We start from the raw sequence: 54847 nt of genomic DNA, 5'->3' as shown, positions 1-54847 counted from the left end.
GACCCGGGTCGAGCAGATCACCGAGGAGGCGGCGGCCGAGGCGATGTCCGGGCCGCACTTCCCCAAGGAGGCCGCGCTGGAGCTGGTCCGGATGTTCGGCGGGACGGTCGGCACCGCGCCGGCCGTCTCGGACGCCGTCGAGCGGGTCACCGGCCGCCCGGCCCGGACGTTCGCCGAGTGGGCCCGGGATCACGCAGCCGACTTCTCCTGACCGGGGTGACGGCGCTGCCGCCCGTGCAGCACGACGAGCGGCAGCAGCACCACCGCCCCCACGAAGAAGTACGTATTGATCGCCATCGACGTCCAGAATTCCCCGGACGCGCGATCGACCGGCTCGTGCGCCAGCCCCAGCAGGCCGTACGGGGTGAGCCCGGTGGCCGTCGTGATGTTCTCGACGAGTCCCGGCACTCCCCGTACGACCAGGAGCACCGCCCCGCACCACAGCGGCAGCCGCACCAGCCACACCGGGAGGCGCCCGCCCCATGGCCGTACCGTCGCCAGGGCGAGCGCGGCGCCGACCGCGGACATGACGGCGACCAGCCCGTCGTACGCGAGGAACACCCAGGCCGGAGCGCCCTTGCCGTCCCCCATGGACGACCGGTAGTCGACCCCCATCCCCACATGCCAGACGAAGGACGCCGTCAGCCAGCCGAAGGCGGCGTACGCCCAGAATTCCGTGCGCCGTCGGAGCGGTGGCCGGCCGATGCGCACCGCGGTGGCACTTCTCGCAGGAGTCATGCCTGCACGCTACGAACTCGGGCGGGCCCTGGGCGTCGTCCCACCGGCGGCATCGCCTCCACCGTGCGGCGGAGGGCCATGTCCCCCTGGCACTCGGCCGCTTGGGGCCGTACCGCCCCTGACGGCCGCCCGAAAACCCTTTGATGCGCCCGCCCCTCCCGCCCTACCGTCCGCGCATGCTGCCTCTGCTGCCTAGCGTGGACACGGACGACGAGTGGGACGCGGTGGTCCCCGACGAAACGGTGATGCGGCCGGGCGCCGCCGCCCTCTGCGACCGGCTCGGACTGCGGAATGCCACCCTGACCCGCTATCCCGCCGGCTCCCAGCCGGTCTATTCCGTGGGCGACCGCTACGTCCTCAAACTCTTCCCGGCCGCGAGCGCCGCCGACGGCCTCGCCGAGGCCCGGGTCCTCGCCCATCTCCAGGGCCGCCTCCCCGTCCCCACCCCGTACGTCCACGACGCCGGCGAGTGCGGGAACGGCTGGCGCTACGTCCTGATGTCCCGGCTGCGCGGCAGCGACCTGGCCGTCACCTGGCCCCGTATCCCCCGCGCCGAGCAGGACCGTATCGCCACCGAGGCCGGCGAGACGCTCGCCGCACTGCACGCCCTGGACCCGGCCCCGCTCGCCGATGTCCTGGGTCCCGGCGACTGGAACGCCTTCCTCGACACCCAGCGCGCCTCGGCCGTGGACCGCCAGCGCGACCGCGGCCTGCCCGAGCCCTGGCTGGAGCAGATCCCCGGTTTCCTCAACTCCGTACCCCTGCCCGCCGACGGGGCCGGGGGGACCGGGGTGCTGCTCCACACCGAGTTCATGCGCGAGCACCTGCTCATCGACGCTTCGGACGACTGGCGGCTGACCGGCCTCCTCGACTTCGAACCCGCCATGATCGGCCACCGCGCCTACGACTTCGTCGCCGTCGGCCTCTTCGTCTCCCGCGGCGACCCCCGCCTCCTGGCCCGCGTCCTGCGCGCATACGGCCACAGCTTCGACGCCCGCGAACTCCTCGCCCACACCCTGCTGCATGTCTACGCCGACCTCCCCTGGTACCTGCGGGAGCTGCCCGCCCCGCCGCAGCCGACGCTGGAGGCGCTGGCGGAGCGATGGTTCGGCGCGGGTTGAGGCCGTTTGCGGAGAGTATGTGCCGGGTTTCCCGGGAGGCGGCGGGGGGCCGGTGCCCAACGCCACCATGGGGGCCACAGGTCTTGTGGATACGCTGGGCGGTCCACTGTCACGGAATTGGGGAACAGCCGCTATGGCAATGCGCAAGAGCACGATGAAGGAACAGGTCTCGGCGGCGATAGCCCAGCAGAATCCTGGGGACCAGGCGCTGGCGACGTTCGTGTCGATCACGGGTCCCACCCCGTGGCTGATGGCGGCGCTGGGCTTCGTCGGACAGATGCTGGTCAAGTACTACTTCGTCACCGTCACCAACCAGGCGATCGTGCTGCACCGGATGCACCGGCTCAACCAGCGCCCGCAGGAGATCACCCATGTGATCCCGCGTGACCAGGCTCAGGGCGCCTTCACCGACGTGAACCTGAACCCGCTGTGGAGCTCGGTCAAGCTGGCCCTCCCGGGCGAGGCGGCGCCGGTCCGGCTGAACGTCCACCGGCTCTGGCGCACCGAGCTGGAGCAGGTGCTGGCCACGGTCGGCGGTGCGCCGCAGCAGTTCCCGGGGCAGCCCGGTATGGCGCCGGGGCAGCAGCCGATGGGCGCGCCGCAGCAGGCCGTTCCGCAGCAGGGGTACGCGCCCCAGCAGCCGCCGCAGGGCGCCCCGCAGCCCGGCTACCCGCAGCAGGCCCCGCAGCCGGGCTACCAGCAGGCCGCCCCGCAGCAGCAGCCCGGCTACCAGCAGGCCCCGCCGCAGCAGCCGCAGGGCGCGCCGCAGGCCCAGCCCGGCTACCAGCCGCAGGACCCCCGCCAGGCCCCGCAGCCGGGTTACCCGCAGCCCGGACAGCCCCAGCCCGGCCAGCCCGGCTACGGCTACCCCCAGGCCCCCGGCCAGCCGCAGCAGCCCGGCTACCCGCAGCAGGGGAACCCGTACGGCGGCTGAGCGCCCCGCCACGCAACGACACGCCCCCTGTACGGCCGCACGGGCCGGACAGGGGGCGTCGTCATTGCCCGGACTCGGACGGCGAGCAGACCTGCGGCCTACTTCACGATCGTGATCCGGTCCGCCTTCGGCGGGTCCAGCGGGCCGGATGCCGAGGAGTGGGCGGTGAGGTAGGCGGTGAGGGCGTCCAGGTCGGACGCGCCGACGTACTTGTTCTTGCCCTCCTTGAGGACGGGGAAGCCGTCGCCGCCACCCGCCAGGAACTCGTTCATCGCGACGCGGTAGGTCTTGGCCGGGTCGATGGCGGCGCCGTTCAGCTTGACCGAGTCCTTGACGATGCGGTCGGCGCCGGATTTCGTCATGTCCAGGGTGTAGGTCAGACCCTTGGAGACCTGGAGGATCTTGGGGTCGGCCGCGTTCGGGCCGCTGACCTGCTGCTGGAGGGCGGTCAGGAGCTGGGCGCCGGTCAGGTCGATGACGTTCATCATGTTGGTGAACGGCTGGACGGTGAAGGCCTCGCCGTAGGTGACGACCCCGTCGCCCTCCCCGCCGGACGCCTTGTAGGCGAGGTCGGAGCGGATGCCGCCGGGGTTCATCAGCGCGAGCTCGGCGCCGCCCTTGTCGGCGGCCTTGGTGGCCTCGAGCTGGGCGTCGGTAATGACGTCGCCGAGGGGCGATTCGGGGGCGTTGGCGCCGCGGCCGGCGATATCGGCGGAGATATGGCCGACGGGGCGGTTGGCGACCGGCGCGGCGAGCTTGTTCCAGCGGGCGATCAGGGAGGTCATGTCCGCGGCCTTGGGCTGTTCGCGGTTCACGACGTGGTTGGCCGTGCCCGGCGCCTTGACGCTGGTCCGCACGATGTCGTGGGTGCGCCGGTCGTAGGTGAGGGTGGTATCCGTGTAGAGCTTGCCGAAGGAGGCCGCGGACGTCACCGTGCGGGGCCTGCCCGACGGGTCCGGGATGGTGCAGGTGTAGGCCTGGTGGGTGTGGCCCGTCACCAGGGCGTCGACCTTCGGGGTGAGGTGCTTGGCGATATCGGTGATCGGACCGGAGATGCCGTCGCCCGGCCCCGGGCTGTCGCAGTTGTAGTTGTACGAGGTGGACGCGGGCAGCCCGCCTTCGTGGATCAGCGCGACGATCGCCTTGACGCCCTGCTTGTTCAGCACCTTGGCGTACTTGTTGATCGTCTCGACCTCGTCGTGGAACTTCAGGCCCTTGACGCCGTCGGCGCTGACGACGTCCGGAGTGCCTTCGAGCGTCACCCCGATGAAGCCGATCTTCACGCCCTTGCGCTGCCAGACGGAGTACGGCTTGAGCAGCGGCTTCCCGGTCTTCTCGTCCGTGACATTGGCCGTGAGGTAGGGGAAGTCGGCGCCCCGGAACTTCTTCCCGTCCTCATAACAGCCGTCCTTCGGATGACAGCCACCCTTCTGAAGCCGGGTCAGCTCCTTCCTGCCCTCGTCGAATTCATGGTTGCCGACGGAGGTGACGTCCAGGCCCAGCTTGTTCATGGCCTCGACGGTCGGCTCGTCGTGGAAGAGCCCGGAGAGCAGCGGGCTGGCGCCGACCAGGTCGCCGGCCGCGGCGGTGATGGAGTACGGGTGACCCTTGCGCGCCGTGCGCAGCGACTGGGCGAGGTACTCCACACCACCGGCCGGGATCTTCTTCTTGCTGCCGTCCGGCTGTATCTCCTCGACCGTGCCGGAAGAGCCCTGCGGCGGCTCGAGGTTGCCGTGGAAGTCGTTGAAGGAGAGGAGCTGTACGTCGACCGTCCGGTCGGTCCGCGGCGGCGCGCTCTCGGCCCCGGCGGGCAGGGCCGTCGCGGTGACCCCGACGGCGGCGGCCAGTACGGCGGCCCCGGCCGTCAAGCGTCTTGCCAGTCGGCGCGGTTGAGGTGTGGATGGCATGGGTTCCCCTCCTGGGTGGTCTGAGCGGAGGGCAGCCTACGGTCGACGCGCGTAGCGCAACAGGGGGGGAGGGGGTTACGGGCGGTCGAATCCCTTGACCACAACCCTTCCTTGACCTCAACCACGGTTGATGGATGAGTCTGCGGTGTCATGACCAAGACGGAGATTCACCAATGGATCGCGCGATGCGCGCATCCCCTCAACACCACGGACCCCGGCGCCCCGCCGACCGATCTGCTGCCCCTGCTCGACGCCGTACGCGATGCCGAGGTCGTGGCCGTCGGGTCCGCGACACGCCAGGCCCACGAGCTGGCCGCCCTCTCGCACCGGATTCTGCGGTTGCTGGTCGAGCATCTGGGGTTCCGCGCGGTGGTGCTGGAGGGCGACGACCCCGAGCGGCTCGGGCTGGGCGCGTACGTGCGTACCGGCGAGGGCGATCCACGCGACCTGCTGGCCGACGCGCGGCCCTTCCTGCGGCTGGAGGAGGTCGCCGACGCCGTGCGATGGCTCCGCACATACAACAGCGCACACCCCGACGACCCGGTGCGCTTCGTGGCGGCGTCACCGTATCCGCCGCAGAACCGCACCGCGCTGGAGCGCGCCATGGCGCAGGACGTGACCCGCTGGCACGAGCGAACCGGGGACAAGATCGTGTACTGGGGCGGCCTCGGACACACCGTCAGCGGCAGCGCCCGGACGACCTATCCCACGACGCCGCCCGCCGCTCACCGGAACGTGGGCAGCCATCTGCGGGAACACTTCGGGGACGGCTATGCCTCCGTCGCCCTGACCTTCCACCACGGCAATGCCCCCTACCCCGTCCCCGCCCCGCCGTCCGGGTTCGCCGACACGGTCCTGGCGGGCGCCGGCCCCGACGCCTACCTGCTGGATCTGCGCGCGGACGCCCCGGAGTCCGTACGGCGCTGGCTCGCCGCCCCGGCCCGCACACGGCTGATCGGTCCTGCCTACGACCCGGCCGACAACGCCGCCTACTGCCTCTCCGGCGGGTCGCTCGCCGAATGGTTCGACATCGTCCTCCACTTCCGGGAGATCACCCCGGTGCGTTTCCTCACGCCCCAGCACCCGGCCCCCGCCCCCGGGGGAGTCGTACGCTTCAGGCATGACTGACGCTGCACAGGAGATGGGCCGGCCCGGCCGCAAAGTCCAGGTGGTCGAGGAGCTGACCCCGGATGCGGCCGCGGCCGTACTGGAGCTGATCGAACAGGCCGCGCGGACGGACGGGCAGCCGGCGGTGTCCGAACAGGGGCGGCTGCAGCTGCGCGGCGGACAGCGCGCGGGGGTCCGGCATGTGCTCGTCCATGCGCTGGTGGAGGACGAGGAGAAGCTGGTCGGTTACGGGCAGCTGGAGGACACCGACCCGGTGGAGGCGCCGGCCGCCGAGCTGGTCGTGCACCCGGGCCACCGCGGCCGCGGCCACGGCCGGGCGCTGGGCACCGAGCTGCTGGCCCAGTCCGGCCGCCGGCTGCGGGTCTGGGCACATGGCGGCCACCCCGCCGCCCGCCACCTCGCCCAGACCCTCGGCCTGACGATGTTCCGCGAGCTCCGCCAGATGCGCCGCTCGCTGGCCGACCTGGCACTGCCGGAGCCGACGCTCCCGGAGGGCGTCTCCCTGCGCACCTTCCAGCCCGGCACCGACGACGTGGCCTGGCTGGAGGCCAACGCCGCCGCCTTCGCCCACCACCCCGAACAGGGCTCCCTCACCCAGCTCGACCTCGACGCCCGCAAGGCCGAGCCGTGGTTCGACCCCAAGGGCTTCTTCCTCGCCGAGAAGGAAGGCCGGCTGGTCGGCTTCCACTGGACCAAGGTGCACGCCGAGGAGGGCCTCGGCGAGGTCTACGTCCTCGGCGTCCGCCCGGGCGCCCAGGGCGGCGGACTGGGCAAGGCCCTCACCGCGATCGGCCTGCGCCACCTGGCGGCCCAGGGCCTGCCGACGGCGATGCTGTACGTGGACGCGGACAATGTGGCGGCGGTGAGCGTGTACGAGCGGCTGGGGTTCCTCACGCATGAGACGGATCTGATGTACCGGTCGGAGACCTGAGGGCCACCCACTGGTGTGCGCGTGCGGACGACCCCGGCTCCCGCGGGAGAGCCGGGGTCGTCGCGTTCGGCGCATGGCGGCCCCGCCCGGTCCACTGGCGCGGCGGTGTGCCGTTCGGTTGCCCGTGTTCCTTGGGCGTCATTCCCTGGGCGTCATTCCTTGAGCGTCATTCCTTGAGCGTCATTCCTCGGGCGTCGTCATGTTCCCGAGAAGGTCCCACAGAGCGAGGTTGCTCTGCGTTTGGAGGACTTCGCTCAGTTGCTCCTTCAGCAGCGTGCATCCGGGGCAGTCATGATGGTCGGCGTCGGCGAGGAAGGAATGCAGCGCGGTGAGCGGATCCTGATACGACACGTGCTCACCGTGCCTTCCGGTGGGAATGGCGGCGCATCTCGACGTTGCAGTCGCTCGCCTTCGACTTGTCCCCTGTGGCATACGCCCTCGCGCGCTGCTCGTCCAGCGCCCCGCACACGTCGCACCCGGCGACCGGCCGGGGATCCGACGCGGGTTCCCCCAGGTGAACGGGGTGACAGGGGCGGTCCATCAGCCCGCCACCTCCACACCGTGAATCCAGCGCGGCCCGGCGTCGTACCCGTGCACGGCCAGCCACAGAGCCCGTCGCCGACCGCGTTGGGCCCGTCGTTCCTGCCGTTCCTCCGGGGTGAGGACGTACGGACGGATCAGGTACGAGTCCTCGCCCCGCAGCAGCTCAGACGGCCGGACGGGCGGGCGGGAAGACACCGGTGTTGCCGCCGTGCCCTCGCGCTGCGCAACGGGCAGTGCGCCGGCCGATCGGTGGCGGCCCCGCCCCGGAAACATCAGCTGCAGCAGCAGGATTAAGAGCCGAGCTGTAGCGTGAGTCATGTCGTCAACTCCTTGTTAGTTGATGGCCACGCCCCCGGACGCATGCAGCGCGTCGCGGGGGTCCTCTCGTCGTCTCGCCGACCTCGCAGCGGCTCTCACGAGAGGAGGACCTGCCCTCGCTCTAGGCAACCGCTCCGCTACCGCCGGCGGTACCGTTGCGGCAGCAGCGGCTTTTAAAAGCTTTAAGCGCTCGTGCACACCGGGGAGTTGAGAGCTAGTGGGCACTCGGGAACCGAACCGGCACCTTGAACGCCTCTACCGGGAGACCGGCTGGACGCTGCGACAGTTCGTCCAGGCCGTGAACCGCGTCGGCGCCGAACAAGGAACTCCACTCAAGTACCGCGAGCCGTCGGCCCACCAGTGGCGTCAGGGTCACCTGCCCAAGGAGACGGTCAGACCGCTGATCTTGGAGGCGCTGGCGCGGCAGCTGGGACGTCCGGTCACGCACGCCGAGGCCGGGTTCCCGACGTCCGCCAAGAGCGTGGGCACCGCTCCGAGTACGGTCGAAGGGCTGATTGATCTCGGCCGGGGGGACATGGACCCCTCACGCCGTAGCGTCCTCGGTATAAGCCTCTTCTCCGTTGCGCTGACCGTGCCCGATTGGCCGGACGTGGTGGGGAAATTGGAAGCCGTCCAGACCGGCCGGACTCAGCGCATCGGCATGTCCGAGGTGGACACGGTCATCGCCATGACCGAGCGCCTCTCGGAAATTGACGATCAGTTCGGCGGACGTCATGCCCGCCCCATGGCTGCGGCATTTCTCGTGAACACGGTGGCCCCGTACCTACGGGCTGATGCACAAGAAACGGTGCGCAGAGCAATGATGTCCGCAGCCTCCGACCTGTGCTATCTGACCGGTTACATGGCGGTGGACGAAGGGGTGCAGGGCCTGGGGCAGAAATATTACCTGAAGGCATTGGAACTGGCAGGGGCTTCTGAGGATCACCTCACCTATTGCACGACACTTCGCGGCATGAGTGTGCAGGCAGTTGATCTCGGGCACAGCCGAGAGGCCTTGCGACTGGCCGACGCTGCTGCCGCCGCCTCTCCGCAAGCGGGTCCGCGTATGCGCGCCTTCCTTGCAGGTCAGCAGGCACACGCCGCGGCACAAACGGGAGACCGCCGCAAAGCGCTGTCGTATCTCAAAGAGGCCGAAATCTCCATGGAAAAGGCGGAGGCGCGAACGAAAGCCTTCGGGTCCTACGATCCCTCAGCCCTGCATTACCACGTCAGTCACGTGCGTCACGAACTGGGAGATGTGCCTGGAGCCGTTGAGGCCATGCGGGAATCGGACAGGTTGTGTTACGACATTTACCGTCGGTCCCGGGTGAAGGAAAGGGCCACACTCGCCGAATTCCAACTTGAGGTCGGACACCTGGAAGCGGCTTGTGCGACATGGCAGGAGGCACTGGAGGAGTATCCCCTGCTGCAGAGCGGAAGGGTGGATCGGCGCATGCAAACAATGTTCAAGCTCGTCCACCCGCACCTCAAGAATCACGCCGCACGGGAACTCTACGAGCGTGCCCGGCTCGTCACTCCGTCCTCGCTCTGGGTCTAGAAAGCCATCCACGGCGCGGGCCTCTACGGCCGCCGGTCGACGGCAGCCGTAGAGCCTTACATCGACCGGCGAGGCCTTACCGAGGCGGTCTCAGTTCCACGGATCCGTGAACGCCCGGCCGGGAACCGGCTTGGCGATGAGGGCCACGGCGATGAAGAAGTTGACCTGCCCGATCGCGAGCATCAGCGTGGCAAGCGCCTTGGGGTCGTAGTGCTCGGCCGCCTCGGCGTACAGCTCGTCGGAAACCCGCTCGCCGTGGGCGGACGGCTGGAGCACGGCCTCCACCAGCGCCAGTGCCGCACGTTCGGCGGGGGTGAAGTACGGCGCGTCCTGCCAGGACGCCACCGCGGTGATGCGTTCTTCCGACTCCCCGGCCTTCCGCAGGAACCCCGTGTGCAGAACGGTCAGGTAGGTGTTGTTGACGATCTGGCCGGCCCGTAGCTGGAGCAGGCTGATCGTGGTCCGCGGTACCGAGCGGTTGCCGGTGGCCTTGAACAGTGCCGCGGACACCTCCGCCAGCTCGGGAACGAGCTCCTGAGGGTCCTGGGCCATCCGCGGACCCGCCGGGACCTCTGCAGTGATCGAACGTGCTGCCATTGCCGTCTCCTTCGGGCTTTACGTTGCTGTCACTGCCCTGACGGATGGCGGCGGAGAAGTGTGACCGTACAAGGGCGATCAATTTTCCCCGGGGGCCGTCAACCGGCGCCACTCGCTCGCGAGCATCGCGTAGATGACCTCGTCGGTCCATTCACCGTCGAGGAATTCGTTCTCCCGGAGATGGCCCTCGCGGCGCATGCCCAGCCGTTCCAGCAGGCGGGCCGAGGCCGCGTTCCGGCCGTCCAACTCGGCCTGGATGCGGTGCAGGTGGAGGTCGTCGAAACCCAGCTTCAGCAGGGCGCGGCTCGCCTCGGTGGCATAGCCGTGGCCACCGTGGCCGGGGTGGAAGACATAGCCGATGCGGCCCTGGCGGTGCTCGGCGCGTGTCAGGACGAAGGTGACGTCGCCGACCAGTTGGCCGGTCTCCTGGACGATGACGGCCAGGTTCAGGATGTCGCCGCTCTCGCGCAGGGTGGTGCGGGTCGCCTTGGTGGCGAGGTCGGCGCGGAGCTCGTCCTCCTCATAAGGGCCCGTGTAGAGATAGCGGCAGACCTCGGGGAGGCTTCGGTAGGCGTACATCGCGTCGAAGTCGGCGGCGCGGACCGGGCGCAGTTCCAGGCGCTCGGTACGTATCGGGTAGGCGGGGGTGTACGGGAGCGGCGGGGTGTGTGGGGTGGAGGTGTCGGGTGTGGGCATACGGCCCAGAGTAGGCAGGGGAGTTGAGGGGGCGCAGCCGACTTAAAGGCCTACTCTTCCGGCGGTGTGCGCGGTGTGCGCGGTGGGTCCGTGGCCGTGCAGCCAGGCCTCGAAGGTGTAGCCGTCTCCCTGTATGTCCTCGACGTGCACGGCGCGGTCCCCGGGGTGCCACATCACCCTGCCGAGCCGGTCCTGCGGCTGTGGGGCAGCCGTCACGGATCCCGCGAGGCCGAGCAGCACGGTGGCGGCGAGCCCCGACATCAGGGTCGTCCGTAAGTTGCCCTTCATTGACGCCGGTTCTCCCCACGTGCGGTGACGTGACAGGGCCCGCCGATGCGCTCTCCCGTTGCGCATCGGCGGGCTTCCTCCAGGATGCCGGAACGCGGCGGTCGGGTCATGAGCACTGAGTGCACACCTGCCTTGGCAATGCGTTCACTCGTGGCCGTGGAGCGCCCGGTGCCGGTGGTCGGTGGGGGTGGTGCCGTAGACGGTGCGGTAGGCGCGGCTGAAGTCGGTTGCGCGGGGGAAGCCCCAGCGGGTGGCGATGGCGTGGACGGGGGTGGCGTGGAGCACCGGGTCGGTGAGGTCGCGGCGGGCGGCCTCCAGGCGCAGGCGGCGGATCCACGCGGCGACCGTGGCGTCTTCGTCCCGGAAGAGGCGGTGCAGATAGCTGGTGGAGATGTGGTGCGCGGCGGCGATCGTGGCCGGGGTGAGGTGCGGGTCGTGCAGGTGCTCCCGGATGAATGCCTTGATCTGCAGGGTGAGGGTGCGTTGGTGGGTTTCCGAGGGGAGGGAGTCGTCGGTTTCGAGTATGTGGGCGAAGAGCGCGGCGACCAGATCGGTCAGGACCATGCCCAGCCGGGGCCTGTCGGAGGGCTGGTACGGGGTCGTGTCCGCGGTCAGTTGGGTGAGGAATTGCGCCAGGAGTGCCCCCATCCCTTCATGCGCCGTCACCGGCGCCCCGACGATCCGGCTGGCCACGTCATAAGGCAGCGGCAGCAGAGACTTGGGAACCTCCACCGCCAACGTCGTGACCCCGGTGCTGTGGATCTCGCTCGGCAGCGAGGTGGAGGTGATGAACAGGTCGTGTGCCTTGTACTGGGTCTCCCGGTGCTTCCACACGCCTGCCCCGGTCCCGCGTACGCCGAACGACAGACTGTACGTCTCGGGATCGGACTGCCGGATCAGCTTCGGCGTGCGCCGGAACATCTGCGGCTGGAACGTGGCGGACCAGACGGTGACGGCACCGAGGTCCAGCACGCGCTGGGTGGCCCGGAAGTCGTCGGCGCACTCGCTGTGCAGCTCCATGGGCGCATGGGTACGGCGCAGAAGCGCGGCCCAGTAGTCGAAGCGGTCCGGCGGGGGCACGTCCTCACTCCGGAACACCATCTCGTCCAACAACCGCTCCACTCCTCGTCTACTCGGGCTCCGGTGAGTGCGCCTTCCATTCTCTGACGGGGTGATACCGCTCCGGAAGTGATTCCCCGAGTGCTGTGAGTGCTGCGACTACTGCCGGCACTGCGAACGACTGCCGACACCGTCCGCCAGGGGCACGGCGGCGGGATGTTCTCATGAGCGGGTCGCCGGGCAGGGCGCGTCCGCGTGGCCGTTCAAGCGGGCGTACGTACCGCCACGGGCGAGCAGTTCCGCATGGCGGCCGGATTCCGTCAGCCGGCCCTCTTCGAGGACGAGGATGCGGTCGGCGTCCGGGGCCAGATGCAGATCGTGGGTGATCAGGAGGGTGGTGCGGCCCGACATCAGACGGCGCAGCGGGCCGATGACCCGGCGGGCGGAGAGCGCGTCGAGGCCGGCGGTCGGCTCGTCCAGGACGAGTACCGGGGCGTTGCGCAGGAGCGCGCGGGCGATGGCGATGCGCTGGAGCTGGCCGCCGGACAACTGGGCGGTGCCGGGGGAGATATGGGTGTCGTAGCCGTGGGGGAGGGCGGCGATGAAGTCGTGGGCGGCGGCGTCGCGGGCGGCCCGTACGAGCGCGTCGTCGGTGGCGCCGGGGCGGCCGCAGGCGATGTTCTCCCGGATGGTGCCGTGCAGGATCAGGGTCTGCTGCGGCAGCAGGGTGATGTGGTCGCGCAGGAATGCCAGAGGGAGCGCGTCGAGGCGGGTGCCGTCGAGGCGGACATGGCCGGCGGTCGGGTCGTAGAAGCGGGGCAGGAGCCTGGACACCGTCGATTTGCCGGCTCCGCTGGGGCCGGTGACGAGGACCAGTTCCCCCGGCCGGGCGGTGAAGGAGAGGTCGCGGAGGGCGTACGGGGCGCTTTCCTCCCGGCCCGCTTCCGCCGGGCCCGCGCCGGGATAGCGGAACCAGACATGCGCGAAGTCGATGACGCCGCCGACCCTTTCGGGCACCCGGGGCCGGGGAGGGTCGGTGACGGCGGGCCGGGCGGCGAGGATCTCCAGCAGCCGCTCGGCGCCCGCGGTGGCCGCGGTGACGGTCAGCCCGAGCTGGCCCAGTGAGCGGACCGGCGGATAGAGGTAGCCGAGGAAGGCGGCGAAGGCCAGCAGCTGCCCGAGCGTCATCCGGCCCCGGGAGATCTCCCAGGCGCCGAGCCCGATGACGGCCAGCACACACACCGTCTCGATGATCTCGACGAGCTGCGTGTACATCTCGCTCAGCCGGGCGCCGCGCACCGACGCGCGCATCCAGGCGCGGGCCTCCGTGTGCAGCCGCTGCTCCTCGGCCCGCCGCCGGTTGTACGCCTGGGTCAGTACGACGTTGCCCAGCGACTCCTCGACGACCGAGGTGATCGCCCCGTCGGCGACCCGCTCCTGCCGCGCCGCGGCCTTGATCCGCGCGGCGAACTGCCGGGCGGCCAGCCAGAACAGCGGCGCCAGGACAAAGGCCGCCAGGGCCAGGTCCCAGCGCAGGACGAGCGCGGCGGTGAAGAAGAAGGCCGTGCTGAAGACCGCCGACACGGTGTGGACCACCCCGGAGACGACCATCTGCTCGATGGCCTCGACGTCCCCGGTGAGGCGGGCGACCAGATCGCCCTGCCGGTGCCGCTGGAAGAAGTGCGGCGGCAGGTCCTGGACATGCCCGAAGACCCGGGCCCGCAGCCGCATGACGAACCGCTCCGCCACCCATACGGCCGTGGAGTTGCCCAGGTAGCCGACGGCGGCCCCGAAGGCCGCCACGCCCAGCCACTTCGCGGCCGGGCCCCAGAACGCGCCGAGCGACCCTTTCTGCAGGGCATGGTCGGTCAATTCACCGAACAGGAGAATGGCGCCGGTCTCCGCGAGGGCGGCGACCACGACACAGACGCAGATCAGCACCAGCCGGCGCCGGTCGCCCTTGGTCAGCGGCCAGAAACGGCGGAACGCCTGGCGGGCGGATGCGCCTTTTGATATTCCGGTGGGCGGGGTGAGGTATTTGTTTTCTTTTCCCTCGGTGAATTCGGATGCTTCGGGTGCGGGGAATTCCGGCAGAGGGCGGACGGTCCGCAGTCGTACCGTCGCCTGGTCGTCGTGCGCAGCCATCCGCTGCCTCTCCTCGCCTCTCCTGGCCTGTGGGTACGGAAGCGGGCGGCGGGCCCCGGCCCCACACCGGGGCCCGCCTCCGGAAGTTGAGCGGGCGTCAGCCGCCGATCGCCCGGCGGGCGGGACGCGAGACGATGACGCCGCCCCTGCCCGGCGCCGGGCGCGTGGTGACGTGGCCGCAGTGCTGGGCGGGAACGCCCCGACGGGCGGGCACGGCCGGGACGGCGGGAAGGGCGGGGATGATCTTGCGGAAGCTCATGGATTTCTCCGTCTTTCGATGTGTCGATCGATGTGTCGATCGATGAATTAATGGGTGAATTGATGGGTGAGACTCCGCCCTCTCGGTGGCGGCGGATAAAACGTTACGGCAGAAACGCGAGCGGCTGGCATCATTTCCCGTGATGTCTTGCTTAATTAAACGTGAGGGCATTTCTCATACGTAACGGGGGATTTTATGCCGGGCTTATGTGTACCGTGTCGCGGTCCCCGTGGCCGGCCGGGCCGGACCCGGCCGCGCAGCCCGGCGCCCCGGCCCCGGCCCGACCCCCGGGGGTGGCCCCCCGCTTGCCTGTCCGCCATATCCGCGTTACCGGCGATTCAATATCGCTTGCGAGCATCGCTGAATGCAGCCCGCTGTGCCGAACGCACCGAACCGGAGGCTCCGCGTCGCGCCGGCTCCCGGTTCCGGCGACCCCGGCTCCGACGAGCCGGGTTCCGACGAGCCTGGAATCCCCGAAGCGCGGAAGAATGGGACCATGAACCAGCAGTCGCGCGCTCAGGTCCAGGCCCAGCCCGAGACGCAGTCCCCGACGCCGTCGCAGGCCCCGTCCGAGGCCACGGGGCCCACGGTCCAGCCCTCGGTGGGCTCCATCGCCGCACACCGCCCCAATGCGGTCCGCGGCGCGCTCCCCGAGCTGGAGCCCGAGATGGACGCCGACCTGGACGGGTACGAGGAGACGGGTGTGCCCGGCGCCGATGGCCAGGAGCTGCCCAAGGGCCGGTTCCTGGACCGCGAGCGCAGCTGGCTGGCGTTCAACGAACGGGTCCTGGAGCTGGCCGAGGACCCGGCGACCCCGCTCCTCGAACGGGCGAACTTCCTGGCGATCTTCGCCAGCAACCTGGACGAGTTCTTCATGGTCCGGGTGGCCGGTCTCAAGCGACGGATAGCCACCGGAGTGGCCACCCGTTCCGCGTCCGGCCTCCAGCCCCGCGAGGTGCTGGACCTGATCTGGACCCGCTCGCGCGAACTCATGGCCCGGCATGCCGCCTGCTTCCAGCAGGACATCGCCTCCGAGCTCGCCGAGCAGGGCATCCATCTCATCCGCTGGCCGGAGCTGACCGAGAAGGAGCAGGCCCGCCTGTTCACCCTCTTCCGCCAGCAGATCTTCCCCGTGCTCACCCCGCTGGCGGTGGACCCGGCGCACCCGTTCCCGTACATCTCGGGTCTCTCCCTGAACCTCGCCGTCGTCGTACGCAACCCGGTCAGCGGCCATGACCACTTCGCGCGGGTCAAGGTGCCGCCGCTGCTCTCCCGCTTCCTGGAGGCCTCCCCGCAGCGCTACGTCCCCATCGAGGACGTCATCGCCGCCCACCTGGAGGAGCTGTTCCCGGGGATGGAGGTGCGCGCGCACCACATGTTCCGGGTGACCCGTAACGAAGACCTCGAGGTCGAGGAGGACGATGCGGAGAATCTGCTCCAGGCGCTGGAGAAGGAGCTCATGCGGCGCCGCTTCGGGCCCCCGGTCCGGCTCGAGGTCGAGGAATCCATCGACCCGGGCGTCCTCGATCTCCTCGTCCAGGAGCTGAAGGTCTCCGACGCCGAGGTCTACCCCCTGCCGGGCCCGCTCGACCTCACCGGCCTCTTCGGCATCGGCGCCCTGGACCGTCCCGAACTCAAGTACCCGAAGTTCGTGGCCGGCACCCACCGCGACCTGGCGGAGGTGGAATCGGCGACCGCCCCCGACATCTTCGCGGCCCTCCGCGCCCGCGATGTCCTCCTGCACCACCCGTACGACTCCTTCTCCACCTCCGTACAGGCCTTCCTGGAGCAGGCCGCCGCCGACCCCAACGTCCTCGCCATCAAGCAGACGCTCTACCGGACCTCCGGCGAGGACTCCCCGATCGTCGACGCCCTGATAGACGCCGCGGAATCCGGCAAGCAGGTGCTGGTCCTCGTCGAGATCAAGGCCCGCTTCGACGAACAGGCCAACATCAAGTGGGCGCGCAAGCTGGAGGAGTCCGGCTGCCATGTCGTCTACGGCCTGGTGGGCCTCAAGACGCACTGCAAGCTCTCGCTCGTCGTCCGGCAGGAAGGCGAGATGCTGCGCCGCTACTCGCACGTCGGGACCGGCAACTACCACCCCAAGACCGCCCGGCTCTACGAGGACCTCGGCCTGCTCACCGCAGACCCGCAGGTGGGCGCCGACCTCTCCGACCTCTTCAACCGGCTGTCGGGCTACTCGCGGCGCGAGACCTACCGCCGTCTCCTGGTGGCGCCCAAGTCCCTCCGGGACGGCCTGATCCAGCGCATCACCAAGGAGATCGCGCACCAGCGGGCGGGCCGCCCCGCCTATGTCCGTATCAAGGTCAACTCCATGGTCGACGAGGCCGTCATCGACGCCCTCTACCGCGCCTCCCAGGCAGGCGTACCGGTCGACATCTGGGTCCGCGGCATCTGCGCGCTGCGCCCGGGGGTCCCGGGCCTGAGCGAGAACATCCGCGTCCGCAGCATCCTCGGCCGCTTCCTGGAGCACTCGCGGATCTTCGCCTTCGGCAACGGCGGTGAGCCCGAGGTGTGGCTGGGCAGCGCGGACATGATGCACCGCAACCTCGACCGGCGCATCGAGGCGCTGGTGCGGGTGACCGACCCGGCGCACCGCGCGTCCCTCAACAGGCTCCTGGAAACCGGGAGTTCGGACTCCACCTCCTCCTGGCACCTGGGCCCGGACGGCGAGTGGACCCGGCAGGCGGTGGACGCGGACGGCGCGCCGCTGCGCAACGTACAGGAAATGCTCATTGACGCCCGGAGGCGCCGGCGTGGCCCAGCGACATGACCAGCCGGCCGGGGGGCCGTCCGGTCTCCTCGGTATCGGATACGAGCCCGGCGGGGCACCCGGAGCCCGTGCCGCGGTGGTGGACGGGCCGGAGCGGGGCCGGGGGGACAGCAGGGACCAGCGCGGCCAGGGGGATCTGTGGGATCTGTGCGGCCCGTACGGTTCCGGTGACATGGGGGAGTTGGGGGACATGGGGGGCTCGGCCGGTACGGCCGCTTCGGGGGCCGCGGCGGCTTCGGGCGTGACGGGGGTGACGGGGGACTCCGGGGGCCCGGGGCCCGGCGCCCGTACGGCCGGGGAGGTGCTGGCCGACTACCTCCACCACCAGTCCACGGACTTCCTGCGCGGCCTGCGACTGCACCGCGAGAGCGGCTCGGACGCCGAGGGCGCGGGCGAGGCGGCCTGGCACCTGCGGGCCGCCGCCCGCCGCATCAGCGCCACCCTCCACACCTTCCGCCCGCTGACCGACGAGACCTGGGCCGACCAACTCCTTTCCGAACTGGGCTGGTTGTCCGGCACCCTGGCCCGCGAACACGCCTGCGCCGCCCGCCGCGACCGCCTGATGGCGGCCCTGCAACGCCTCACCAGCCCCGCCCCCGACTCCGAAGAGGGGGAGAGCGCCCTGTCGGCCGGGGCCGCGCGGGCCGGGGCACTGCTCGACCGGCAGCTCACCCTCGCCCGCACCCGCGCCCACTCCGCCGCACTGCAGGCGCTGGGCTCCTCCCGCTTCCACGCCGTCGCCGACTCCGTCGCGGTCCTCGCCTCCGAGGCCCCGCCGACCCGCGCGGCCGCCGAGGTACCGGCCGCCGAGGCGTTGCCCCACCTCGCCGAACAGGCCCACCGCCGCCTCACCGAGGCGGTCACCGCCCTCCCGCTCTCCCGCGCCGGCCACCCGTACAACGCCGATGCGCTGGCCCCCGACCCCCGCCAGGACTCGCCCTGGCACCAGGTGCGGATGCTGGTCCGGCTGAGCCGCTACGCCCAGGAAGTGATCGCCCCGGGCCACCCGGACCCCCGCCTGACCGACGCCGGCCATGCCCTGGAACGCCACCGCGACGCCGCAGAGGCCGCCGCCGCCGCTTCCGCCGCCGCCCGTACGCCCCGCATCGCCCCGGCCACCGCCTACGCCCTGGGCGTCCTGCACGCCGACCAGCGCCATGAGGTGGAGGCGGCCCGCTACGCCTTCGGCCGGGCGTGGCTGCCGCGGGCCAGGGGAGGCGGCACACATGGCTGAGCAGTCGGTCATCCGGGCGGCGGGGTGTGTGCTGTGGCGGCGGGCGCCTTCCGGTGACGGCCTGGAGATCGCCCTCGTACACCGCCCCAAGTACGACGATTGGTCGCATCCCAAGGGCAAGCTGAAGCGCACCGAGGACGCCCTGTCCGGCGCGATCCGCGAGGTGTCCGAGGAAACCGGCCTGACCTGTGCCCTCGGCTCCGAACTCCCCACCGTCCGCTACGTGGTCGGCACCCGCCCCAAGGAAGTCCGCTACTGGGCGGCCGAGGCCACCGGCGGCACGTTCGTACCCAACAGAGAGGTGGACCGTCTCCTGTGGGCCACCCCGGAGGCCGCCCGCCGCCACCTCACCCAGGAGCGGGACAAGGAACTGGTTGCCGCGCTTCTCAGTGCCCTTCATGTGACCGGCCAGGGGATGTGACGGTGGCTCAGGAATGCCCGGCTCGGGCGCGAGGCTCCGCTGCCGCACCCGGCCCGGCTCAGTCCGCGAAGGCCCCGCGCAGCGCCGCGGCGAAGCCCGCCGCGTGCGAGAGGAAACCCACGTGCCCGCCCGGGAACTCCACGATCCCGGTGCCGACCCGCTCCGCCAGGGCCTGCGTCGTACGGTGCAGGAGCGTCGTGGGCCCCTCGCCGCCGACCACCAGGGCGAAACGCGCCGCGCGCAGCGCCTCGACGTCCGGCCGGAAGCGGACGAACGTGCGCAGCTCGTACGCCAGGCACGTCTCCAGGTTGGCGCGGAGGCGGGCCAGCATCTCCCGCACAGGCGCAGGAAGGCTCCCGGCCGGTTCCGGCGGCCCGTCCACGCCGATCGCGTCGCTGAACCTCCGCATCGCGGGGTCGGCGCCCTCGCGCTCGTACAGCTCGTACACCTCCTGGAACAGGGCGTGCCAGCGGTCCGCATCGGGCAGCAGATCGATCACGAACGGCTCGTGCGCCACCAGCGCCCTCACCTGGCCGGGGTGCCGGGCCAGGACGTCCATGCCGATCATGCCGCCGTAACTGGTGCCGAAGACGTACGCCGGTGCCTCGGCGGCGACCGCGCTCAGCAGCAGGTGGGCGTCGTGGGCGTGCTCCTCGATCCACTGCGGCGCGGGCGGTCCGGTGAGGCGGCTGCGGGAGTTGCCCCGCAGGTCGTAGGTGATGACGGTGTGGCCCTCCGCCAGCAGACCGGCCAGCGGCCCGAACATGGCCGCGTCACCGTCACCACCGTTGATGAGCAGGAGAGGCGGGCCCGATCCGCGCACCTCGTAGTAGATCTCGGCGCCGGGAACGGCCAACATGCCTGTCTTCATAGGACCTTAGAGTGCACCGGTACCCCAGGGCCTGTCCGCGGATCCCGACTACTTGAAGGCGGCAAGGACGAGGCGGTTGCCTATGGCGTTGGCGGTGCGGCCGTCGGACGAGGCGGTGCCCACCGCGTAGGCGCCGTGGTGGTTCAGGTCGGGGGAGGCGAAGACCGCGCTCTTGTAGCCGAGATCGCTGCCGGTCTTGCCCCAGAGGACCGAGCCGTCGGGCAGCGGGAGGGACGTCAGGCCGGCACCGTGGCAGGCGAGTCCCTTGTCGGGCCCGGTGTTGCAGTTGGACCCGTCGGCGTAGGGGAGCAGTTTGCCGTCGGCGCCGCGCGGCAGGGTGCGCAGCTCGGCGGCCTGGGCGGGGCGCAGCAGCCGGCCGTTGAACAGGCCGGTGATGAAACGGTCGAGGTCGGCGGTGGTGGAGATCATGCTGGAGGGGTTGCCGCCCTGTTCGTTGACGTCGATCAGGTCCCCCTTGCCGTTCGGTATGTAGCCGGGCAGATAGGGGCGGGGCACCTGGGTGTTGCGGCCGGGCGCGGAGGTCTCCCTCATCTTCAGCGGAGCCAGGATGCGGGCGGTGATCTCGCGCTGGAGGGAGTGGCCGGTGAGGTCCTCGATCAGCTTCCCGGCGACGCGGTAGGCGAAGGAGTTGTACTCCTGCTTGGTCCCGGGGGAGAACCGCGGACCGGGCCAGGGCCGGTCCTTGGGCCGCAGCGTCTGCTGGATCACCTGGTCGAAGGTGAAGTAGTCGAAGCGGTGGTCGATCACGTCGTCCCGGGACGGTGCGGGCGCGCCCTCGAAGTCCTGGGGCAGGCCGCTGGTGTGGTTGAGGAGCTGCCGTACGGTGACGGGCGCGAAGGTGTCCGGCAGCAGCCCCGGAAGGTAGTGCTGCACCGTGCCGTCCAGGTCCACCCGGCCTTCGGCGGAGAGCTGCAGCAGCACCACCGCTTCCATGGGTTTGGCGATGCTGCCGATACGGAAGTGGGCCCGGGCCTTGACGTGCTTGCCGGTGACCAGGTCCCCGGACGCCCCGCGCCACGTCTGCCCGGACCCGTACACCTGGGCCACGGTGCCCGCGACGTCGTCGCCCGGGTGCACGGTGATCGCCTCCTGCAACGCCTGGCGGTCCAGGCCGGCGGGTGCCTGGGCCGCCTGGGCGGCGGCGATCGGCCCGCATGCCGCGGTGGCGGCCGTCAGGGCCGCCAGGACCAGGGGTGCGGAACGGCGCATGTGATCTCCCGTCAGAGAGGAACAGAAGTCGGGGACAGGGGAACTGTCCGGAACCTCTGCCGAGTCTCCTTGGGCAAGATCACCGGAACAACGGGCGCATCCCTGATTCCCGCCCTGATTCCGACCCTGATCCCGACCCTGAGGAATCCCTGAGGAACCCCTGAGGGTGAGGTCAGTTGGGCCACTCCGGGGCGGGGTCCTCGTCGAGGAGAGGCCGGATGGCGCCCAGTGCGGCGCCGATGCACACATCGCGCAGTTCGGCACGGGTGCAGGTCTCCTCCGTGAGCCAGTCCACGCACAGCACCTGGACGAACACCAGCCAGCTCTTCAGGACGCCCGACACGGCCTCCCGGGTGTCGTCGTCGGCGAGCGGGAGGACGCCGAGCAGCCGCCCGCGCAGGGCGTCGAGTTCGTCGGTGATGATCGTCTGGACCAGCCGGTCGCCGGCCAGTACGCGGTTCGCCGCCAGGACGGTGTTGCGGTTCTCCGCGAAGTACGCGATATGGGCGTCCAAGCCCTCGGTGAGCTGTTCGACCAGGGAGTCGGCGGGGTCGAACCGGGTCCTGGCGAGCAGCTGCTCGGCCACCTGCCGGTAGAGGGCGGCGAAGAGGTCGCGCTTGCCCGGGAAGTGCCGGTAGAGCAGCGCGCGCGAGACTCCGGCGCGCTCGGCGACGTCCTCCATCAGCACCTCGTCGTACGGGTGCGCGGCGAAGAGCTGCGCGGCGACGGCCAGGAGCTGGGCGCGGCGTTCGGAGGGGCTGAGTCGCTGACGCGGAGGCACGGGTGCATCGTACTTGACACGTGTCTATTAGTTGCCCGTAGTCTGTGCCCGCAGGTTAGTAGACATGCGTCTACTAAGAGGTGCACCAAAGGGGAGGCCGGAACATGGTGAGGGTCAAGGTGCTCCGGGGGCTTGCGCGGGCGATGGGATACGCCTGCGTGGCGATCGGGCTCTTCCACGTACTGCTGGGCAATGCCTCGATCCCGGGCGCGGCCTCGGCCGGCCCGACGGTCGACAGCCTCGGACGGTTCTTCGGCGCGATCTTCGCCGGCTACGGCCTCGGCTGGCTCTGGGCGGCCCGCCAGTCACCGGTCCCTGCGACGGCGGTGCGCTGGCTGACCGGGGTGTTCCTGCTGGGGGCCCTGGGGCGGCTGCTGTCGCTCGCCGTGCAGGGGTGGCCGCACTGGTTCCAGGTGGTGCTGACAGCCGTCGAACTGGTGCTGTCGCCACTGTTCTTCTGGCTGGCGGACGCGGAGGAGAGTGCGCTTCGGGGGCGGGACTAGGGCGGCCCGGCGGCGCCGGCCGTAATTCCTTCGCCGGCGCACCCACCGCCTCCCTACAGTGCCGCCATGCCGAAGCTTCCCGAGCTCTATATCGCCGTCGATGTCGAAGCGGACGGCCCGATACCCGGCCCGTACAGCATGATTGCGCTGGGGATGGCCGTCGTGGACCGCCCCGACCTGTCCTTCTACACCGAACTCCGGCCGATTTCCGAGGACTTCGTGCCGCAGGCGCTTGCCGTCTCCGGGCTGGACCGTGACCGTCTGGTGCGCGAGGCGCCGGCGCCGGAGGAGGCGATGGCGGCGGCTGCACGCTGGGTCAACGGGCTGCGCGCGATCGGCCGGCCGGTGTTTCTTGCGGCACCCGCGGTGTGGGACGGGATGTTTGTGCACTGGTACTTCATGCGGTTTCTCGGCAGGAGCCCGTTCGGTGTCACCGGGTCCGGGGTCGATCTCCGGAGTTACTGGATGGGGCTGACCGGCCGCGAGTGGGTGGCGAGCCGCAAGGGGGACATCAAGCAGGCGTTGAAGCTCACCGGGGTGCCGCATACGCATCATGCGGGGGAGGACGCGCGGGAGCTGGCGCGGGTGTTCGAGGCCGTGGTGGAGAGCCGGGGCCGGTGACCGGCGGGGCGGGCCGGTGACGGCGTGGTCGCGGCCCGCCCCGGGGTGGTGATCAGAACGGCTTGGTGGGGAGGTACTTGCCGTCGAGGGTGATGACGGCGCGCTCGCCGCCCTCGGGGTCGGCGACCTTCTTCACGTCCAGCTTGAAGTTGATTGCGCTGATGATGCCGTCGCCGAACTGCTCGTGGACCAGGGCCTTCAGCGTGGTGCCGTAGACCTGGAGCATTTCATGGAAGCGGTAGATGGTCGGGTCGGTGGGGATGCCGCGCGGGATCGAGCCGCGGGTCGGGATGGTCCCCAGCAGCATCGCCGCGTCGTCGTCCAGGCCCAGCAGTTCGGCGACGGCCTTGGCCGCGGCCTCGGGAAGGGCGTGCTGGCCGAGGACGGCGGCGGTGACGAAGGCGACCGACAGGCCGGTGACGTCGGCGATCTGCTGCCAGGACAGGTCCTTGCGGGTCTTGGCCTCGACGGCGAGGGCCGCCAGGGTCTGCCGGGCGGTGGGGTCGAACTGGGCGTGTGCCATGGGAGGGGGTCCTTTCGGGGTGGGTGAAGGGCTGTCTTGGGGGAGGGGCTTCCGGGGGGAGAGAACAGGGGGCAGGCCGTCAGGGGGTCAGGCGGCCGAGCAGCCCTGACGGTCGGCGGTGTCGAGTGCGGCGACGGCGCCGGTGGGGATGTCGAAGACCCAGCCGTGCAGGCGGACGGTGCCCTCGGCCAGGGCGCGGGCCACCGAGGGGTGGGTGGCCAGGTTCGCCAGCTGTGCGGCGACGTTCTCGCGGACCAGGGCGGAGATCCCTTCCTCGCCCTCGGTGGTCGTGGCACGGGCCCGGGAGGCGTCGGCGTGGCGCAGCCATGCGGCGAGGGCCGGCGTGCCGGTCAGGTCGTGGCCCTCGGCCAGGGCGGTCATGGCGCCACAGGCGGAGTGCCCGCAGACGACGATGTCGGTGACGCCCAGGACGGCGACCGCGTACTCGATGCCGGCCGCGACCCCGTCGGGGCCGGGGGCGTGGGCGGGGACCAGGTTGCCGGCGGTGCGGATGACGAACAGCTCGCCGGGGTCCTGCTGGGTGACCAGCTCCGGGACGACGCGGGCGTCGGAGCAGCCGATGAACAGCGTGCGGGGCCGGTGGGTGGTGGCCAGGCGGGCGAAGAGCCCGGCCTTGGCGGGGAAGACCTCTCGCCGGAAGCGGTCTATCCCCTCGGCCAGGCGGTCGATTCCCTCGGCGGGGTGGCGGCCCATGGCCTGCATGCTCCGCATGGTCTGCATGGCACGTACTCCCTTCGATCGTGTGGATCGTGTTGTCGGCCTCTGGGGCTGACGGAATTCACCATGCACGACCTGCAGCTATAGAGTCCAAGACGTAGTAGGCATGACTTCTATTGGTGACATCTATAGGTGTGGGTATGGTGGTGGGCGTGGCCGCTCCGGAACTGCGTCATCTGCGCTATCTGCTCGCCGTCGCCGAGCACGGCAGCTTCACCCGCGCCGCCGAAGAGCTGCGCATCTCCCAGCCCACCCTGTCCCAGCAGGTCAAGCAGCTCGAACGCACCGTGGGCGCCCAGCTGCTGGACCGGACCGGCCGCACCGTACGCCTCACCGACGCCGGCCAGACCTATGTGCACTACGCCCGCCGCGCCCTGAGGGACCTGGCGGCGGCCGAACGCGCCGTCCTGGACGTGGCCGACCTCTCCCGCGGCCATCTGCGGCTGGCGCTCACCCCCACCTTCACCGCGTATCTCATCGGCCCCCTCGTCGCCGAACTCCACAGCCGCCACCCCGGCATCACGCTGGAGGTCCGGGAGATGGCGCAGGACCGCATCGAATCCGGCCTGCTCGCCGATGAACTCGACCTCGGCATCGCCTTCCACGGCCCCCACCTGCCCGGCATCGCCGCAACGGCCCTGTTCACCGAGGCCCTCGGGCTCGTCGCAGGCGCCCAGCGGACGGGCGCCCACCGATCAGGCGATCACCGATCGGACGCCCGGCGGTCCGGCTCGGCCAACGGGCAGCCTTTGTCCGTACGCGACCTGGCGGCACATCAACTCGCCCTGCTCAGCGGCGACTTCGCCACCCGCGGTCATGTCGACGCCTACTTCGGCGCCCACAAGGTGCAGCCGCGTATCGCCGTGGAGGCCAACTCCGTCCAGGCCCTGACCGAAATCGTCCGGCGCACCCCGCTGGTCACCGTCCTGCCCGACGCCATCACCGACGAGCACCCCCACCTGGTCCCGGTCCCCCTCCGGCCCGCCCTGCCCCACCGCGTCGTCACCCTGCTCCGGCGCGAGAGCGCCTACCAGAGCGCCGCGGCCCGCGCGTTCACCCGCCTCACCCGGGAGCTCGTCGCCACCCGCGGCTACGCCCCCGCCCCGCCTGATCCCGAGAATGCCGGGGCGCCGGCCGCCGGATGACCGGCCGGCGGCCCGGCGGCCCGGCGCTCAGCGCCGCCGCAGCGATGCGTCCGCCACCGCCGGCGGTACGTAGTAGCTGTCGGCCCGGTTGAGGTCCGTACCCGGCGGGACGATCGCATCGATCCGGTCGAGTACGTCGGCGCTCAGCGTGACCTCTGCGCCGTCCAGCAGGCTGGTGAGCTGGTCGAGGGTGCGGGGGCCGATGATGACGGAGGTGACCGCGGGGTGCGCCCGGACGAAGGCGGTCGCCAGGTGGGGCAGCGGCAGGCCGGCCTCGGCGGCGAGCTTCGACAGGGCGCCGACGGCCTCGGCCTTGCGGGCGTTCTCGGGGACGGACAGGTCGAACTTCTGGGTTTCGAGGCCGGACCGGGAGCTGGCCGAGAGGTCCCGGCCGGAGAGCCAGCCCGCGCTGAGCGGACCCCAGGTCAGTACGCCCATGCCGTAGCGCTGCGCGGTCGGCAGCACCGCGTTCTCCACGCTGCGCGCCAGGATCGAGTAGGGCGGCTGCTCACTGCGGAAACGGACATGGCCGCGGCGCTCCGCCGTCCAATGGGCCTCGACGATCTGCTCGGCGGGGAAGGTGGAGGTGCCGACGGCCCGTACCTTGCCGGAGCGGACGAGATCGGAGAGCGCGCCGAGCGTCTCGTCGATGTCGGTGGTGGGGTCGGGGCGGTGCACCTGGTAGAGGTCGATGTGGTCGGTGCCGAGCCGGCGCAGGCTGTCCTCCACGGCCCGGATGATCCAACGCCGGGAGTTTCCGCCGTGGTTGGCGTCCGGTCCCATGGGGTTGAAGAATTTGGTCGCCAGGACGACATCGTCGCGCCGCCCCTTGAGCGCCTTGCCGACGATCTCCTCGGACTCACCGGCGGCGTACACGTCCGCGGTGTCGATGAAGTTGATGCCGGCGTCCAGCGCATGGTGCACGATCCGCACGCAGTCGTCGTGGTCGGTGTTGCCCCAGGCGCCGAGCATCATCGTGCCGAGCGCGTACTCGCTGACCGAGATGCCGGTGCCGCCGAGGATCCTGCGCTTCATGAGCCCCTCCGTGGGATGTCGGTCGGTCCCGTGCCGGGACCCTTGCCCGGACCACCTTGCGCCGCCCGTACGGAGGGCACCAGGCCCGTCACAGCCTGGGTCCGGCGGAACCACCCAAGCGGGCGCCCGTCGCATACTGGACGGATGCTGCACGCGGAAATCGAGATCGGCTCGTTCCTCAAGGCGCGCCGGGCGGCGCTGGACCCGGCGGACCTCGGCCTGCCCGACGGGCTCAACCGCCGCCGGGTGCGGGGGCTGCGGCGCGAGGAGGTCGCGCAGCTCGCCGGCATCAGCGTCGACTACTACACCCGCATCGAGCAGGGGCGGGCGCACGCGATCTCCGACCCCGTGCTGGAGGGGATCGCGCGGGCGCTGCGGCTGACGGGCGGCGAGATCGCCTATCTGCGGAACGTGGCCGCACCGCGCAGGCGGGGCGGCGCGGGCGGCGACGCGTCCCTGCCGGGGGCGGTGCCCGGTCAGACCGTACGGCCCGAGATCCGGCAGCTGCTGGACGCGATGGCGGACACCGTGCCGGCCATGATCGTCGGGCGGGGCATGGACATCCTCGCCTGGAACGCGCTCGGCGGCCGGGTCGCCTTCGACCTCGAGGGCCTGGAGCCGAGCCGGTGCAATTCGGCGCTGCTGGTCTTTCTCGACCCCGTGGCGCGCGAGCTGCACCCGGAGTGGCAGCTGATCGCCGATGAGGTCGTGGGCAATCTGCGGGCCGAGAGCGGCCGCAATCCCGACGATCCCCGGGTCTGCGAGGTGGTCACCGAACTCCTCGGGCGCAGCACGGACTTCCGGCGGGTGTGGGAGGCCCAGGCGGTCAGCGAGTGCCTGCGCGGGACGAAGCGGATCCTGCATCCGGTGGTGGGGGAGCTGGAGGTCTCGTTCGAGAGCTTCCGGCTGAGTACGGACGCGGACCAGGCGCTGGTGACGTACAGCGCGCCGCGGGGGTCGGCGACGGAGCGGCGGCTGCGGGACCTGGCGGACGTGGTGGCGCGGGAGGCGCGGCCGGTGCTGATGTCCTAGCGACCGGTGACCGTGCCCTGGGGGCAGACTCTGCGGGCACGATCCTCAGGAACCGGATCCCTTGGGCGCCAGCGCCTCCCACCGCACCGTGACCTCCCCCTGGCGGCGGCGCCGCGGGTCGCCGGTCAGCGGCCAGTCCGCGGCCAGGGCCCGTACGGCGGCGAGCCAGCGCTGGCGGGCGCCCAGGGAGCTGAGCGGGGCCGCCGCCGCCCAGGCGCGGTCGAAGTCGCGGAGGAAGGCGTGCACCGGCTCGCCCGGGACGTTCCGGTGGATGAGCGCCTTCGGGAGGCGTTCTGCCAGGTCGGAGGGGGTATCGAGGGAGCCGAGCCGGGTGGCGAAGGTGACCGTCCGCGGTCCCTCGGGCCCCAGCGCGACCCAGACATGCCGCCGCCCGATCTCGTCGCAGGTGCCCTCGACCAGCAGCCCGCCGGGCGCCAGCCGCGCGCACAGCCGCTGCCACACGGCGGCCACCTCGTCCTCGTCGTACTGGCGCAGCACATTCGCGGCCCGGATCAGCACCGGCGCCCGCCCCGGCGCACCCGGCAGCGGCACCTCGAAGCCGCCGTGGACGAAGTCCAGCCCCGGCCGCTCGTACGGCCGGGCCGCCGCCACCCGCGCCGGTTCGATCTCGATGCCGACCACCCGGGCGTCCGGGCGGACCGTACGGAGCCTGCCGAGCAGCTCCAGCGCCGTCCACGGGGCGGCGCCGTAGCCGAGGTCGACGGCGACGGGATCGGCGGTGCGGCGCAGCTCGGCGGCGTGTTCGGCGGCTATCCAGCGGTCCATGCGGCGCAGGCGGTTGGGGTTGGTGGTGCCGCGGGTGACCGTGCCGACGGGGCGGTGGGGCGAGGCGGTCGGGACGGGGGAGCGGCGGGCCATGGCATCGAGAGTACGGGGCGGGGGCGGCCACCCGGACAAAGGTCATGCTTTGGCAAAGTGAGGAAGAGCGCACGCCGGACGGAAATGGATCGGCGGCGTCCGTTGTTGGAGGGCTCGGAGGCGCGCAGACGGCCCGGCCTAGGAGGTAGCCCGCAGTGAGCCAATACGTGTCCCGGCTCCGCAGCCGTCCCCACGGCCAGTTCCCGGGGCCGTCGAGGCTGCGGCTGCCCGGCGTGCCGCGGCGCCCCCGCCGCGTGGCGATGCTCAGCGTGCACACCTCCCCGCTGCATCAGCCCGGCACCGGCGACGCCGGCGGCATGAACGTCTACATCGTCGAGCTGGCCAGGAAGCTCGCCGCCCTCAACATCGAGGTGGAGATCTTCACGCGCGCGACGACGGGCACCCTTCCGCCCGCCGTCGAGCTGGCGCCCGGCGTGCTCGTACGGCATGTGGACGCCGGGCCCTACGAAGGCCTGGCCAAGGAAGAGCTGCCCGCCCAGCTCTGCGCCTTCACCCACGGCGTGATGCAGGCCTGGGCCGGCCACCGCCCCGGCTACTACGACCTGGTGCACTCCCACTACTGGCTCTCCGGCCATGTCGGCTGGCTGGCCGCCGAGCGCTGGGGCGTCCCTCTGGTGCACGCCATGCACACCATGGCCAAGGTCAAGAACGCCGCCCTCGCCGTCGGCGACACCCCCGAGCCCGCCGCCCGCGTCATCGGCGAGACGCAGATCGTGCGCGCCGCGGACCGCCTGATAGCCAACACCGCCGAGGAGTCCGACGAGCTCGTACGGCACTACGAAGCCGACCCCGGCAAGGTCGCCGTGGTGCACCCCGGCGTCAATCTGGAGCGCTTCCGGCCGCTGGCGCCGGGCGGTGCGGACGCCGACGACGGGGGCGTCGCCGCGAGCCGGGCCGCCGCCCGCGCCCGCCTCGGCCTCCCGCAGGACGCGGTCATCCCGCTCTTCGCCGGCCGCATACAGCCGCTGAAGGCCCCCGACATCCTGCTGCGCGCCACCGCCGCCCTCCTGGACGAGGACCCCTCGCTGCGCTCCCGGCTGGTCGTGCCGGTGGTCGGCGGTCCCAGCGGCAGCGGCCTGACCAAGCCGGAGGGGCTGCAGAAGCTGGCCGCCCGGCTCGGTATCGCGGACCTCGTGCAGTTCCGCCCGCCGGTCGGCCAGGAGCGGCTCGCCGACTGGTACCGCGCGGCATCGGTGCTGGTCATGCCCTCGTACAGCGAGTCGTTCGGGCTGGTGGCGATAGAGGCCCAGGCGTGCGGCACACCGGTCGTCGCGGCCGCGGTCGGCGGCCTCCCGGTGGCCGTACGCGACGGCATCAGCGGCTTCCTCGTCGCCGGTCACGACCCGGCCGACTACGCCCGCGCGCTCCGCCGCTTCGTGGCGGACCCGGAGCTGTCGGCCCGTATGGGACACGAGGCCGCCCGGCACGCCCAGTCCTTCGGCTGGGACACCGCCGCCGCGGCGACCGGCGATGTCTATACCGCCGCCATGCAGGAGCGGCGGCGTCACCTACGATCCCTGCATGGGTGAGATGACGAGTGGCAGGGACGGCGGACGGGCCGAGGGGACGGTGACCCCGGCCGAGGTCATCGAGCGCACCCTCAAGGAGGCCGAGCTGGAGTGGGAGTCGCCCTCCGAGGGCAACTACGTCGTCAAACTCCCCGGCACCCGCAAGCTCTCCACGACCTGCTCGCTGATCGTCGGCAGGCACTCCCTCTCCATCAACGCCTTCGTCGTCCGGCACCCGGACGAGAACCACGAGGCCGTCCACCGCTGGCTTCTGGAGCGCAACACCCGCCTCTACGGCGTCAGTTACGCGATCGACAAGCTCGGCGACATCTACCTCGTCGGCAAACTGCCGCTCGCCGCCGTCACCCCGGACGAACTCGACCGCATCCTCGGCACGGTCCTGGAGAACGCCGACGGCAGCTTCAACACCCTGCTGGAGATGGGCTTCGCGACGGCCATCCGCAAGGAGTACGCCTGGCGGGTGTCGCGCGGGGAGTCGACCCGCAATCTGGAGGCGTTCGCGCATCTGACGGGGCGGCCGTCGCAGTAGTGCGGGCCGCTACGGCCTCGCCGCGGCGCCGAATCCGCTGATCAGTGCCTCGACCGCGAAGCGGAACCGGTCCGTGTCGTCCACACCGGCTCCGGTCCGGGCCGCCTGCGCGAGGAGCGGATAGCGCGCGGCGTCCAGCCGGGACAGCCAGCCGGGCGAACCGGGCGTGTGTCCCTCCGGGTCGGCGTCCTGGCCGATGCCGGCCTCGCCGGCCGTGTGTCCGACGACGAACAGGGACAGTGCGTTGAGCGCATCGAGCGCCCGGCCGAGCGGAAACCCGGCGGCGGTCAGTGCGCCCAGGCCGCGTTCCACCGCGTCCAGGCCGGCGGGCGTCACCATGGGGCGGGTCACCGCCAGCGGCAGTACGCCCGGATGCCGCAGCAGCGCCTCCCGCAACTCCGCCGCATAGCCGCGCAGTTGCTCCTGCCAGGGTGCGCCCTCGGCCGACGGGGGCAGGGCCTCGGCGAAGACCCGCTCCACCAGGCCGTCGAGCAGCGCCTCCTTGTTGGGCACGTAGTGATAGAGCGTCATGGCCTCCACCCCCAGCGCCCCTCCGAGGCGCCGCATCGACAGGCCCCGCAGCCCTTCGCGGTCCACGAGGTCCAGCGCGGCGTCCAGCACCTGCGCCCGTGACAGCCCGGCCCGTTCGCCGGGTGTCCGCTTGCCGCCCTTGCCCGCAGTCCTCGCCACTCTCGCCGTCCTCGCGTCCCTTGACTTTCTTACGCCGTAAGTTCACTCTAGCGGGCAGATATTCTTACGACGTAAGACACAGGGGTGGGACGGGATGCCGGCACCGGCGCACATCACCGAGAACAAACAGGTCATCACCGAGGACAAGCAGAGGGTCACCGAGAACAAGCGGGTCGTCGAAGGATTCCTCGCGGCCGTCAACGAGCGCCGGACCGAGGACTTTCCCGGCTGTCTGGCGCCCGACGTCGTGGACCACAACAAGATCATCCACGGCGAGGAGGACCGGCCCGGCGCCGCCTTCGAGGGCTTCGGTCAACAGCTCGCGGCCTTCGGGGAGTTCGCGGTGACCGCCGAGCAGCTGATCGCCGAGGGCGAGACCGTGGTCGCGCGGCTGACCGTCACCGGGACGCACACCGGCGCCCATCCCCGTATGCCGGAACCCACCCACCGGTCCTTCTCGGTCGAGCAGATCTGGATCTTCACCCTGCGCCGGAGCAGGATCGCCGAGATCCGCGCCGTGAGCGACCGGCTCGGGATGTTCCTCCAGCTGGGCTGGGACTGGCCGGCCGCCGGCTGACGGGCAGCCGTCCGCCCGCTCCGTTTCCCCGCCTCACTCCCGGTACGCGGCACCGCCCCCAGGCGGCCCCGGCAGGGGAGGCACACTTGATCTCCTCCTCGTGAGACGAGGGGGAATCCCGTCTCAGGCCGCGTGCGGCTTGGTGGGTGGTTGACGCTTCGCAGACTGGGCAACCCCTAGGTCTCCACGTCCTGACACCGCCAATCCGGCGGCGTGATCAATGTTGCAGCTTGCGTTGGTGTCCGCATTGGCCTGGAACCCGCAGTGGGGGTTCTTGCACACGAAGAGGGCCTGGGTCTCCCGACTGCCCGGTGTGATGAAGCCGCACGCCGAGCAGCGCAGGGAGGTTCTGGGGGCGGGGACCTTGACCGCGATGCCGCCGCGCCGGGCGGTCTTGTATTGCAGCATCGTGACGGTGCGGCCCCACGCTTCACCGGCTATCGCACGGTTCAGGCCGGCCTTTTGGCGGACGTTCTTGCCGGGGGCTTCCACGGTCCCCTTGGCGGACTTGGCCATGTTTGCGGATGGTCAGGTCTTCCACCCCGACACGCGAGAACTGCCGTGCGATGCCGGTGGTGGTTTTGTGTTGCCAGTCGAGTGCTCGGCGCTTGGCTTTGGCGCGGAGCTGCGCGATCTGGTCATAGGTGCGGGCAAGCCGGGTGCTGGTCTTCTCCTTCGGCTTACGTGCCCGCTTCTTGCGGGCGGCGGCCTTCTCCAGGCGACGGAGCCGCTTGGTCTCGCCCTTCGACAGCCAGGGGCCGTGTTCGCGGAAGGTGCCGTCCGACAGGGCGAGGGGCTTGGTGACGCCTCGGTCGATGCCCACGGTCGGGCCGGTGTGCTCGACCGGTTCGGGGACCTCAGTCTGGACGCGGAAGACGACGTACCAGCCGTCTGCTTCCTTCACGAGGCGGGCGCCGGTGACCTTGTTGTTCTTGTCGGCGCGCTTACCAACGGGCAGATCCTTGGTCCAGCGGAACAAGACGTGCCCGATCTTCGGTGCCCACATGCGGCCCCAACGCCGGTTGAGGCGAACGACCTGCAGGTCTCGGCCCTGTGGAATGTCGATGGCCATGCGGGACCGGAAACGGCCCTTGAAGGTGGGGGCCTGGGCGCGGCCCTCCCAACAGTTCTTCCAGCCTTGGAAGTACGTCTTCAGCACGGCTTGTGATGCCTGAGCGGGCAGGTCGGCGAGCCACGGCAGGTCCTTGCGGCCCTGACGCATCGTCTCATCGGCTGCGGCGAGATTCCGCTGCCCCTTCGGGAGCATCGTCCACCACGAGTGGAGCAGGTTCCACATGGCGCGGCCGGCATGGCCCTGGTCCTCGACCTTGAGGGACTGGCCGGGAGTCAGGTAGAGCCGCGCTTTGTGTGCACGCTGCTGCTTCAACTTCCCTCCCTGGCCTTTGAGTTGGCCGGATACTTCAATCACCATGGCATTGGTTCATGTCACCACGTTGGGAAGAGAACCCTGAAGTGCGCCGAGGTGCGCACGTCGCCCACAACCTTCATGTGCACTTGGTGTTCGTCACCAAATACCGGCGGAAAGTCTTCACACCGGAGATGCTGATGCGCTGCGAAGAGAGCATGCGCGACGTCTGCACGGACTTCGACGCCGAGCTGAAGCGGTTCAGCGGCGAGCGGGACCATGTGCGCCTGCTCGTGCACTATCCGCCGAAGGTCGCGATCTCGAAGCTGGTAAGCAGCCTCAAGGGAGTCTCCTCGCGGCGTCTGCGCCAGGAGTTCACGTACAACGTGAACCGCGCGATCATGCACGGCCGGTTCTGGTCCGGCTCCTACTTCGCGGGCTCATGCGGTGGCGCCCCGCTGGCAGTGGTCGAGCGCTACATCGAGGCACAGGACCGCCCGGGGCGGCAGCCGGCCGGTAGGTGGGGCGATGCACCTACCGGCTGAAGCCGGTAGCACTCTCGCTCAAGATCGGTAGGACGTCCTGGAAGGGGGCATGCAGAGGAAGGGTAGTGGCGCGGGCGGACGCGGTCGAAGGGCTTTGGCGGGCCCCGGATGCGCCCGGGCCCGCGCGGTCAGCCGGTCGGCCCGGTCGGTTCGGCAGGTGTCCCGGCCTGCGAAGCCGCGGCCCCCGCACCGGACTTCGGCCGCTGCCCGGCGGCCGCCGGATCCTGCTGCCGTGGAAGCCGCCGCAGCAGGGCCCCGTACCCCACCGCCGCCACCGTCCCGACGACCGCGCAGGCGGCCCACAGCGTGTCGGCGCCGAAGCGGTCGATCACCACGCCGCCGAGCAGCGGAGCCGTGAGGGAGGCGACCGACCAGGAGAGGGAGTACATGCCCTGGTAGCGGCCGCGGCCGTGGAGGGGGGAGAGGCGGACCACCAGGCCCATCTGGGTGGGGGAGTTGATGATCTCGCCGAGGGTCCAGACCGCCACCGCGACCGCGTACATGGCGACCGACCCGGCCAGCGCGGTCAGCCCGAATCCGTAACCGGCCAGCAGGGACGAGCCGATCAGCAGCATCGCGGGGCTGCGGTGTTCGATGAAGCGGGTGACCGGGATCTGGAGCAGGACGATGAGCGCTCCGTTCACGGCGATGACAAGGCCGAAGTCGACGCTGGAGAAGCCGTCCTGACCCATCGACACCGGCATGGAGACATAGGCCTGCTGGAAGAGGAGGGCGAGGAGGAGGTTGAGGCCGACGACGGTCATGAAGCGGCCGTCGCGGAGGACGGTCAGCATGGAGATCCGGGCGGGGGCCGCGTCCGGTGAGGCCCCGGCGGGGGGTTCGGGGGCCGCTTCCGGACGGGACTCGGGAAGCTTCCAGAAGACGACCACGGCGCAGATCAGCACCATGGTGGCCTCGCCGAGGAAGAGGGCGAGATAGCCGTGTTCGGCGATGAGCCCGGCGGCGGTGGAGGAGATCGCGAAGCCCAGGTTGATCGCCCAGTAGTTGAGCGAGAAGGCCCGCACACGGTCCTCGGGGGCGACGATGTCCGCCATCATCGCCTGCACGGCGGGGCGGGAGGCGTTGGTGGCCATGCCGACGACGCCCGCGACGACGGCGATGGCGACCGGGTTCTCCATGAAGCCGAGCAGCGCCACGGACGCCGCCGTCGACAGCTGCGCGATCAGCATGGTGGGGCGGCGGCCGAGCCGGTCCGTCAGCACCCCGGCGCCGATGGACGAGACGACGCCGCCCAGGCCGTAGAGCGCGCCCACCAGGCCCGCGTAGGAGGCCGAGTAGCCGCGCGCGACGGTCAGATAGAGCGCCAGATACGTGGCCACGAACGCGCCGAGCCGGTTGATCAGGGTGCTGGTCCACAGCCACCAGAACTGCCGGGGGAGTCCGGAGACGCTCGCGAGGGCGGCCTGTCTGAGGCGGGTGAGGGGACGGGCGGACGGGGCGGTGGGTGTGGGCATGACAGTTCCCCCGGTGGCGCGGCGCCCGTGAGGCGGGCGGTGTGCGAACGTGATGCCGCGACGACGATGTAAGTGGCGCAGCGGACGTTCGCAACCTACAGAGCGGAGCGGTGCGGCCGCCACCCAAATGAGCGGGGAGCGTCACAGATCACGGAGAAGCCCAGGTCCTGGACGGGGGGCGGGCCGTTTCCGGAAGTGGATTACGCTCAAGGCCATGGCCGACGCGACGTACAAGCTGATCCTCCTCCGCCACGGCGAGAGCGAGTGGAATGCGAAGAACCTGTTCACCGGCTGGGTGGACGTCAATCTGAACGAGAAGGGCGAGAAGGAGGCGGTCCGCGGCGGAGAGCTGCTCAAGGACGCCGGCCTGCTCCCCGACGTAGTGCACACCTCCCTCCAGAAGCGCGCCATCCGCACGGCGCAGCTGGCCCTGGAGTCCGCCGACCGGCACTGGATCCCCGTCCACCGCAGCTGGCGGCTGAACGAGCGCCACTACGGTGCGCTGCAGGGCAAGGACAAGGCGCAGACGCTGGCCGAGTTCGGTGAGGAGCAGTTCATGCTCTGGCGCCGCTCGTACGACACCCCGCCGCCCGCCCTTGAGGACGGTGCCGAGTTCTCCCAGAGCGGCGACCCGCGCTACGCGGACATCCCGCCGGAGCTGCGCCCGAAGACCGAGTGCCTCAAGGACGTCGTCGTGCGGATGCTGCCGTACTGGTACGACGGCATCGTGCCGGACCTCGTCGCGGGCCGTACGGTCCTGGTCGCCGCCCACGGCAACAGCCTGCGCGCCCTGGTCAAGCACCTCGACGGCGTCTCCGACGCGGATATCGCCGGCCTGAACATCCCCACCGGCATCCCGCTCTCCTACGAGCTGGACGCCGACTTCCGTCCGGTCAACCCCGGCGGCACCTACCTCGACCCGGAGGCCGCCAAGGCCGCCATCGAGGCCGTGAAGAACCAGGGCAAGAAGAAGTAGTCCTGGCGTCCCGCGTCACTGCGCTGCAAGCCCTCTATCTGCGGGTTCTCCGTGGGTGGGGGGCTTGCGCCGCGTTCCGGGCGGCTTCCGAGGCGGCCAGTTCGCGGCACCAGGGGCAGTCCGCCGCCGTGTGGTCCCGGCCGGGGGTGTCGAGCCAGTAGGCGCCGAGCAGCTCGGGATTGACGCCGGCGCGGTATTCGTCGTGGGCGGGCGGTACGGGCTGGGAGTCCTTCGAGGGCTTCATGCCCGGGCCAACGGTCCGGGGGCGGTGCCCGCTATGGGGGGCGGGCGGTTCGCGATGCATTTGTGACAAAAGGGACCGATTGGGTCGATTGGATCGATGGAGGACTTTCGAGCGGCGTGATGCAGGTGCGGCTGCATCCCCCTCCACGCAGCGGCCCCGGCCGGCGAGAACGCCGACCGGGGCCGTGGTGCATATCGCAGTCGCTGAGCGCAGCCGCTAACCGCAGCCGCCTCCGCACTGGCAGGAGCCGCCGCTCTGGCAGCCGCAGCTGCAGCCGGGGCCGCAGCTGCAGCCACTGAGCTGCGGCGTCGCGTCGTGCGGCGGGGTGGGGCCGGGGGAGTGTGCCATGGGCGCCATGCATTGCCTCCTAGGGGTCACCTCGGGTCAGCTCGGAGCCCATTGCACGCCCCGGTGGCGAGGCGCGTCAACGGCGCATGGAGGCACACGTCAATGGCGCACAGGAGCGGCCGACCGCCCTGAGTGGCCGTTACGCGCCGTCGACCTGGTTCGGAGGGGCGATCTCGTCGGCGTGCTCACCGGTGACCAGGTAGACGACCCGCTTGGCCACCGAGACCGCATGGTCCGCGAAGCGCTCGTAGTAGCGGCCCAGCAGCGTGACGTCCACGGCGGTCTCGATGCCGTGCTTCCAGCGGTCGTCCATCAGGTGCTGGAAGAGGGCGCGGTGCAGCAGGTCCATCGCGTCGTCGTCCTGCTCCAGCTGGAGCGCCAGATCGACGTCCTTGGTGATGATGACCTCGGCGGCCTTGGCCATCAGGCGCTGCGCCAGCTGCCCCATCTCCAGGATGGTGGCGTGCAGGTCGCGCGGGACGGCCGTCTGCGGGAAGCGCAGCCGCGCCAGCTTGGCCACATGCTGGGCCAGGTCGCCGGAGCGCTCCAGGTCTGCGCTCATCCGCAGCGAGGTGACGACGATCCGCAGGTCGGTGGCGACCGGCTGCTGCCGCGCCAGAAGGGCGACTGCCCGGTCCTCCAGATCGCGCTGGAGGTCGTCGACCTTCTCGTCGGCGGCGATCACGCTCTCGGCCAGCTTGAGGTCCGCATCGAGTATCGCCGTGGTGGCGCGCCCGATCGCGGAGCCGACGAGCCGGGCCATCTCGACCAGGCCCTCGCCGATCGAATCCAGCTCCTCGTGGTACGCGTCCCGCATCAGTGACCTTCTCTCGCATCGAGTCGTTCGGGTGGTGGTGGGGTTCGGTTCCCCACGCTCCCACGCTCTGCGCCCGCACGGCCCCTCCTCCGCGGAGCCCAGCCGCCGCGTGGCCGGTGCGGGATCGATTCGTCAGCGATTCGTCACCCGCACCCTCACCGTGCGGGGCCAGCGCGACCGGCACTCCCACCCGGAGTGAACCCATGCCGACGTGAAGGTGAACTCTGGGCGACATGGCCGCGGTGCCGGGGAGCCCCGGACGGTCGCATCGGGCTCACCAGGGGCTTTCGGCGGACGGGCGCACGCCCCTTCCGGGCCCTCGCCCCGCCTCCGGAGTGAATCACCACCGACGCCACGGTGAACTCTGGGCGACGGGTGTTCGAGCAGACGCTCGCACGGCTGGGGAAGTGTCCGAGGTGCCGCATACGCTGGAGTCATGAACGTGGACGCGGCCGTTGCCGCAGTGGCAGCGATCGCCGGACTGTGCACCGGCGTCTTCGCCATGCTGGCGTTCCGCTGGAGCGAGCGGGACCAGGCCAAGCCCACGCGGACGTCCCTGCACACCGACGCCGTCCTCCCGCCCGGCGTCGACACCGTCCTGTCCGTCCTCCGCTCCTCCGCCGTCGTCCTGGACGAGGCCGACGCCGTCGTCAAGGCCAGCTCCGCCGCGTACGCCCTCGGGCTGGTCCGCGGCGGCAAGCTCGCCGTCGAACCGATGATGCAGATGGCCCGCGACACCCGCCGGGACGGCGAGATACGCCAGGTGGAGCTGGATCTGCCCCGCCGCGGCACGGGCCGCGGGGACGCGCTCGCGGTCTCCGCCAGAGTCGCCCCGCTCGGTTCCCGCCTGGTCCTCCTCCTGGTCGAGGACCTCACCGAGGCCCGCCGCATAGAGGCGGTCCGCCGCGACTTCGTCGCCAACGTCAGCCACGAGCTCAAGACGCCCGTCGGCGCCCTCTCCCTCCTCTCCGAGGCCGTGATGGACGCCAGCGACGACCCCGAGGCGGTCACCCGCTTCGCCGGCCGGATGCAGAACGAAGCCACCCGCCTGACCAGCCTCGTCCAGGAGCTCATCGATCTCTCCCGGGTGCAGAACGACGACCCGCTGGAGGACGCCGAGCCGGTCCGGGTCGACGAGCTGGTCGCCGAGGCGATCGACCGCTGCCGCCAGCAGGCCGGCACGAAGCAGATCACCATGGCCGCCGGAGGCACCGCCGACCTGCACGTATGGGGCAACCGCGGCCAGCTCGCCGCGGCCCTCGGCAATCTCGTCGAGAACGCCGTCAACTACTCCCCGGCCCGTACGCGGGTCGGGATCGCCGGGCGCCGGATCTCCGCGCCCGGCGGCGACCTGATCGAGATCGCGGTGACCGACCAGGGCATCGGGATCTCCGAGAAGGACCGGGACCGTATCTTCGAGCGGTTCTACCGAGTGGACCCGGCGCGCTCGCGCGCCACCGGCGGGACCGGCCTCGGCCTCGCCATCGTCAAGCACGTGGCCGCCTCCCACGGCGGAGAGGTCACGGTGTGGAGCGCTGAGGGACAGGGCTCCACCTTCACCCTGCGTCTCCCCGAAGCAGGTGCCGTACGCGACCGCGAACGGCCCGCCGACCTCGATACCGCGGAGGGCCTCGACGACGAGGACCGCCCGTACGAGACCTTCAACGAACCGCTCCCTGCTCACCCTGCCCCGGAGGTCCTTCCGTGACCCGAGTGCTTGTCGTCGAGGACGAGGAATCGTTCAGCGATGCACTGTCGTACATGCTCCGCAAGGAGGGTTTCGAGGTCGCCATCGCGGCTACGGGCCCCGACGGACTGGACGAGTTCGAGCGCAACGGCGCCGACCTGGTCCTGCTGGACCTGATGCTGCCGGGTCTGCCCGGCACCGAGGTCTGCCGCCAGCTGCGTGGCCGCTCCAACGTCCCGGTCATCATGGTGACCGCCAAGGACAGCGAGATCGACAAGGTCGTCGGCCTGGAAATAGGAGCCGACGACTACGTCACCAAGCCCTTCTCCTCCCGCGAACTGGTCGCCCGCATCCGCGCGGTGCTGCGCCGCCGCGGCGAGCCGGAGGAGGTCACCCCGCAGGCCCTGGAGGCCGGCCCGGTCCGGATGGACGTGGACCGCCATGTCGTCACGGTCTCCGGCGGCAAGGTCGACCTGCCGCTCAAGGAGTTCGACCTGCTGGAGATGCTGCTGCGCAACGCCGGCCGGGTCCTGACCCGCATGCAGCTCATCGACCGCGTCTGGGGCGCCGACTACGTAGGCGACACCAAGACCCTCGACGTGCACGTCAAGCGCCTGCGCGCCAAGATCGAGCCGGACCCGGGGGCGCCGCGCTTCCTGGTCACGGTCCGCGGTCTGGGGTACAAGTTCGAGCCGTAAGCCGGATGCCGGCCGTATGCGTCAGGGCGCCCCTCCGGACCGGAGGGGCGCCCTTGGCGTCTGCATGGTGCGCGACCGGTCGGCGACGGACCGCCGGGCGGGCTCAGTGGCCGCCGTGCGCCGCCTGCGAGGCCTCACCGGACGGCTTGCCCGACGACGTCGGCGTACCGGACTCCGTGGGCTTGCCCGACTCCGCCGGGGTCGCGGAGGCGGACGGCTTGCCCGACTCCGTCGGCGACGCCGAACCGGAGGGCTGCGGGACGACCTTGGGGCCGTAGCCCTCGAAGTAGCTCTTCGCCGGCACGACATAGGCGCCGATCTGCACCTTGCCGGTGGAGCTGAGGGCGAACGTCAGATGCTGGAGGTTCCCGTCCTGGACGGCCTCGCGGCCGCTCGCCACGACGGCCGAGGCATTGCCCTCGCCGCCGATCACGACGGAGCCGCCGGCCGGCACGGTGATCGGGCCCGCGCCGCCGGAGGCGGGCGACAGCTTGGCCGACGTGCCGCTGCCGTCGAGGGTGATCGCGGTCAGCTTCTGGTCCTTGCTGCCGCTGTTGAACACCGTCGCGGTGACCACGGCCGGACCCTTGGCGTTCAGCTCGGGCTGGGTGATCACATTCGCGTTCTGGATCTTGATGTCGCCGACGGAGGTCGCGGCGTTGTCCGGCTTGACCTGCAGCGTCTGCGCGTCGCTCCCGGCCCCGCAGGCGGACAGCGAGACGACGGAGAGCGAGAGGACGGTAGCGGCGAGGACGCCGCGTCGAAGGCTGCGGCTCACGGCGGCGGCATCTCCTTGACGAGCTACGGCGGCCGAACTTCGTGCCCGGTCGCGGATGGGCGGCTGGGGCGGCGTTGCGTACGCGTCATGGCGACGGGCACGTAAAGCCGCCCTAAGGGTGTGTCAGCGCCGCTAGGTTACCGAGCCGTCCTCGCGCCGCCGCACCCGACCCGCCCCCAGCGCGATCACACGCCCCGCGCAAGGCGCCGGGGGCCGCTGGGGGCAGGGCGGCGGGGGGTGTCTGATGGAGCGTCCGGTGCCGGGCGGGCGGGCGCCGGGAGCCGGCCCCGGGGAAGCGATCACACGAACGCCCCGCAACACACCGGAAGGCAACATCAACATCATCCGGCACCCGGAACAACAATCACCGGACGGATCCCGATCTCTTCCCGGCGTCTTCCCCGTCCCTTCCCCGGCGTGTCCCGAGAACTCGGTTTGAATATTCCCCAGGACTTCGCCCACTGTCTTTCACGACTCCGGCCGGCCGGCGGCCGGTCCGTTTCCCCCGGTGAAAAGCAGTATTCGCGGGGAATGCGCCCCTCTTCGGGAATTGATCATCACGCTCGGCCGCCGGATGTTGATCAATTCCGGAATCGAGCCGGAGGCCCCGCGAGCAACCGAACGGAGTAGCTGAAGTCGCTCATACGGATCCCCGCAAAACGGGACGTTCGGCCTGTGGATCATCCCGTTCCGGGTGTGTGACGGGCGGGATTCCGCTCGCCCGAGAAGCCCCTCCCACCTGCGAATACCCGCATCAAGAGACCGTCTGAAGCACGTTCCGACCGCTGTTGTCAAGCCCCGAGATATGCCCTGACCTGCGAAAACGCCATTCAGAACGGTCCCGTCCCGTGTTAGCATGGATAGCCACGGAAGGGGTACCTGTCACATGACGTTCAAGGTTGGCGACACCGTGGTCTATCCCCATCACGGGGCCGCGCTGATCGAGGCCATCGAAACTCGCCAGATCAAAGGCGTGGACAAGACCTACTTGGTGCTGAAGGTCGCCCAGGGCGACTTGACTGTTCGTGTGCCAGCGGACAATGCGGAGTTCGTCGGCGTACGCGACGTGGTTGGTCAGGACGGGCTGGACCGGGTCTTCGAGGTGCTGCGTGCACCGTACGCCGAAGAGCCGACGAACTGGTCCCGTCGCTACAAGGCAAATCTCGAGAAGCTCGCATCGGGCGACGTCATCAAGGTCGCCGAGGTGGTTCGCGACCTGTGGCGTCGTGAGCGTGAGCGCGGTCTGTCCGCCGGTGAGAAGAGGATGCTCGCCAAGGCGCGCCAGATTCTGGTGAGCGAGCTCGCCCTCGCGGAGAACACCAACGAAGACAAGGCCGAGGCTCTGCTCGACGAGGTCCTCGCGTCCTGACGACGCACAGCGCCAAAACCGCAATGCCCAGCGTTCACGGTCAAGCAGCATCCCTGCTCAAGCGTGATATGGCGTAAAGCGACGTAGCAATGCCGCGGTGCCCGAGTGACGATCGACTCCCCGACGGAGCGGTCTGTTGCCGGGCGCTGCGGCATATCTGCGGTACAACGGCGCCGTCCGCACCGGATGAGAAGTGATGAAGGCCCGCCATACGCACCAATGGCGTGCCGGGCCCGGGCAGCTGCCTCGACCGATGTCACGGAAGGGTCCGGTCTAGGCGTCGCGCCCGGCACGCTGAGGCCATACCCACCTCGGCCGAGGAAACAAACCTGTCTGCGCCAATTCCGGGCTCGCCCCGGACTCCGGAGCCATCGATGTCAGATCCCTCCCGCCCCCTCCGCACCGCCGCCGTGATCCCCGCCGCCGGCCGCGGCGTCCGGCTGGGCCCCGGCGCCCCCAAGGCGCTGCGCGCCCTGGGCGGCATCCCCATGCTGGTGCACGCCGTCCGCGCGATGGCCGCCTCGCGCGCGGTCTCCCTCGTCGTGGTGGTCGCCCCGCCCGACGGCGCCACCGAGGTCCGCCACCTCCTCGACGAGCACCCGCTCAGCGACCGCACCGACCTGCTGGTGGTGCCCGGCGGCGAGACCCGCCAGGACTCCGTACGGCGCGGACTCGCGGCGCTGCCGGACGGCATCGACGCGGTGCTGGTGCACGACGCGGCGCGCCCGCTGGTCCCCGTCGACACGGTCGACGCGGTGATCGCGGCGGTACGCGCCGGCGCGCCCGCCGTCGTCCCGGCGCTGCCGCTCGCCGACACCGTCAAGCAGGTCGAGCCCCAGCCGCAGGGCACCCCGGAGCCGGTCGTCGGCACCCCTGAGCGGGCCCTGCTGCGCGCCGTGCAGACGCCGCAGGGCTTCGACCGCGAGACCCTGCTCAAGGCGCATGACACCGTCGTCGAGGGCGAGGGTGCCACCGACGACGCCGGGCTGGTCGAACGGCTCGGGCAGCCGGTCGTGGTGGTGCCCGGCCACGAGGAAGCGTTCAAGGTGACCCGGCCGCTGGACCTCGTCCTGGCCGAGGCCGTACTCGCCCGCAGGAGGGCCACCGATGGCTATGTCTGAGCCCACCCCCGCACCCGTCGCGGGCATCCCCCTCGTCGGCATCGGCACGGATGTGCACGCCTTCGAGCACGGCCGGGAGCTGTGGTGCGCCGGGCTGCTCTGGGACGCCGCCGACAGCGACGGATTCGGCCTGGCCGGTCACAGCGACGGCGACGTGGCCGCGCACGCCGCCTGTGACGCGCTGTTCTCGGCCGCCGGCGTCGGCGACCTCGGCGCGCACTTCGGCACCGGCCGCCCCGAGTGGTCCGGCGCCTCCGGCGTGACGCTGCTGGCCGAGGCCGCGCGCATCGTACGGGCCGAGGGGTTCGCCATCGGCAATGTCGCGGTGCAGGTCATCGGCGTACGGCCCAAGGTCGGCAAGCGGCGGGACGAGGCGCAGAAGGCGCTGTCGGCGGCGGTCGGGGCGCCGGTCTCGGTCTCGGGGACGACGTCCGACGGGCTGGGGCTGACGGGCCGCGCCGAGGGGCTGGCGGCGGTGGCGACGGCGTTGGTGGTCCGTACGGGCTGAACCGGTGGCACGGGCGGCGCCGCGGGGGAATGCCGTGCCGGGTACGGGTGTTGAGGGGAGCAACGGCCCACAGGAAGGACCCTCCCGTGACTGCCACTCTCTCCGACGACCTCAAGCGGCTCCTCGACACCCCGGTGTTCGTGACCGTGGCGACGATCCAGCCCGACGGCAGCCCCCAGGTCTCCCCGGTCTGGGTGAAGCGGGACGGTGACGATCTGCTGATCTCGACGACCGTCGGACGCCGCAAGGAGGCCAACCTCCGCCGCGATCCGCGCGTCTCGGTCGTCATCCAGCCCTTCGACGCCCCGTACACCTACGCCGAGGTCCGGGGTTCGGCCTCGCTCACCACCGAGGGCGGCCAGGCGCTGATCGACGAGCTGTCGCAGAAGTACACAGGGAAGCGGTACGCGGAGTTCAACCCGGCGGCGGGCGAGGACGCCGAGCGGGTCGTCATCCGGATCACCCCGCGCAAGGTGGTCGGCCGCATATAGAGAGCCGGAGACGTCCGGGGATCCGCGTCCGCGGGGCGCCGCAAATGGGGCGAGTGTCACGGTTCTGTGACCCCGCCGCCGACGGGTCACGGGGCACTGCTTGCTTCCGACTACCCTGGTTCCGTGACGATTCGCCTGTACGACACCAGCGCCCGGCAGATTCGCGACTTCATCCCGCTCACGCCGGGCTGTGTCTCGATCTACCTGTGTGGTGCCACCGTGCAGGCCGCCCCGCACATCGGGCACATCAGGTCGGGGCTGAACTTCGACATCATGCGCCGCTGGTTCGCCTACCGCGGCTATGACGTCACCTTCGTGCGCAATGTGACGGACATCGACGACAAGATCATCCAGAAGTCGGCCGAGCAGAGCCGCCCCTGGTGGTCGATCGGCTACGAGAACGAGGTCGCCTTCAACACGGCGTACGACGCTCTCGGCTGCCTGCGTCCGACGTACGAGCCGCGCGCCACCGGCCACATCCCCGAGATGATCGAGATGATGCGCGGCCTGATCGAGCGCGGTCATGCCTACGCCGCCGAGGGGAACGTCTACTTCGACGTGCGGTCCTTCCCCGGTTACCTGGGACTGTCCAACCAGGACCTGGACCACCTCAAGCAGCCGTCGGGCGAGGGCGAGACCGGCAAGCGGGACCCGCGCGACTTCGCGATGTGGAAGGCGGCCAAGGAGGGCGAGCCCAGCTGGGAGACCCCCTGGGGCCGCGGCCGGCCCGGGTGGCACCTGGAGTGCTCGGCGATGGCCCACAAGTACCTGGGCGAGGCGTTCGACATCCACGGCGGCGGCATCGACCTCATCTTCCCGCACCACGAGAACGAGATCGCGCAGGCCAAGGCCTTCGGCGACGGCTTCGCGATGTACTGGACGCACAACGCCTGGGTGACCATGAGCGGCGAGAAGATGTCCAAGTCGCTGGGCAACTCCCTGCTGGTGAGCGAGATGGTCAAGCAGTGGCGGCCCATCGTGCTGCGCTACTACCTCGGCACCCCGCACTACCGCTCCATGATCGAGTACAGCGAGGACGCGCTGCGTGAGGCGGAGGCGGCGTTCGCCCGTATCGAGGGATTCGTCCAGCGGGTCGTGGAGAAGGCCGGGGCCGTCGAGCCCGCGGACGAGGTCCCGCCGGCCTTCGCCGAGGCGATGGACGACGACCTGGGCGTGCCGCAGGCGCTGGCGATCGTGCACACCGCCGTGCGGCAGGGCAATGCGGCGCTGTCCGCGGACGACAAGGAGGCGGCCGTCGCCCGGCTGGCCGAGGTCCGCGCCATGCTCGGCGTGCTGGGCCTGGACCCGCTGGACGAGCGCTGGTCGGGCGGCGCGGACCGCGGTGCGGACCTGCACGGGGTGGTGGACTCCCTCGTACGGCTCGTCCTGGACCAGCGGCAGTCGGCCCGTGCCCGCAAGGACTACGCCACCGCCGACGCCATCCGCGACCAGCTCCAGCAGTCCGGTCTCGCCATCGAGGACACCCCGTCGGGCCCCCGCTGGTCGCTGTCCTGACCCCCGGCCACCAGCCGGATTCGCCCTTCCCGGTGGCTGCGGGCGACACTCAATCCATACGTACGTACCCACTCCACGTCGCGAGACGTCGAGAGCAGTGAAGAAACAGGTGACCCATGGCCGGCAACAGCCAGCGCAGGAACCGCCGCACGTCCAACAAGAAGGGCGCCCAGGTCGGCAGTGGCGGTAAGCGGCGCCGGGGCCTGGAGGGCAAGGGCCCGACCCCGCCCGCCTCCGCACGCAAGGGGCACGTCAAGAACCGCGTCGCCAACGCCAAGGCCAAGCAGGCCGCGGCGCGCCGCCCTGCCCCGCGGCGCGGCGGCGCCAAGGGCACCGCGGAGCTGGTCGTCGGCCGTAACCCGGTAGTCGAGGCGCTGCGCGAGGGCGTGCCCGCCACCACGCTCTACGTCCAGCAGTTCATCGACAGCGACGAGCGGGTACGCGAGGCCCTCCAGCTCGCCGCCGACCGCGGGATGAACCTCATGGAGGCGCCGCGGCCCGAGCTGGACCGGATGACCAACGGGCTCAACCACCAGGGCCTGGTCGCACAGATCCCGCCGTACGAGTACGCGCACCCGGAGGACCTCGCCGCGGCCGCCTTCGACGACGGTGAGGACCCGCTGATCGTCGCGCTGGACGGCGTCACCGACCCGCGCAACCTGGGTGCCGTCGTCCGCTCCGTCTCCGCCTTCGGCGGCCACGGCGTGGTCGTGCCGGAGCGCCGCGCGGCCGGGATGACGGCCGGCGCCTGGAAGACCTCGGCGGGCACCGCGGCCCGTACGCCGGTCGCCCGCGCCACCAACCTGACCCGCACCCTGGAGGCGTACCAGAAGGCGGGCCTGACGGTCGTCGGCCTCGCCGCGGACGGCGAGCTGGAGCTGCAGGACGTCGAGGCGCTGGACGGCCCGGTGGTCATCGTGGTCGGCAGCGAGGGCAAGGGCCTGTCGCGGCTGGTCGGCGAGACCTGCGACGTGCGGGTGCGGATCCCGATGCCGGGCGGCGCGGAGTCGCTGAACGCCGGTGTCGCGGCCGGTGTCGTCCTGTGGGAGGCGGCGCGCCGCCGCGGCTGAGCGGAGTGCGGCCCCGGGGTGCGACGACCGCCACATCCCGGGGCAAAGCCTGACCCTCCGTGCCACGTGCTCATATCCCCCGATCTTTTGACGGGTCTCGGACAGATCGAACCGGTCAAGGCAGTGTCTTAACCGCGGGTCACTCGGTTAGATGAGCGTGGACACCAGAACACCCCGCACGCCTACGGGGGGACGCTCGCCGGGCTTCGATGACGAGCCCATCCTGAGCTCGGTCAAGGTGCCGTGCGATCCCGCGCAGGTCATCGTCAACCACGCCAGTTTCCGTGTACAGCTCGCCGCGCCCGCGGTCGACACCGCGCGCATCCCCGTCATCCGGGGGGCGTCCGTTCCCGCCAGACGGCGGGCGCCCGTGGTGTGGAGCGGCCGTACGGCCCCGGGCGGCACGGCCGGCGCCACCACCCAACTCCTGCACGCGGTACGCAACGCGGGCATCGGTCTGGACAACGGCCTGGACAGCGGCCAGGGCGAGGACGTCGGGACGACCCAGGTCCTGCCCCGGATCCGCGTCGACGACGCCCCCGCCCCCGCCCAGACCGTGGTCGGCCAGCGCAGCCCCCTCGAATCCGACAACACCCTGCTGCGCGGCGTACGCCCCGTCGGCAGCGCCTTCGCCGACCGGAGCTACGACGACGGCGGCCACGCCGACGACGGCCGCGACGACGGCTACGACGACGGGGACGACGGCCGCTTCGAGGCCCGGAACTCCTACGACACCAAGCGGCGCGGCGGCGATTCTGTACGCCACGCCTACTACCCGGGACGCCGCATGAACCTCGGCGTCGTCCTCCTCCCGCTGCGCATCTTCCTCGGCCTGATCTCCGTCTACGCCGGTATGGGCAAGCTCTGCGACCCCGTCTACTTCGACGGCGGAGAGCGGGGCTCGATGGTCAAGTGGCTGCTGTCGCTGGACCCCTGGGAGCTGGCGGTGCCGCTGCGCGACTTCGCCGTCTCGCACCCGGTCGGCGCCGGACTGACCATCGCCTTCCTCCAGGTGGTCGTCGGCGTACTGACCATCTGCGGACTGTGGCAGCGGCTCGCCGCGTCGATCGGCGCGCTGCTCTCCGCGGCGCTGCTGATGACCGTCAGCTGGCGCACCGTCCCGGCCTACGACGCCCCCGACATCATCTACCTCGCCGCCTGGAGCCCGCTGATCATCGCGGGCGCCCCGGTCTACTCCATGGACGGGCGGCTGGCCGGTGAGGCCTGGCGGCGGCTCGGCCCGCGGGTCGAGGTCGGCGAGCTGCGGCGCCGGGTGCTGCGGCGCGGCGCCGTGATGACCGCGGTGGTGGCCGGGCTGACGCTGCTCATCGGGTCGCTGCTCGGCGGCGCCGTACGGTCGGCGACGGTCGCTCCCGTACCGCGGCCGGGCGAGCCCGCGATCAACAACCTGCCCGGTTCGCCGCTGCCGAAGGCCGGCAAGAAGACCACCCGGCCCGGCTCCCGGCACCGCGCCGGCTTCGGCACCCCGAAGCGCCGCGGCACACCGTCCGCCGGGGCTTCGCACAAGGCAGGCGTCGGGCGGCCGTCCGCCTCGACGGTGCCCACGGCCGGCACCACCAGCGGCGCGGCCCAGCCCGGCGGCGCGACCACCAGCGGTCCGCCGCAGCAGCGCGTCCCGTCCCGCACCTCCGTCCCCAGCCACAGCACGCCGAGCTCCGGCGGCACGGGCGGCGGCACCACGGGCGGCACGAGCAGCAGCCCCGCCGGCTCCGACAGCGACTCCGGGCGCGGCGGCACGCTGGGCGGCCTCCTGTAGCCGATCACCGACCGGACCGCGCCGCGCGCCTGTCCCCGGCCACCGTCAGTACGGTGGCCGGGGACAGCCGCATTCACGGGCGCTTACGGGCGGCGCTAGCGGGCGCAGGGCCGCCCAGCGGTGCCACGGCGAAGTGCCACGCGCCACACGCCGGGGTTCAACGCCCTTGCGTACCCAGTTCCTTGGCGGCCTCGTCGAGGTCCTTGGCGGTGTCGATGGCGCGCCAGTAGGCCCCGTGCGGGAGCGGGTAGCCGGCGAGCCGGCGTTCGCGGGCGAGGCGGGGGAAGGTGGTGCGCTCGTGGTCGCCGCGGGCGGGCAGCAGGTCCCGGAAGGCCGCGGAGAAGGCGTAGACGCCCGCGTTGACGAGATACGGGGAGGGCGGGGCCTCGATGAAGTCCAGGATGTGTCCAAAGGCGTCGGTCTCGACGACGCCCCAGGGGATCCGCGGGCGGGCCAGCGCGAGGGTGGCATCGGCGTCGCGCTCGCGGTGGAAGGCGGCCATCTCACGGAGCGGGAAGCGGGTCCAGATGTCGCCGTTGGTGGCGTACCAGGGCTCTTCCGGGCGGGGGAGGGAGGCGGCGGCGTGTTTGAGTCCGCCGCCGCGGCCCAGCGGTTCGGTCTCGACAACGGTCGTGACCCGCAAGGGCAGTTGGGCCCGGTCCAGCCAGTCCTGGAGCACCCCGGCCAGACGGCCGCAGGAGATGACGACGTCGGTGACGCCTTCGTCGGCCAGCCACTTCAGCTGGTGGCCGATGATCGGGGTCCCGGTCCCGGGAATCTCGACCATCGGCTTGGGCCGGTCGTCGGTGTACGGGCGAAGACGTGAGCCCTGGCCCCCGGCCAGGACCACGGCCTGCGTGGGATACGGGTGCGGGGCGTCTGCCATGGTTCGCACCCTATGCGGTGCGCGCCAAGGTCACTGGGCGGCGGCCACGCCGGAGGCGAAGGATGTGTCGCAGACCGGGCGGGAGTAGGCCTGGGCGCGGTGTGCGGCACCGTACTTGGCGACCGCGGCGCGGCCGAGGCTCTCGGCGATGCCGGTGCAGTACCTGGCCAGCGAGGGCCGTGCGTTCATCTCCTTCTGGAGGTTGGTGAGGGCGTATCCGGGATCCTTCTCCTGGAGGTCGAGCAGGAGGCGGTCCCGAAGGATCTCCTGCGGGGCCATGGCGGCCTGCCGGCCGGCCTTGGTGGAGGCCTTTCCGGAGGCTGCGGTCAGTACCTGCGAGTCGGTCGCCGTCGACGCCCACGGGACGCGGGTGACCGCGAGGGTCCCGGAGAGGACGAGGACGACGGGCAGGACAAGAGCGAGAGTTCGGCCGATGCGGCGAGCTGCTGAGTTCACGGTCGCGATGGTAGCGAGCAGTGATGATTTGGCGACATTTGGTCACCTTATCGAGGGACGAAATGGCCCGTCGATGCGGTTATGAGGTTGACGAACCGGTACGAAAAGCCGGTTCTGTCGGGGTATTTGTGGGCGATTGGCGGCGTGGCGGGTGTAGCGGGCGCCGCGATGGGGCAGTGGCGCTTGTTCTGTCACTCTCCGCCACGAAGAACGGCGGCGGCGCCGGGTGGGACCCCGGCGCTGCCGCCGTCACCGCACGCCTGTGTCAGTCGCTGAGCCGCTCGCCGGACGACGTGGAGAACACATGCGTCTCACCCGGCATCGGCACGACGTGCAGCTGGGTGCCCTTCTCCGGGACCTGGCGGCCGTTGACCCGTACGACCAGGTCCTTGACCTCGCCGCCGACCTCCGCGGTGCCGTAGACGTAGCCGTCGGCGCCGAGCTCCTCGACGACATTGACCGTGACGGCCAGGCCCGCGGGGGCGTCCGCCGCTTCCTTGGAGAGCGACCTCGCCGCAGCGCTGTTCTGCTCGACGATCTCGAAGTGCTCGGGCCGCACGCCCACGGTGACCGTACGGTCACCCTTGTCGGCGGCCGCGGCCAGCGCCTCGCGGTTCACCGGCACCACGCTGTTGCCGAACTTCACCCCGCCGTCGGTGATCGGCACCTCCACCAGGTTCATCGCCGGCGACCCGATGAATCCGGCGACGAAGAGATTGGCCGGCCGGTCGTACATGTTCCGCGGCGAGTCGATCTGCTGCAGCAGCCCGTCCTTCAGAACGGCGACCCGGTCGCCCATCGTCATGGCCTCGACCTGGTCGTGGGTGACATACACCGTGGTGATCCCCAGGCGCCGCTGCAGCCCCGCGATCTGCGTACGGGTCTGCACCCGCAGCTTCGCGTCCAGGTTGGACAGCGGCTCGTCCATCAGGAACACCTGCGGCTCCCGCACGATCGCCCGCCCCATCGCCACCCGCTGCCGCTGGCCGCCGGAAAGCGCCTTGGGCTTGCGCCCCAGGTACTCGGTCAGGTCCAGGATCTTCGCCGCATCCTCGACCTTCTGCCGGATCTCCGCCTTCGGCACCCCGGCGATCTTGAGCGCAAAGCCCATGTTGTCGGCGACCGTCATATGCGGGTAGAGCGCGTAGTTCTGGAACACCATCGCGATGTCCCGGTCCTTGGGCGGCAGATGCGTGACATCGCGGTCCCCGATGCGGATGGCGCCGCCGTCGACGTCCTCCAGCCCCGCGAGCATCCGCAGCGAGGTGGACTTGCCGCACCCGGAGGGGCCGACGAGGACGAGGAACTCGCCGTCCTCGATCGCGATGTCGAGCTTGTCGACGGCGGGCTTGTCGGAACCCGGGTAGATACGGGTTGCCTGGTCGTAAGTGACCGTAGCCATGGTGATATGTCCCTTCACCGGCAGGAACGTGCCGGACGATCCGAGTAAAGGTGTGGTGTAGTCCACCACGGTGGACTGGCCGTGACGCTACCCTCGGCGCGGCGCCGTGTCAGTAGCTCTTGGGTCACGAAATTTCCCGGCCACCCGGCGGTCCCGGGAATTAGGGCGACGGGCATCCGGTACGCCTGGGTACACTGCTTCACGCACGCCTCCTTAGCTCAGCTGGTCAGAGCGCCGCTCTTGTAAAGCGAAGGTCGTCGGTTCGAATCCGACAGGGGGCTCTGTGTACGCGGCGCTGACCTGGGGTTTCTCCCCGGGGAAGCGTTCTGTTCGGCCTCGGGCTCCTCGTCCGGGGCCGTTTGCGTGTGTGGTGTGTGAGGAGGAGGGGTCGGAGCCCCCTGGGCGTCCTTCGCGGCGGCCCAGGAAGCCTTCGTCCGGCGGGCCCTGGCCTAGCCTGGGAACGACATGAACCGAACCGAACGCCTCTACGCCCTGGTCGACGAGTTGCGGGCGATCGCTCCGCGGCCGCGCACGGTCGGCTGGCTGTCTGCCAGGTTCGGGGTGTCCCGGCGTACCGTGCAGCGCGATCTGCAGGCTCTGACGGAGACGGGAGTCCCGGTACGGGCCGAGGCCGGGCGGCACGGCGGCTGGTTCATCGACCGCAGGACCGCGCTCCCGCCGATCAATCTCACCGGACCGGAGGCGCTGGCGGTGGCCACGGCGCTGGCCGGGGCCGAGGACGCCACCCCGTTCTCGGCCGCGGGCCGCAGCGCGATGCGCAAGCTGGCCGCCGCGCTCGACGAATCCGCCGCCGACGAGGTACGCGCCCTGACCGAGCTGATCCATGTGCTGCCCGCCCGCACGGCACCGAGCGTTCTCGCCACCGTGGAACAGGCCGTGGCACAACGGCGGGTGGTGTGGATCCGGTATGCCGACGCGGCCGGGCGGGAAAGCGAACGGGAGGTCGAGCCGGGCGGGTTGCTGGCCGCCGAGGGGTCCTGGTACCTGGTCGGCTGGTGCCGTCACCGTCGCGCCGGGCGGGGGTTCCGCCTGGACCGTATCCGCGCCGCGGAACTGCGCGACGAGCCGGCGCGCGAACGCACCCTCGCCGCACTCGACCGCGATCTCGCGGGCCGCATCCGGCACACCGAAACGCTCCGCTCGCTCAGCCGCGGCTGACCGGGCGGACCAGACGCGGAGTGGATGCGGAGTGGACACGGGGTCTGTCCGGAGGCGGTCCGGAGCCGGTCCCGCTTTCCGGCGATCCCTGAACAAGTGAGCGGTCCGGCGCCTACGATCCCGGCATGAGCGCTGTGTTGATCATCGGCGTCGGTGACATGGGGGAACAGCTCGCGGCAGGGCTCGCCGGCCGGAGGCATCCGGCGGTGCGGGCGGCCGTCACGACCGTGGCCAGTGCGTACACCACGGGGAGCTGATACGGCAGTCGCAGGGCCGGCCCCGCATCGCGGACCGCTCGGTCTCGCTCGACCTGCCCTCCGGACTCACCGAGGACGAGGCGTCGCGTACAACGAGCGCAGGGGCCGCGCGGACGGCGTGGAGCGCATCGGTGAGGACGGGACGGTGTACTTCACCGGAGCGAGCCGTGCAGCGGTGGCCGGCATCGCGCCCGACCTGGCCGAACCGCTCCGTGTCGACGACATCGCCGTACGGGGGGAGCGACTCCGCGCGGTGCTCGGGCAGCCCCGTCAGGTGCCTCACACAGCGCCCCGCCAGCTGGGGCGTGCCGTCCGTTATACGAGGCCCTGCGCGAGCATGCCGGTGGCGAGGCGCTCGAAGCCGGCGATGTTGGCGCCCGTGAGGTAGTCGCCCGGTGCGCCGAAGCGGTCGGCCGTCTCGTAGCAGGTGTCGTGGATGCGGTGCATGACGGCGGCGAGTCGGGCCGCGGTCTGTGTGCGGGACCAGGTCTGGCGGGTGGCGTTCTGCTGCATCTCCAGGACGCTGGCGGCCACGCCGCCGGCGTTGGCGGCCTTGCCGGGGCCGAAGCTGACGCCCGCCTGCTGCAGGACGTGCACGGCACCCGGCGTGGTGGGCATGTTCGCCCCCTCCACGACCGCCTTCACGCCGTTGGCGACCAGCGTCGCGGCGGCCTCGGCGTCCAGTTCGTTCTGCGTGGCGCACGGGAGCGCGAGATCGGCGGGGACGTCCCAGACGCGGCCGCCGGGTACGTAGCGCGCGGAGGTGCCGCGTCGGTGCGGGTAGACGTGGAGGCGTCCGCGCTCGACTTCCTTGAGGTGTTTGAGGAGGGGGAGGTCGATTCCCTTCTCGTCCAGTACGCAGCCGGCGGAATCGGATGCGGTCAGGACATGGGCGCCGAGCTCCTGGGCCTTCTCGATGGCGTGCAGCGCGACGTTGCCCGACCCGGAGACGGCGACCCGCCGGCCGTCCAGGCTCTCCCCGCGCACCGTCAGCATGTCCGCGAGAAAGAGCACCGCGCCGTATCCGGTGGCCTGGGGCCGTAGTTCCGAGCCGCCCCATGCGCGGCCCTTGCCGGTGAGGGTGCCGGATTCCCAGCGGTTGGTGATCCGGCGGTACTGGCCGAAGAGATAGCCGATCTCCCGGCTGCCGACGCCGATGTCGCCCGCGGGAATGTCGGTGTGCTCGCCCAGATGGCGATGGAGCTCGGTCATGAAGGACTGGCAGAACCGCATCACTTCGGCGTCCGACCTGCCGCGCGGATCGAAGTCGCTGCCACCCTTTCCGCCGCCGATGCCGAAGCCGGTGAGGGCGTTCTTGAAGGTCTGCTCGAAGCCGAGGAACTTCACGATGCCGAGGTTCAGGGAGGGGTGGAAGCGCAGTCCGCCCTTGTACGGGCCGAGGGCGCTGTTGAACTCCACCCGGAATCCGCGGTGGACGTGGGGCGCACCGGAGTCGTCCTGCCACGGGACCCGGAAGATGATCTGCCGCTCGGGTTCGGCGATGCGCTCGATCAGGCCGGGTTCGGCGAGTTCCGGGCGGGCGGCCAGGACCGGGGCGAGCGAGCTCAGGACCTCGTGTGCGGCCTGCTGGAATTCCGGCTCTCCGGGATTGCGCCGGCACAGGTGGGTGTAGAGGCTGCGGAGACGGGGGGTGGGGAGGGCGCGGAACGCCCCGGTGGGGGTGTCGGACGACATGGTGTTCCTTCTTGTCCCTTCTGAGCTCTTCTTGTTCTTGTGTGAGCCTTTCTGTCCTTCTGTGCGCTTCCTAGGCGGCCGGCCGGAAGGCGAGCACGGTGTTGTGGCCGCCGAAGCCGGAGGAGTTGCTCAGGGCGAGGCGGATCCGATGTCTGCGGGGGGTGCCGCTCACCAGGTCCACGGCGCTCAGTTCCGGCTCGTGGTGGTGGAAGTTGGCGGTCGGCGGGGCGAGTTGGTTCTCGACGGTCAGCGCGGTGAGGGCGGCCTCGATGGCGCCGGCCGCGCCCATGGTGTGGCCGAGGACGCCCTTGGCCGAGGTGACCGAGGGGTGGGTGGTGCCGAACACCCGGTGGAGCACGGCGGCTTCGGTGCGGTCGTTGAGGGGGGTGCTCGTTCCGTGCGCGTTGATGTGGTCGACGTCCAGAGGGGTCGCGTCGGCCGTGCGCAGCGCCTCGTACAGGGCCAGCCGCAGTCCGTACCCCTCGGGGTCGGGAGCCACCGGCCGGTGCGCGTCGGCGGAAGCGCCGTAACCGGCGAGGTGTGCGTGGAGCCGGGCGCCGCGGTGTACGGCGTCGGTGCGGCGTTCCAGTACGAGGACGCCGGCGCCCTCGCTCAGGACGAAACCGTCGCGGCCGGCGTCGAAGGGGCGGGAGGCGCCGGCGGGGTCGTCGTGGCGCCTGGAGAGCGCGCCCATTCTGGCGAAGGCGGTGGCGCACATGGGGGTGACCATGGCGTCGGCCCCGCCGGCGATCGCGATGTCGCAGGCGTCGCTGTGCAGCAGCATCGCCGCGGTGATCAGCGCGGTGGCGCCG

General features: G+C 71.0%; 56 protein-coding genes, 1 tRNA gene and 1 pseudogene (2 of these 58 cut by a window edge). 30 read left to right on the top strand and 28 right to left on the bottom strand.

Annotated features, from left to right (window positions below; genetic code table 11):
* Nucleotides 1–211, top strand: partial view of an NAD(P)H-binding protein gene (locus ADL29_RS05230; protein WP_053922553.1) — the final stretch only. It extends 644 nt beyond the left edge of the window; the window shows 211 of its 855 coding nt (coding positions 645–855); its start codon lies beyond the left edge, outside the window; it ends in the stop codon at nt 209–211.
* Here ADL29_RS05230 and ADL29_RS05225 read toward each other — a convergent pair.
* On the bottom strand, nt 190–738 hold the full coding sequence (locus tag ADL29_RS05225; RefSeq protein WP_078970754.1) for a DUF3995 domain-containing protein: 549 nt from the start codon (nt 736–738) through the stop codon (nt 190–192). The two genes, ADL29_RS05230 and ADL29_RS05225, sit on opposite strands and share 22 nt — an antisense overlap.
* Nucleotides 739–914: 176 nt before the next feature.
* Between ADL29_RS05225 and ADL29_RS05220 the strand changes: the two genes are divergently transcribed.
* Nucleotides 915–1859 carry an aminoglycoside phosphotransferase family protein gene (locus tag ADL29_RS05220; protein WP_245689144.1) on the top strand — a complete coding sequence of 315 codons (945 nt, stop codon included), beginning with the start codon at nt 915–917 and terminating at the stop codon, nt 1857–1859.
* Nucleotides 1860–1992: 133 nt separating this feature from the next.
* Complete coding sequence (locus ADL29_RS05215) at nt 1993–2793, top strand: hypothetical protein (RefSeq protein WP_053922551.1); 801 nt, start codon at nt 1993–1995, stop codon at nt 2791–2793.
* Between the two features lie 98 nt (nt 2794–2891).
* Here the strand turns inward: ADL29_RS05215 and ADL29_RS05210 are convergent, their stop codons facing one another.
* Nucleotides 2892–4700 carry a bifunctional metallophosphatase/5'-nucleotidase gene (locus tag ADL29_RS05210; protein ID WP_078970752.1) on the bottom strand — a complete coding sequence of 603 codons (1809 nt, stop codon included), beginning with the start codon at nt 4698–4700 and terminating at the stop codon, nt 2892–2894.
* Nucleotides 4701–4850: 150 nt separating this feature from the next.
* Between ADL29_RS05210 and ADL29_RS05205 the strand changes: the two genes are divergently transcribed.
* Both ADL29_RS05205 and mshD read left to right on the top strand, forming a co-directional pair.
* The gene (locus tag ADL29_RS05205) at nt 4851–5828 is read left to right on the top strand and encodes an erythromycin esterase family protein (protein ID WP_063788392.1); all 978 of its coding nucleotides are present in this window, start codon (nt 4851–4853) and stop codon (nt 5826–5828) included.
* Nucleotides 5829–5841: 13 nt separating this feature from the next.
* Nucleotides 5842–6759, top strand: coding sequence for a mycothiol synthase (mshD, locus tag ADL29_RS05200; RefSeq protein WP_425424204.1), 918 nt, complete (start codon nt 5842–5844; stop codon nt 6757–6759).
* Nucleotides 6760–6939: 180 nt separating this feature from the next.
* Here the strand turns inward: mshD and ADL29_RS43345 are convergent, their stop codons facing one another.
* Entirely contained in the window at nt 6940–7110 is a 171-nt protein-coding gene (locus ADL29_RS43345; RefSeq protein ID WP_157878395.1) for a hypothetical protein, read from the bottom strand.
* A 189-nt stretch (nt 7111–7299) separates the two neighbouring features.
* Complete coding sequence (locus ADL29_RS05195; protein WP_053922548.1) at nt 7300–7620, bottom strand: hypothetical protein; 321 nt, start codon at nt 7618–7620, stop codon at nt 7300–7302.
* A gap of 217 nt (nt 7621–7837) precedes the next feature.
* On the opposite strand from ADL29_RS05195, the gene ADL29_RS05190 reads away from it, so the two are divergent.
* Nucleotides 7838–9178, top strand: a complete 1341-nt coding sequence (locus ADL29_RS05190) for an NsdA family TPR-like regulatory protein (protein WP_053922547.1) — start codon at nt 7838–7840, stop codon at nt 9176–9178.
* 90 nt (nt 9179–9268) lie between these two features.
* Here ADL29_RS05190 and ADL29_RS05185 read toward each other — a convergent pair whose 3' ends face one another.
* The 6 genes from ADL29_RS05185 to ADL29_RS43340 all read right to left on the bottom strand — a co-directional run bounded on the left by ADL29_RS05185 (nt 9269) and on the right by ADL29_RS43340 (nt 14222).
* The gene (locus ADL29_RS05185) at nt 9269–9775 is read right to left on the bottom strand and encodes a carboxymuconolactone decarboxylase family protein (protein WP_053922546.1); all 507 of its coding nucleotides are present in this window, start codon (nt 9773–9775) and stop codon (nt 9269–9271) included.
* A gap of 78 nt (nt 9776–9853) precedes the next feature.
* The gene (locus ADL29_RS05180) at nt 9854–10471 is read right to left on the bottom strand and encodes a GNAT family N-acetyltransferase (RefSeq protein WP_053922545.1); all 618 of its coding nucleotides are present in this window, start codon (nt 10469–10471) and stop codon (nt 9854–9856) included.
* A gap of 42 nt (nt 10472–10513) precedes the next feature.
* Nucleotides 10514–10759, bottom strand: a complete 246-nt coding sequence (locus tag ADL29_RS05175; RefSeq protein WP_157878394.1) for a hypothetical protein — start codon at nt 10757–10759, stop codon at nt 10514–10516.
* A 144-nt stretch (nt 10760–10903) separates the two neighbouring features.
* Nucleotides 10904–11872, bottom strand: a complete 969-nt coding sequence (locus ADL29_RS05170; RefSeq protein ID WP_053922543.1) for a helix-turn-helix domain-containing protein — start codon at nt 11870–11872, stop codon at nt 10904–10906.
* 168 nt (nt 11873–12040) lie between these two features.
* Complete coding sequence (locus tag ADL29_RS05165; RefSeq protein WP_078970750.1) at nt 12041–13963, bottom strand: ABC transporter ATP-binding protein; 1923 nt, start codon at nt 13961–13963, stop codon at nt 12041–12043.
* Between the two features lie 97 nt (nt 13964–14060).
* Nucleotides 14061–14222 carry a hypothetical protein gene (locus tag ADL29_RS43340; RefSeq protein WP_157878393.1) on the bottom strand — a complete coding sequence of 54 codons (162 nt, stop codon included), beginning with the start codon at nt 14220–14222 and terminating at the stop codon, nt 14061–14063.
* 496 nt (nt 14223–14718) lie between these two features.
* Here ADL29_RS43340 and ADL29_RS05160 point away from each other — a divergent pair, with 496 nt between their 5' ends.
* From ADL29_RS05160 to ADL29_RS05150, 3 genes are read left to right on the top strand one after another with little or no spacing between them, the layout of a single operon-like run.
* Nucleotides 14719–17016, top strand: a complete 2298-nt coding sequence (locus ADL29_RS05160; RefSeq protein ID WP_053922542.1) for an RNA degradosome polyphosphate kinase — start codon at nt 14719–14721, stop codon at nt 17014–17016.
* A complete protein-coding gene (locus ADL29_RS05155) occupies nt 16979–18250 on the top strand; it encodes a CHAD domain-containing protein (RefSeq protein ID WP_053922541.1) in 1272 nt (423 codons plus the stop codon). The genes ADL29_RS05160 and ADL29_RS05155 overlap by 38 nt, the downstream gene beginning before the upstream one ends.
* Complete coding sequence (locus ADL29_RS05150) at nt 18243–18671, top strand: NUDIX hydrolase (protein ID WP_053922540.1); 429 nt, start codon at nt 18243–18245, stop codon at nt 18669–18671. Before ADL29_RS05155 ends, ADL29_RS05150 begins: the two co-directional genes overlap by 8 nt.
* A gap of 58 nt (nt 18672–18729) precedes the next feature.
* Here the strand turns inward: ADL29_RS05150 and ADL29_RS05145 are convergent, their stop codons facing one another.
* The 3 genes from ADL29_RS05145 to ADL29_RS05135 all read right to left on the bottom strand — a co-directional run bounded on the left by ADL29_RS05145 (nt 18730) and on the right by ADL29_RS05135 (nt 21553).
* Nucleotides 18730–19530 carry an alpha/beta fold hydrolase gene (locus ADL29_RS05145; RefSeq protein ID WP_053922539.1) on the bottom strand — a complete coding sequence of 267 codons (801 nt, stop codon included), beginning with the start codon at nt 19528–19530 and terminating at the stop codon, nt 18730–18732.
* A 60-nt stretch (nt 19531–19590) separates the two neighbouring features.
* Nucleotides 19591–20772 carry a serine hydrolase domain-containing protein gene (locus ADL29_RS05140; RefSeq protein ID WP_053922538.1) on the bottom strand — a complete coding sequence of 394 codons (1182 nt, stop codon included), beginning with the start codon at nt 20770–20772 and terminating at the stop codon, nt 19591–19593.
* Between the two features lie 172 nt (nt 20773–20944).
* On the bottom strand, nt 20945–21553 hold the full coding sequence (locus tag ADL29_RS05135; RefSeq protein ID WP_053922537.1) for a TetR/AcrR family transcriptional regulator: 609 nt from the start codon (nt 21551–21553) through the stop codon (nt 20945–20947).
* A 104-nt stretch (nt 21554–21657) separates the two neighbouring features.
* On the opposite strand from ADL29_RS05135, the gene ADL29_RS05130 reads away from it, so the two are divergent.
* Nucleotides 21658–22056 carry a DUF4345 domain-containing protein gene (locus ADL29_RS05130; RefSeq protein ID WP_053922536.1) on the top strand — a complete coding sequence of 133 codons (399 nt, stop codon included), beginning with the start codon at nt 21658–21660 and terminating at the stop codon, nt 22054–22056.
* 66 nt (nt 22057–22122) lie between these two features.
* On the top strand, nt 22123–22677 hold the full coding sequence (locus tag ADL29_RS05125) for a hypothetical protein (RefSeq protein WP_053922535.1): 555 nt from the start codon (nt 22123–22125) through the stop codon (nt 22675–22677).
* 52 nt (nt 22678–22729) lie between these two features.
* Here the strand turns inward: ADL29_RS05125 and cynS are convergent, their stop codons facing one another.
* Nucleotides 22730–23200 carry a cyanase gene (gene cynS / locus ADL29_RS05120; RefSeq protein ID WP_053922534.1) on the bottom strand — a complete coding sequence of 157 codons (471 nt, stop codon included), beginning with the start codon at nt 23198–23200 and terminating at the stop codon, nt 22730–22732.
* Between the two features lie 87 nt (nt 23201–23287).
* A complete protein-coding gene (locus ADL29_RS05115; RefSeq protein ID WP_107094899.1) occupies nt 23288–23890 on the bottom strand; it encodes a carbonic anhydrase in 603 nt (200 codons plus the stop codon).
* 200 nt (nt 23891–24090) lie between these two features.
* Here ADL29_RS05115 and cynR point away from each other — a divergent pair, with 200 nt between their 5' ends.
* Entirely contained in the window at nt 24091–25083 is a 993-nt protein-coding gene (cynR, locus tag ADL29_RS05110) for a transcriptional regulator CynR (RefSeq protein ID WP_425424199.1), read from the top strand.
* Nucleotides 25084–25110: 27 nt separating this feature from the next.
* On the opposite strand, the gene ADL29_RS05105 is transcribed toward cynR, so the two are convergent.
* Nucleotides 25111–26118 carry an aldo/keto reductase gene (locus tag ADL29_RS05105; protein ID WP_053922532.1) on the bottom strand — a complete coding sequence of 336 codons (1008 nt, stop codon included), beginning with the start codon at nt 26116–26118 and terminating at the stop codon, nt 25111–25113.
* 144 nt (nt 26119–26262) lie between these two features.
* Between ADL29_RS05105 and ADL29_RS05100 the strand changes: the two genes are divergently transcribed.
* A complete protein-coding gene (locus tag ADL29_RS05100) occupies nt 26263–27150 on the top strand; it encodes a helix-turn-helix transcriptional regulator (protein WP_053922531.1) in 888 nt (295 codons plus the stop codon).
* 45 nt (nt 27151–27195) lie between these two features.
* On the opposite strand, the gene ADL29_RS05095 is transcribed toward ADL29_RS05100, so the two are convergent.
* Nucleotides 27196–28029, bottom strand: coding sequence for a class I SAM-dependent methyltransferase (locus tag ADL29_RS05095; protein WP_053922530.1), 834 nt, complete (start codon nt 28027–28029; stop codon nt 27196–27198).
* Nucleotides 28030–28184: 155 nt separating this feature from the next.
* Here ADL29_RS05095 and mshA point away from each other — a divergent pair, with 155 nt between their 5' ends.
* Both mshA and ADL29_RS05085 read left to right on the top strand, forming a co-directional pair.
* Nucleotides 28185–29579, top strand: a complete 1395-nt coding sequence (gene mshA / locus ADL29_RS05090) for a D-inositol-3-phosphate glycosyltransferase (protein ID WP_053922529.1) — start codon at nt 28185–28187, stop codon at nt 29577–29579.
* A gap of 1 nt (nt 29580) precedes the next feature.
* Nucleotides 29581–30108 (top strand): type III secretion system chaperone family protein, encoded by a 528-nt coding sequence (locus ADL29_RS05085; protein WP_053922528.1) that lies wholly within the window; start codon nt 29581–29583, stop codon nt 30106–30108.
* A 9-nt stretch (nt 30109–30117) separates the two neighbouring features.
* Here the strand turns inward: ADL29_RS05085 and ADL29_RS05080 are convergent, their stop codons facing one another.
* Nucleotides 30118–30798 carry a TetR/AcrR family transcriptional regulator C-terminal domain-containing protein gene (locus ADL29_RS05080; protein WP_053922527.1) on the bottom strand — a complete coding sequence of 227 codons (681 nt, stop codon included), beginning with the start codon at nt 30796–30798 and terminating at the stop codon, nt 30118–30120.
* A 94-nt stretch (nt 30799–30892) separates the two neighbouring features.
* Between ADL29_RS05080 and ADL29_RS05075 the strand changes: the two genes are divergently transcribed.
* Nucleotides 30893–31375 carry an ester cyclase gene (locus tag ADL29_RS05075; RefSeq protein WP_078970749.1) on the top strand — a complete coding sequence of 161 codons (483 nt, stop codon included), beginning with the start codon at nt 30893–30895 and terminating at the stop codon, nt 31373–31375.
* Between the two features lie 123 nt (nt 31376–31498).
* Here the strand turns inward: ADL29_RS05075 and ADL29_RS05070 are convergent.
* Nucleotides 31499–32807: pseudogene (locus ADL29_RS05070) on the bottom strand (RNA-guided endonuclease InsQ/TnpB family protein).
* An 11-nt stretch (nt 32808–32818) separates the two neighbouring features.
* Between ADL29_RS05070 and tnpA the strand changes: the two are divergent.
* Nucleotides 32819–33286: an IS200/IS605 family transposase gene (tnpA, locus tag ADL29_RS05065; RefSeq protein WP_078970748.1), complete on the top strand. Its 468-nt coding sequence runs from the start codon at nt 32819–32821 to the stop codon at nt 33284–33286.
* Between the two features lie 128 nt (nt 33287–33414).
* Here the strand turns inward: tnpA and ADL29_RS05060 are convergent, their stop codons facing one another.
* Nucleotides 33415–34761, bottom strand: a complete 1347-nt coding sequence (locus ADL29_RS05060) for an MDR family MFS transporter (protein WP_053922526.1) — start codon at nt 34759–34761, stop codon at nt 33415–33417.
* 214 nt (nt 34762–34975) lie between these two features.
* Between ADL29_RS05060 and ADL29_RS05055 the strand changes: the two genes are divergently transcribed.
* On the top strand, nt 34976–35737 hold the full coding sequence (locus ADL29_RS05055; RefSeq protein WP_053922525.1) for a phosphoglyceromutase: 762 nt from the start codon (nt 34976–34978) through the stop codon (nt 35735–35737).
* A 34-nt stretch (nt 35738–35771) separates the two neighbouring features.
* Here ADL29_RS05055 and ADL29_RS05050 read toward each other — a convergent pair whose 3' ends face one another.
* Both ADL29_RS05050 and phoU read right to left on the bottom strand, forming a co-directional pair.
* Nucleotides 35772–35981, bottom strand: coding sequence for a hypothetical protein (locus ADL29_RS05050; RefSeq protein WP_053922524.1), 210 nt, complete (start codon nt 35979–35981; stop codon nt 35772–35774).
* 487 nt (nt 35982–36468) lie between these two features.
* Complete coding sequence (gene phoU, locus ADL29_RS05045; protein ID WP_053922523.1) at nt 36469–37146, bottom strand: phosphate signaling complex protein PhoU; 678 nt, start codon at nt 37144–37146, stop codon at nt 36469–36471.
* Nucleotides 37147–37582: 436 nt separating this feature from the next.
* On the opposite strand from phoU, the gene phoR reads away from it, so the two are divergent.
* On the top strand, nt 37583–38854 hold the full coding sequence (gene phoR, locus ADL29_RS05040) for a two-component system sensor histidine kinase PhoR (protein ID WP_046926599.1): 1272 nt from the start codon (nt 37583–37585) through the stop codon (nt 38852–38854).
* A gap of 5 nt (nt 38855–38859) precedes the next feature.
* Entirely contained in the window at nt 38860–39531 is a 672-nt protein-coding gene (gene phoP / locus ADL29_RS05035; RefSeq protein ID WP_467939042.1) for a two-component system response regulator PhoP, read from the top strand.
* 103 nt (nt 39532–39634) lie between these two features.
* Here the strand turns inward: phoP and ADL29_RS05030 are convergent, their stop codons facing one another.
* A complete protein-coding gene (locus ADL29_RS05030; protein WP_053922522.1) occupies nt 39635–40309 on the bottom strand; it encodes a copper chaperone PCu(A)C domain-containing protein in 675 nt (224 codons plus the stop codon).
* Between the two features lie 886 nt (nt 40310–41195).
* On the opposite strand from ADL29_RS05030, the gene ADL29_RS05025 reads away from it, so the two are divergent.
* From ADL29_RS05025 to ADL29_RS04995, 7 genes are all read left to right on the top strand, one after another.
* Entirely contained in the window at nt 41196–41678 is a 483-nt protein-coding gene (locus ADL29_RS05025; RefSeq protein WP_003953493.1) for a CarD family transcriptional regulator, read from the top strand.
* A 374-nt stretch (nt 41679–42052) separates the two neighbouring features.
* Nucleotides 42053–42799 (top strand): 2-C-methyl-D-erythritol 4-phosphate cytidylyltransferase, encoded by a 747-nt coding sequence (gene ispD, locus ADL29_RS05020; RefSeq protein WP_053922521.1) that lies wholly within the window; start codon nt 42053–42055, stop codon nt 42797–42799.
* Nucleotides 42792–43307: a 2-C-methyl-D-erythritol 2,4-cyclodiphosphate synthase gene (gene ispF / locus ADL29_RS05015; protein WP_046926595.1), complete on the top strand. Its 516-nt coding sequence runs from the start codon at nt 42792–42794 to the stop codon at nt 43305–43307. The genes ispD and ispF overlap by 8 nt, the downstream gene beginning before the upstream one ends.
* A gap of 86 nt (nt 43308–43393) precedes the next feature.
* Nucleotides 43394–43798 (top strand): PPOX class F420-dependent oxidoreductase, encoded by a 405-nt coding sequence (locus ADL29_RS05010; RefSeq protein ID WP_053922520.1) that lies wholly within the window; start codon nt 43394–43396, stop codon nt 43796–43798.
* 123 nt (nt 43799–43921) lie between these two features.
* Complete coding sequence (cysS, locus tag ADL29_RS05005) at nt 43922–45313, top strand: cysteine--tRNA ligase (RefSeq protein WP_053922519.1); 1392 nt, start codon at nt 43922–43924, stop codon at nt 45311–45313.
* A 116-nt stretch (nt 45314–45429) separates the two neighbouring features.
* On the top strand, nt 45430–46383 hold the full coding sequence (gene rlmB, locus ADL29_RS05000) for a 23S rRNA (guanosine(2251)-2'-O)-methyltransferase RlmB (RefSeq protein WP_053922518.1): 954 nt from the start codon (nt 45430–45432) through the stop codon (nt 46381–46383).
* A 157-nt stretch (nt 46384–46540) separates the two neighbouring features.
* On the top strand, nt 46541–48160 hold the full coding sequence (locus ADL29_RS04995; RefSeq protein WP_078970747.1) for a DoxX family protein: 1620 nt from the start codon (nt 46541–46543) through the stop codon (nt 48158–48160).
* Nucleotides 48161–48317: 157 nt separating this feature from the next.
* Here ADL29_RS04995 and ADL29_RS04990 read toward each other — a convergent pair whose 3' ends face one another.
* The 3 genes from ADL29_RS04990 to ADL29_RS04980 form a co-directional block, all read right to left on the bottom strand.
* The gene (locus tag ADL29_RS04990) at nt 48318–49046 is read right to left on the bottom strand and encodes a nucleotidyltransferase family protein (RefSeq protein ID WP_053922517.1); all 729 of its coding nucleotides are present in this window, start codon (nt 49044–49046) and stop codon (nt 48318–48320) included.
* Between the two features lie 30 nt (nt 49047–49076).
* Nucleotides 49077–49502 carry a hypothetical protein gene (locus ADL29_RS04985; protein ID WP_053922516.1) on the bottom strand — a complete coding sequence of 142 codons (426 nt, stop codon included), beginning with the start codon at nt 49500–49502 and terminating at the stop codon, nt 49077–49079.
* A gap of 265 nt (nt 49503–49767) precedes the next feature.
* On the bottom strand, nt 49768–50904 hold the full coding sequence (locus ADL29_RS04980; protein WP_046926588.1) for an ABC transporter ATP-binding protein: 1137 nt from the start codon (nt 50902–50904) through the stop codon (nt 49768–49770).
* Nucleotides 50905–51111: 207 nt separating this feature from the next.
* Between ADL29_RS04980 and ADL29_RS04975 the strand changes: the two genes are divergently transcribed.
* The 3 genes from ADL29_RS04975 (at nt 51112) to ADL29_RS45955 (ending at nt 52340) form a co-directional block, all read left to right on the top strand.
* A tRNA-Thr gene (locus tag ADL29_RS04975) sits at nt 51112–51185 on the top strand.
* A gap of 184 nt (nt 51186–51369) precedes the next feature.
* Entirely contained in the window at nt 51370–52083 is a 714-nt protein-coding gene (locus ADL29_RS04970; protein WP_053922515.1) for a helix-turn-helix transcriptional regulator, read from the top strand.
* Nucleotides 52084–52208: 125 nt separating this feature from the next.
* The gene (locus ADL29_RS45955) at nt 52209–52340 is read left to right on the top strand and encodes a hypothetical protein (RefSeq protein ID WP_281181764.1); all 132 of its coding nucleotides are present in this window, start codon (nt 52209–52211) and stop codon (nt 52338–52340) included.
* A 315-nt stretch (nt 52341–52655) separates the two neighbouring features.
* Here ADL29_RS45955 and gdhA read toward each other — a convergent pair whose 3' ends face one another.
* Both gdhA and ADL29_RS04960 read right to left on the bottom strand, forming a co-directional pair.
* Complete coding sequence (gene gdhA / locus ADL29_RS04965; protein WP_053922514.1) at nt 52656–54035, bottom strand: NADP-specific glutamate dehydrogenase; 1380 nt, start codon at nt 54033–54035, stop codon at nt 52656–52658.
* Nucleotides 54036–54105: 70 nt separating this feature from the next.
* A protein-coding gene (locus ADL29_RS04960) for a beta-ketoacyl-[acyl-carrier-protein] synthase family protein (RefSeq protein WP_053922513.1) crosses the window boundary here: on the bottom strand, nt 54106–54847 show its 3' portion. The gene runs 521 nt beyond the window's last position; 742 of the gene's 1263 nt are visible here — the last part of the coding sequence; its start codon lies off the right edge, out of view — the gene reads right to left on this strand; its stop codon occupies nt 54106–54108.

It is taken from the genome of Streptomyces chattanoogensis, assembly GCF_001294335.1.
Taxonomy (GTDB): Bacteria; Actinomycetota; Actinomycetes; order Streptomycetales; family Streptomycetaceae; genus Streptomyces; species Streptomyces chattanoogensis.
This window is presented reverse-complemented; position numbering and strand designations above follow the sequence as displayed.

Coding starts and splice junctions, on each gene's coding strand:
- cynS (WP_053922534.1), bottom strand. CDS start 23,200: ATGGCACACGCCCAGTTCGACCCCACCGCCCGGCAGACCCTGGCGGCC.
- ADL29_RS05095 (WP_053922530.1), bottom strand. CDS start 28,029: ATGGCCCGCCGCTCCCCCGTCCCGACCGCCTCGCCCCACCGCCCCGTC.
- ADL29_RS05215 (WP_053922551.1), top strand. CDS start 1,993: ATGGCAATGCGCAAGAGCACGATGAAGGAACAGGTCTCGGCGGCGATA.
- ADL29_RS05085 (WP_053922528.1), top strand. CDS start 29,581: ATGACGAGTGGCAGGGACGGCGGACGGGCCGAGGGGACGGTGACCCCG.
- ADL29_RS05165 (WP_078970750.1), bottom strand. CDS start 13,963: ATGGCTGCGCACGACGACCAGGCGACGGTACGACTGCGGACCGTCCGC.
- gdhA (WP_053922514.1), bottom strand. CDS start 54,035: ATGTCGTCCGACACCCCCACCGGGGCGTTCCGCGCCCTCCCCACCCCC.
- ADL29_RS05195 (WP_053922548.1), bottom strand. CDS start 7,620: ATGACTCACGCTACAGCTCGGCTCTTAATCCTGCTGCTGCAGCTGATG.
- ispD (WP_053922521.1), top strand. CDS start 42,053: ATGTCAGATCCCTCCCGCCCCCTCCGCACCGCCGCCGTGATCCCCGCC.
- ADL29_RS04980 (WP_046926588.1), bottom strand. CDS start 50,904: ATGGCTACGGTCACTTACGACCAGGCAACCCGTATCTACCCGGGTTCC.
- ADL29_RS05205 (WP_063788392.1), top strand. CDS start 4,851: ATGACCAAGACGGAGATTCACCAATGGATCGCGCGATGCGCGCATCCC.
- ADL29_RS05075 (WP_078970749.1), top strand. CDS start 30,893: ATGCCGGCACCGGCGCACATCACCGAGAACAAACAGGTCATCACCGAG.
- ADL29_RS05050 (WP_053922524.1), bottom strand. CDS start 35,981: ATGAAGCCCTCGAAGGACTCCCAGCCCGTACCGCCCGCCCACGACGAA.
- ADL29_RS04990 (WP_053922517.1), bottom strand. CDS start 49,046: ATGGCAGACGCCCCGCACCCGTATCCCACGCAGGCCGTGGTCCTGGCC.
- ADL29_RS05130 (WP_053922536.1), top strand. CDS start 21,658: ATGGTGAGGGTCAAGGTGCTCCGGGGGCTTGCGCGGGCGATGGGATAC.
- ADL29_RS45955 (WP_281181764.1), top strand. CDS start 52,209: ATGAGCGCTGTGTTGATCATCGGCGTCGGTGACATGGGGGAACAGCTC.
- rlmB (WP_053922518.1), top strand. CDS start 45,430: ATGGCCGGCAACAGCCAGCGCAGGAACCGCCGCACGTCCAACAAGAAG.
- phoR (WP_046926599.1), top strand. CDS start 37,583: ATGAACGTGGACGCGGCCGTTGCCGCAGTGGCAGCGATCGCCGGACTG.
- ADL29_RS05180 (WP_053922545.1), bottom strand. CDS start 10,471: ATGCCCACACCCGACACCTCCACCCCACACACCCCGCCGCTCCCGTAC.
- ADL29_RS05125 (WP_053922535.1), top strand. CDS start 22,123: ATGCCGAAGCTTCCCGAGCTCTATATCGCCGTCGATGTCGAAGCGGAC.
- ADL29_RS05060 (WP_053922526.1), bottom strand. CDS start 34,761: ATGCCCACACCCACCGCCCCGTCCGCCCGTCCCCTCACCCGCCTCAGA.
- ADL29_RS05105 (WP_053922532.1), bottom strand. CDS start 26,118: ATGAAGCGCAGGATCCTCGGCGGCACCGGCATCTCGGTCAGCGAGTAC.
- ADL29_RS05140 (WP_053922538.1), bottom strand. CDS start 20,772: ATGCGCCGTTCCGCACCCCTGGTCCTGGCGGCCCTGACGGCCGCCACC.
- ADL29_RS05145 (WP_053922539.1), bottom strand. CDS start 19,530: ATGTTGGCCGTTCCCGGCGCCGAGATCTACTACGAGGTGCGCGGATCG.
- ADL29_RS05175 (WP_157878394.1), bottom strand. CDS start 10,759: ATGAAGGGCAACTTACGGACGACCCTGATGTCGGGGCTCGCCGCCACC.
- ADL29_RS05185 (WP_053922546.1), bottom strand. CDS start 9,775: ATGGCAGCACGTTCGATCACTGCAGAGGTCCCGGCGGGTCCGCGGATG.
- phoU (WP_053922523.1), bottom strand. CDS start 37,146: ATGCGGGACGCGTACCACGAGGAGCTGGATTCGATCGGCGAGGGCCTG.
- ADL29_RS05210 (WP_078970752.1), bottom strand. CDS start 4,700: ATGCCATCCACACCTCAACCGCGCCGACTGGCAAGACGCTTGACGGCC.
- ADL29_RS05055 (WP_053922525.1), top strand. CDS start 34,976: ATGGCCGACGCGACGTACAAGCTGATCCTCCTCCGCCACGGCGAGAGC.
- ADL29_RS05100 (WP_053922531.1), top strand. CDS start 26,263: ATGCTGCACGCGGAAATCGAGATCGGCTCGTTCCTCAAGGCGCGCCGG.
- ADL29_RS43340 (WP_157878393.1), bottom strand. CDS start 14,222: ATGAGCTTCCGCAAGATCATCCCCGCCCTTCCCGCCGTCCCGGCCGTG.
- ADL29_RS05150 (WP_053922540.1), top strand. CDS start 18,243: ATGGCTGAGCAGTCGGTCATCCGGGCGGCGGGGTGTGTGCTGTGGCGG.
- ADL29_RS05160 (WP_053922542.1), top strand. CDS start 14,719: ATGAACCAGCAGTCGCGCGCTCAGGTCCAGGCCCAGCCCGAGACGCAG.
- ispF (WP_046926595.1), top strand. CDS start 42,792: ATGTCTGAGCCCACCCCCGCACCCGTCGCGGGCATCCCCCTCGTCGGC.
- ADL29_RS04970 (WP_053922515.1), top strand. CDS start 51,370: ATGAACCGAACCGAACGCCTCTACGCCCTGGTCGACGAGTTGCGGGCG.
- ADL29_RS05025 (WP_003953493.1), top strand. CDS start 41,196: ATGACGTTCAAGGTTGGCGACACCGTGGTCTATCCCCATCACGGGGCC.
- ADL29_RS05225 (WP_078970754.1), bottom strand. CDS start 738: ATGACTCCTGCGAGAAGTGCCACCGCGGTGCGCATCGGCCGGCCACCG.
- tnpA (WP_078970748.1), top strand. CDS start 32,819: ATGTCACCACGTTGGGAAGAGAACCCTGAAGTGCGCCGAGGTGCGCAC.
- ADL29_RS05220 (WP_245689144.1), top strand. CDS start 915: ATGCTGCCTCTGCTGCCTAGCGTGGACACGGACGACGAGTGGGACGCG.
- mshD (WP_425424204.1), top strand. CDS start 5,842: ATGGGCCGGCCCGGCCGCAAAGTCCAGGTGGTCGAGGAGCTGACCCCG.